The sequence below is a fragment of the Amycolatopsis sp. NPDC006131 genome, assembly GCF_040614175.1.
Taxonomy (GTDB): Bacteria; Actinomycetota; Actinomycetes; order Mycobacteriales; family Pseudonocardiaceae; genus Amycolatopsis_E; species Amycolatopsis_E tucumanensis.
In genome coordinates, this window is the sequence record NZ_JBEXTX010000034.1 from 7,641 (window position 1) to 58,465 (window position 50,825).

Sequence of the window (50,825 nt, forward strand, 5' to 3'; positions counted from 1 at the left end):
GCGGCAGGCACCTGAGGCAGCGCGGGAAGCCAAAGCGCGGCAGACACCTGAGGCAGGGCAGGAAGCCAAAGCGCGGCAGACACCTGAGGCAGGGCAGGAAGCCAAAGCGCGGCAGACACCTGAGGCAGGGCGGGAAGCCGAGGGGTGTCAAGAAACTGTAGACGCGGCGGGAAAACTGGAGGCGCGCTCTGGAGATTAAAGGCGCGGCACGAGATTCACGACCCATCGACAGGTGAGGTCTGGCGGGCAACTGGGGCAAGGCGCAAATTCAAGGCGCGACGAGATCTTCAGGCGCGGCGGAAAATTTTCGCAGGGCGAAAAACAAAGCGCGGCGGAACCTTCAAGCGCGGGCATGAAGATCCGCGAGCGCGGCACAACACCCCACTCACCTCACGGATGCCACCGCAGGAGCGGCACCCCTCCGGTCGTGCGGATCTCCAGCGCCTTGATCTCCTCCGGCGGCAAATCCGTGCCGACCGAGATGCGGGCGTCCCGGTCGGGGGTGGCGTTCCACGTCGCCAGCTGGGCCTCCGATCCGTCCGCCCGGATGGCCACCAGCAGGTACCCCGCGCCCTGGTAGGCGCCCCGGTAGCTGCACGACATGTCGACGCGGCTGCCACCGGACACCTCGGCCACCGCGGCCGTCGCCTGGACCGGGTACGCGCCCAGCGGCGTCATGGCCGTCCCACCGCCGCCGTCGGGCTGGGGCACGAAGATCGCCGCCAGCACCGCCGCCGCCGCGGCCACCGCCACCCCGAACGTCGTCACCACCCGCCGCCGCCGGGCGCGGCGCACCCCGCGCAACAACGCAGGCAACAAGCGGTCCGGTGGCGGCTCCCCCTCGACCATGTCCGGCGTCACCTGCGACAACAGCCCGGGCAAGCCGGCCAGCTCCGCCACCGCCGCGGAACACCGCGCACAGCCGCGCAGGTGCTCCTCGTACGCCGCGCGGTCCTCCGGGGACAGGGCGCCCAGCACGTACGCCGCGTCGTAGGTCACGAACTCGTCGGGCTCGGTCACCGGGTCACCCCCTTCTCCTCCAGCGCGAGCTTCAACGCCCGCAGCGCGTAGTGCGTCCGGGACTTCACCGTCCCGGCGGAAATCCCGAGCCTCGCGGCCGCGTCGGCGACCGAGAAACCCTGGAAGTAACACAGCAGCAGCACCTCGCGGTGCGCCGTGGACAACTCCTTCAACGCCTCCGCCACCAGCCAGCCCTGCAACGCCCGGTCGGTGTCGTCCGGCGTGACCAGCTCGGGCGGCGAATCGGTGGTCACCTCGGAGCGGTGCGCGGCCGACCGCCAGTCGTCGATCGCGATCCGCCGCGCCACCGTGAACAGCCACGCCCGCGCCGAGCCCTGCGTCTGATCCAGCACCCGCGGGTGCTTCCAGGCCCGCAGCAACGTCTCCTGCACCACGTCCTCGGCCCGGGCCCGGTCACCGCCGGTCAGCCGCAGCGCGTAGGACCAGAGAGCGGCCGCGTGGTCGTCGTGCAGCGCCCGCATCAACTGGTCTTCCGCGCCGTCGCTCACGCCAGCACGCCCTGCTTCCGCCGGACCCGCTGCGCGAACAGCAACGCCACGCCGAACACCACGCACCCGGCTTCGGTGATCACGCCCCAGGTCTCCGCGGACGTGGCGAACTGCTCCCGCACCCCGAACAACCCGCCGGGCGTCAGCGAGATCAGGTACGCGGCCAGCGTGACCGCGCCGAACCCGATCGCGGCCAGCACCGGCAGCCAGTGGTGCCAGAACAGCACCGCCACCGCGATGACCACCCCGGCGACGACGTTGACCAGGAACAACGGCCCGATCGTCGCGATCTCGTCGAAGCCCTCGTTGGCCCACAGGTCCCAGTGCACCCAGGCCGACCCCAGCAGTCCGAGGACCACCAGGATCCGCAACAGCCACGCCACCATGACCCGACCTCCTCCACCGGCGATCCTTGCACCCGTTCACCACGGGGCGGAACGCGATCGGGTTCAATCCGCCGCCGGATTGAACCGAGCCGGGACCGCGACCGTGTCACGGGGCATGACTGCTCACTCACCCACCCGCCGTACCGTCCTGACGACCGGGGTCGCCGTGGCCGGCGCCGCCGCGGGCACCGTGGTCCTGGCCGCCTGCGGCGGCAGCGACAGCGGCACGTCCGGAAGCAGCCAGAACACCGGCTCGGCCCCGTCCGCCCCGTCCGGCACCACCGTCGCGGCGCTGAACGACGTCCCGGTCGGCCAGGCCAAGTCGGTCACGGTCGACGGCAAGCCCGCCATCCTGGCCCGGCCCACCGAGACCACCGCCGCCTGCTTCAGCGCCGTGTGCCCGCACCAGGGCGCGACGGTGGCCCCCGAGGGCGACGCCATCAAGTGCCCGCTGCACGGCTCGGAGTTCGACACCCTGACCGGTGCGCTGGAGAAGGGCCCGGCGGACACCGGCCTCTCCCCCATCCCGGTCAAGGTCGAGGGCCAGAACGTCGTGACGGCCTAGGGATCGCGGCCCGCTCCGCCCGAGCGGCGCCTAATCCCAGGTGAAGAGCTGCTCGCCGGCGTCGACGGAGCCGCCGGTGAGCACTCCCGACAGCGCCTCGGCGTCCGCGTCGAGCGCCACCACCGGCACCACCGGTGAGTACCCCGCCGCGGCGACCGCGTCCGGGTCCCAGCTGATCAGCGGCTGCCCGGCGCGCACCGATTCGCCCTTCACGACGTGCAGCGTGAAGCCCTCACCCTTCTGCTTCACCGTGTCGATGCCCAGGTGCACCAGCACGCCCTGACCACCCGCGGTCGCGACGACGAACGCGTGCGGGTGCAGCGTCACCACAGTCCCGTCGACCGGGCTGAGCGCGTCCTGCCGCCCGCCCGCGGGCAGCACCGCGACCCCGGGCCCGACCATCGACTGCGCGAACACCGGGTCCGGCACCTCGGACATGGGCGTGACCCGGCCGGGCACCGGGCTCTGCACGGTCACGCTCACATCAGGTCCTGGATGTCGCTGGCGATCGTGTCCGCCTCCGGGCCGACGACGACCTGCACGACCGACCCCATCTTCATCACGCCGTGCGCGCCTGCCGCCTTCAGCGCGGCCTCGTCCACCAGCGAGCCGTCCTCGAGTTCGCACCGCAGCCGCGTGATGCAGCCTTCGATCTCGACGACGTTGTCCGCGCCGCCCAGTGCCGCGAGGATCTTTTCCGGCCTGTCGTCCGCCACGGCGGCCTCCTTCTCTGCTTGCCGAACACGAACCCGTAACGGTGGTTGACACCCGCCCGGGTAGCGGAGCATTCTGCCCCATCAAGAAATGGTCTAGACCGGAACGTACCAATTACGGGCCGCCGGTGCGACCCCGGAAACCAACCCGAAACCTGGAGGTGGCATGGCGCAGACCGCGACCACCGCCGACCGCGTGGTGGACGGGCCGACGCCGAAACACGCGCAGCTGCGCGAGATCCTGCGGCGCTCGATCGAGCGCGAGCTGCCGCCGGGGTCGCCGATCCCGTCGGAGCGCGAGCTGGCCGAGCGCTACCGGGTGTCCCGGCTGACGGTCCGCTCCGCGATCGGCAAGCTCGTCGAGGAAGGCCTGCTCACCCGCGCCCGCGGGAAGGGCACCTTCACCGCGACGCGGCGCATGGAGCTGCAGCTGTACCTGATGTCGTTCACCGACGACATGCGCCGCCGCGGCCTGACGCCGGCCACCGAGCTGCTGCACTGCGGGCTGGAGACCCCGCCCGCGGAGACGGCGGGCGCGCTCGGCCTGGGCACGCGCGAGCAGGCGTACCGTCTGGTGCGCCGCCGCCGCGCGGACGGCACCCCGCTGGCCGTCGAGCGCGGCTGGTACCACCCCGGCCGGGTGCCCGGGCTGCCGGATCTGGACCTGACCTCCTCGCTGTACGAGCAACTCGCGCAGCGCTACGACCTCCGCTTGGACCACGCCCGCCAGACGGTGTGGTCGGAAGCGGCGGACCGGGAGACGGCGCGCCTGCTCGGCATCCGCGCCGGCGACCCGCTCCTGGTCTTCCGCCGGGTCTCCAGCGCGTCCAGAGTCCCCGTGGAGGACATGACCTCGTGGTACCGGGGCGACCGGTACGAGGTGTCCATGCAACTCGATCGCACAGTCCCCGCCGAACACGGAGGTAACCCGTGAGCGCCACCGTCGCAGATGGAACCAAGGGCAAAGGGAGGGGGATGGCGGGGCTGCAGCGCTTCGGCCGCAGCCTCATGCTCCCGATCGCCACCCTGCCCGCCGCAGGCCTGCTGAGCCGCCTCGGGCAGGACGACCTGCTCGGCAAGGACGGCCTTGGCTGGGACAAGGTCGCCGCCGTGCTCGCCGCGGCGGGCGGTGGCCTGTTCGACTGGCTGCCGCTGCTGTTCGCGGTCGGCATCGCCGTCGGCTTCGCGCGCAAGGGCGACGGCTCGACCGGTGTCGCCGCCGTCGTCGGGTTCGTGGTGTTCAACAAGGTCGTGCAGGTGTTCGCGCCGGTCAGCGACCTGGAGGGCTTCAAGGAGGGCTGGTACCTGCAGCCCATCAAATGGCCCTACAGCGTGCTGGGCGGCATCGTGGTCGGCCTGGTCACCGCGGTGCTGTGGCAGCGCTTCCACCGCGTGAAACTGCCGCCGTACCTGGCGTTCTTCGGCGGCCGCCGGTTCGTGCCGATCATCAACTCGGTTGCGCTGCTGCTGATCGGTGTCGTGTTCGGCCTGATCTTCCCGGCCGTGGACAACGCGATGCAGTGGCTCGGTGACGCGGTGACCGGCAACGCCGTCGTGGGCGGCGGGATCTACGGCCTGCTCAACCGCCTGCTGCTGCCGATCGGCCTGCACCAGCTGATCAACGTGCCGGTGTGGTTCATCTTCGACGGCGGTGACATCACCAACTTCTTCGCGGGCGACCCCAACGCCGGCGCGTTCACCACCGGCTTCTTCCCGATCTTCATGTTCGCGCTGCCCGCCGCCGCGCTGGCGATCTGGCAGACGGCGCGGCCGGGTCAGCGCAAGGTCGTCGGCGGCATCATGATCGCCGGTGCGGTCACCTCGTTCCTGACCGGTGTGACCGAGCCGATCGAGTTCGCGTTCATGTTCGTGGCGTGGCCGCTGTACCTGATCCACGCGGTCCTGACCGGCCTGTCGCTGGCCATCTGCAACGCGCTGGACATCCACCTCGGGTTCTCGTTCTCGGCCGGGTTCATCGACTTCGCGCTCAACTCGTCGGCGCCCGCGGCGAACCGGGCGTGGCTGCTGATCCCGATCGGCCTGGTGTACGCGGTGATCTACTACTTCCTGTTCCGGTGGGTGATCACGAAGTGGAACCTGCGCACGCCGGGCCGGGAGGACGACGCCGAACAGCCGTCCGCCGACGCCGGCACGCCCAGCAAGTGAGGAGAGGTCGAACATGGCGGAACGACGTGTGACCGTCGCCAGCAAGGTGGGCCTGCACGCCCGGCCGGCCGCCCTGGTCGCGAAGACCGCGGCCGCGCAGGCGGTGCCGGTGACGATCGCCAAGGACGGCGGCGCGCCGGTGCCCGCCGGGAGCCTGCTCAGTCTGATGACGCTGGCGGCGGGCCACGGTGACGAAGTGGTCATCGCCGCCGAGGGCGATGGCGCGGAGGCCGCGGTCGACGCGGTCGCCGAGCTGGTCGCCAGCGACCTCGACGCCTGATCCGACGGCGGCTGTCCCCGGCGCGGGACAGCCGCCGTTTAGGCTTTGGGTATGCGGAGCCTGGAGCGGATCGATCAGTGGCCAGCCCCGCACGCGGCGGCGGCCGTGGTGCGGGCGGACGGAACGGTGGCCGGCAGCCACGGCGACACCGCGCGCACGTTCCGGCTGGCCTCGGTGACCAAGCTGCTCACCGCGTACGCGGCGCTGATCGCGGTCGAGGAGGGCGTGGTCGAGCTGGACACGCCTGCCGGGCCGGAGGGGTCGACGATCCGGCACCTGCTCGCGCACACCGCCGGTCTTGGCTTCGACTCCGACCGCGTGATGGCCCAGCCGGGCACGCGGCGCATGTACTCCAACGCCGGTTTCCAGGTCCTCGGCGACGCGCTGGCCGAGCACTCGGGCATCCCGTTCGCCGGGTACCTGTCCGAGGCGGTGCTGGCCCCGCTGGGCATGACGTCGACCCGGCTGGAGGGCTCCCCCGGCGCCGGCGGGGTGTCGTCGGTGGACGACCTGGTGCGGTTCGCGGCCGAGTTGCAGGCGCCGAAGCTGCTCGACCCGGCGACCCTGCGCGCGGCCACGTCGGTCGCGTTCCCGGGGCTGAACGGGGTGCTGCCCGGACTCGGGCACCAGAAGCCCAACGACTGGGGGCTGGGCTTCGAAATCCGCGACTCGAAGAGTCCACACTGGACGGGAGCGGACAGCTCGCCGCGGACCTTCGGGCACTTCGGGCAGTCCGGCACGTTCCTGTGGGTCGACCCGGACGCGAGCGCCGCGTGCGTCGTGCTGACGGACCTGGACTTCGGCCCGTGGGCGATCGAGGCGTGGCCCCCGTTCACCGACGCGGTGCTGGCGGAATTGCGCGCCGCCTGACAGCGGGAAGGGCGAATCAGGCCGCCCGACGGGAAAACACGGCGTGTTCGCGCCCGAGAGCGTCGTGTCGGCCGTTCGGGGCGGCGCCGAAAACCGGCCACTGGTCGTAGGCCATCCGGGGTGTTTTCCCGCCGGTGACACCGGATTGACGACTTTCGTCGGGTTCTCCGCGCGCTAACTTCTGCCTGTCGCGCACATCGTCGGGCGCGAATACCTCACCCCTGCGGAGGTTTATTCGTCATGCGCATTTTCCGGTGGATATCCGCAATCACCGCCGCGGCCGGGATAGCCGTCGGCGGCGCCGCTCCCGCGGTCTCCGCGGGACCGGCCGTCGAACCGTTCATCATCGGCGGCAGCACCGTTTCGAGCGCGCCGTGGGCGGCGGCCGTGTTCGTGAACGGTCAGTTCAACTGCTCGGGCACCATCATCGCGTCCCGGTGGGTGCTCACCGCCAAGCACTGCCTCGGCTCCGGCATGACCGTGCGCGTCGGCAGCGTGTACCGCTCCTCCGGCGGCGTCACCGCGACCGTCACCAGGCAGGTCGCCAACCCCAGCACCGACTTCGCCCTGCTCCAACTCGGCACCTCGATCAGCACCACCTACGCCAGGCTGGCCAGTGCGGACCCGGCGGTCAGCAGCACCAACTCCATCTACGGCTGGGGCCGCACCAGCTACAACGGCTCGGCGGCCGAACAGCTGAAGACCGCGACCGTGCGCAACACCCGGATCGGCGGCAGCTGCACCGACGCCTACGGCGGCCGCGCGATCTGCTCCACCGGCGTGAGCGGCGTGGCCTGGAAGGGCGATTCCGGCGGCCCCCAAATGGCCAATGGAGTTCAGGTGGGTGTCGCGTCCATGGCGGACGGCAGTTCTTCCCAGATCTATGGCAGCGTCGCCGCGAACCGGTCCTGGATCAGTCAGACGGCGGGGGTCTGAAATTGCGGAAATCAATCGGGAAAACGCTCCGGCGCGCCATTCTCGCGACCGCCGCGTTCGCCACCGCGCTCACCGCCGCGCTGACCCCGGCGCAGGCCGCGCAGCCGTCCGGTGACACCGTCACCCCGTTCGTCGTCGGCGGCACCAACGCCACCCAGGGCCAGTTCCCGTGGATGGTTCGGCTGTCGATGGGCTGCGGCGGCGCGCTCGTCGCACCGCGCGTCGTCCTGACCGCGGCGCACTGCGTCAGCCGGACCGGCACCAACTCCAGCATCACCGCCACCCTCGGCAAGGTGGACCTGCAGGCGAGCGGGGGCCAGTCGATCAAGTCGACCTACGTCTACCGCAGCCCGCAGTACGCCAGCACCGGCGCGCAGGACTGGGCGCTGATCGAACTGGCGTCCGCGGCATCGGCCCCGACGCTGAAGTTCGCCGCGCCGGGCGACACCTCGCTCAACAGCGGCACCTTCACGATCATGGGCTGGGGCGCCACCGTCGAGGGCGGCGGCCAGTCGCGCTACCTCAAGTACGCGACCGTGCCCTACGTCAGCGACTCCACCTGCCAGCGGTCCTACGGCAGCGACCTGCAGCCGGCCTACGAACTGTGCGCCGGCTACCCGGAGGGCGGCACCGACACCTGCCAGGGCGACTCGGGCGGCCCGATGGTCAAGCAGAACGCGGCCGGCGAGTGGGTCGAGGTCGGCATCGTGAGCTGGGGCGAAGGCTGCGCCCGGCCGGACTACCCGGGCGTCTACGCCGAGGTGCAGTCCTTCTCCGCCAACATCAGCAACCGGATCAGCTCCAGCGGCACGATCGTCCGCTGAGCCGCCGGGGGCGCCTCCCGCCCGGGGAGGCGCCCCCGGTCACAGCGTCATGACCCGGACCGGGTTCCCGTCCCGCCACGCGGCGATGTCCTCGACCGCGTCGCGGTAGAAGATCTCGTACACCTCACGCGTGACGTAGCCGAGGTGCGGGGTCAGCGTCGCGTTGCGCATCGCCCGCAGCGGGTGGTCGGCAGGCAGCGGCTCGATGTCGTAGACGTCCAGCGCGGCACGGATGCGGCGCTCCCGCAACACGTCCAGCAGCGCCTGCTCGTCGATGATCGGCCCGCGCGAGGTGTTCACCAGCAACGCGCCCGGCTTCATCGCGGCCAGCTCGGCCGCCCCGACCAGACCGCGGGTGCGCTTGGACAGCACCAGGTGCACGGACAGGACGTCCGCCCGCGCGAACAGGTCCTCTTTGGACACCGCGGTGACGCCGTGCTCGGCGGCGCGCTCCGCGGTCAGGTTCTGGCTCCAGGCAATGGTTTCCATGCCGAACGCCTGACCGATGCGCGCCACCCGCTGGCCGAGGTTGCCGAGCCCGAGCAGGCCGAGCGTCTTGCCGTGCAGTCCGATGCCGACAGTCGACTGCCACGCGCCGTCCCGCATCGCGGCCAGCTCGGTCTCCAGGTGCCGCTGCGCGGCGAGGACGAGCGCCCAGGTGTGCTCGGCCGTGGGGTGCGGCAGGTAGCCGGTGCCGCAGACCGTGATGCCCAGCCGTTCGGTGGCCTTGAGGTCGATGGCCGCGTTCCGGCGCCCGGTGCTCACCAGGAGCTTCAGGTCGGGCAGCCGCTCCAGGACCTCGGCGGTGAACCGGGTGCGCTCCCGCATCGCGACGACGACCTCAGCGCCGGCCAGCCGCCGGATCAGCTCGTCGTGGTCGCCCACGTACGAGGTGATCACCTCGACCTCGGCTCCCAGCGAGTCCCAGTCCGCGAGGCTCCGCGCGACGTCCTGATAGTCGTCCAGCACCACGATCTTCATGGTGCTCACGCTAGTCCAGGGGCAGCGGCAGGATGCCGCCCGTCGCCTCCCGCAGCGCGTCACGCATCGCTTCGCGCGGCGCCGGCCTGCCGGTGAAGTGCTCGACCTGGCCGAACGCCTGGTGCAGCAGCATGTCCAGCCCGGTGGCGACCCGTCCGGCGGCCGCCTCGGCCAGCGGCGTCGGCCACGGGTGGTAGATCACGTCCAGCACGCACGGCGCCGCGGCCAGCTCGGCCGCGTGCTCCGCGACCGCCGCGGGCGGCACCGTGCTCACCAGCACCGCGCAGTCGGCGGCGAGCTTGCCGAAGTCCGCCGAGGCCCACACGCGCACGTCCGCCTCGACGCCGGCCCGGCCGGCCGCCTCGACGGTCTCCCGCGCCCTGGCCGGGTCGCGGACCACCAGCACCGCGCGCCGGATGCCCAGCTCCGCGAACGCCACGACGGTCGCGGCCGCCGTGCCGCCCGCCCCGAGGACCAGGCCGGTCTCCCCGCCGGTGAACCCGCCGGCGCAGCGCAGCGCCCCGGCGACGCCGTCGACGTCCGTGCAGTCGGCCAGCCAGCCGTCCGCGGTCGGCACCAGCGTGTTGGCCGCGCCCGCCGCCACCGCCCGCGGCGTGGCCTCGTTCGCGAAATCCAGCGCGGCCCGCTTGCCCGGCATGGTCACCGACAGGCCGGCCCACTCCGGGCCGAGCCCGCGCACGAACCCGGGCAGTCCCCCGGCGTCCATCTCGACGCGCTCGTAGGTCCAGCCGTCCAGCCCGAGCGCGGCGTACGCGGCGGTGTGCAGCACCGGCGACAGCGAGTGCGCCACCGGTTTGCCCAGCACCGCCGCCTTGCGCTCAGTACGCACCGCGCTGCCTCGCCAGTGTCTTGTTCTGCTCGTGCTCCGGGAGGTCCGACGCGAAGCAGGACAGCCCGTTCTTCTCGCACTTCACGAAGTACACGTACGTGCCCTGCGTCGGCTCCTCGGCCGCCTGGATCGCCTCCGGGCTCGGCGAGGAGATCGGCGTCGGCGGCAGCCCCGGGATCTTGTACGTGTTGTACGGGCCCGGCCGGTTCCGGTCGTCGTCGGTGGTGGTCACGACCGGCTTGTCCAGCAGGTAGTTCACCGTCGAGTCCAGCTGCAGCCGCATGTTCTGCGTGAGCCGGTTGTAGATGACCTGCCCGATGTTCTCGAAGTCCTGCTTGACGCCCTCGCGCTCGATGAGCGAGGCGACGATCAGCGTCTCGTACGGCGTGCGGCCCTGGAACTTCGACGTCGCGGTCAGCCCGGCCGTCTGGATCCGGGTGGCCGACGTCTTCAGCACGTAGCCGAGCAGCTCCTCGGCGGACCAGCCGGGCTTGACGTCGTAGACGCCGGGCGCGACCAGGCCCTCGATGCGGCGGGCGTCGGTCGACCCGGAGACCACGGGCACCGCCCAGTCCGGCGCGCCGAGCGCCGCCAGGTCGGCCTTGGCCGCGGTGTCGCGCAGCTGCTCCACCGGGATGCAGGTGCTCTGCCCGTTCAGCTGGGCGCACGAGGCCTTCGACAGCAGCGTGAACACGCCGGGCGTGACCGTGCCGTCGGGCTGCGTGATGTCGTCCAGCTGGGTGCCCGCGCGCACCTGCAGGACGCCGACGCGTGAACCGTCCTGGGTCAGCTTGGCCACCGCCGCGGCGCCGGACATCTTCGTCTTCACGACGTAGTAGCCGGGCTGCAGGCTCAGCACCTTCGAGTTGTCCTCGCTGGCCTTCACGAACGCCTTCGCGCTGGCCACCACCCCGGCTCCGGCCAGTTCCTGGCCGATCGCGCCGGTCGAGTCGCCCGCGCTGATCTCGATCAGCACGTCGGACTCGCCGCTGCCCTCGAAGTCGTCGTAGCCGAACACGGCGTCGATGCCGTACCAGGCGCCGCCGCCGATCAGGGCGAGCACGACGAGCGCGACCAGCCAGCGCAGCGGCTTGCGCTTGCGCCGCGTCTCGGCCGGTTCGTCGTCGTCGGCCGGCTCGATGTACTCGGGCTCGGCGCGCTCCTCGTCGGCGTTCTCCGGGTAGTCGTCGTAGTCGTCGTACTCGTAGTCGTCCTCGAGGTGGATGATCTCGGTGGGCGACTCGTCCGGCGGCGGCTGGCGCGGCCTGCGGGGACGCGGCGGCGGAGGCCGCTCGTCGAACAGGTCGAGGCCGTGGTCGGGCGGCGCCGGGCGGCGCGCGGGCGGACGGCGCGGCGGCATCGGCGGCTGCGCGGGCGGCGCCGCAGGCGTCGGCGGAGTGGCAGGCGCCTGCGGTTCGGGCCGGGCGTGACGCGGCACGCCGGGACGGCGGGCCGGCATCGGCCGGTCCGCGCCACGCGGCGGCACCTGCGGCGGCGGGGGCACGGCCGGACGGCGGCGCGGCGCGCCGGGGTGCGGCGGGCCGGGACGCGGCGGCTGCTCGCTGGTCATGCCTCACCCGCCCGCGCGCGGTGAGCGGCCCTGGCGTCGAGCCAGGCCTGCAGGATCTCCACGGCGGCGGCCTGGTCGACCACCGCCCGCTGCTTGCGGCCCTTCACGCCGCGCTGGGACAGCATGCGGGACGCGGTGACCGTGGTGAGGCGCTCGTCGGCGAGCCGCACCGGCACCGGCGCGATGCGGCCGGCGAGGGCGTCGGCGTAGCCGGCGGCGATCTCCGCGGCCGGTCCGTGCCGGTCGGCGAGCGTGCGCGGCAGACCCACGATCACCTCCACCACCTCGTGTTCGGCCACCAGTGCGGCAAGCTGTTCGAGATCGCTGTCGCTGTTCGCATCACGCGACAGGGTAACCAGAGGGCTGGCGAGGATGGGGGCCGGATCGCTCAGCGCCACACCGACCCGGACCGATCCGACATCGACCGCCAGGCGCCGGCCTGCCCCGGGATCGTGCTCCCCGGGGCGGTCCGGTTTCCGCGCCGTCACCCTGCCGCGACCGCGCCACGCAGCGCCGTGATGGCCTGCTCGATGCCCGCCGGGTTGCTGCCGCCGCCCTGCGCGAGGTCCGGCTTGCCGCCGCCGCGGCCGCCGACGGCCTCGGCGAACGAGGGCACCAGCTTGCCCGCCGCGAAGCCCTTGTCGCGGGCCGCGGCCGTGGTCGCGACCACGAAGCTGAGCTTCTCGCCCTGCGGCGCGAACAACGCGACCACGCCGGGCCGCGAGCCGAGCCGGTTGCGGACCTCCTGGGCCAGCGAGCGCAGCGCGCCCGCGTCGATGTCGCCGTCGACCTTCTCCGCGACCACGGACACGCCCTGGACGTCGGTGGCCTTGTCCGCGAGCGAGCCTGCCGAGCCGAGCACCTGCTGGGTGCGCAGCTGGGCGATCTCCTTCTCCGCGTTGCGCAGGCGGGTCAGCACGTCCTCGATGCGGGAGGGCAGCTGGTCGCTGGGCACCTTGAAGGTGTTCGCCAGCTGCGAGACCAGCAGCTGCTCCTTGCGCACGTGCTTGAGCGCGTCGGTGCCGACCAGCGCCTCCACGCGGTGCACGCCGGACCCGATCGAGGAGTCCGAGACCAGCTTGACCAAGCCCAGCTCGCCGATGCGGCCCACGTGCGTGCCACCGCACAGCTCACGCGAGTACTCGCCCATGTCCACGACGCGGACGTTGTCGCCGTACTTCTCGCCGAACAACGCGACCGCGCCCAGCTCCAGCGCCTTGTCCTTGGTCGTGGTGTAGGCCTGCACCTCGACGTCGTTCTGGAGGTAGTCGTTGACCTCCTCCTCGACCTCCGTCAGCACGTCGGTGGAGACCGGGCCGGGGGTGGTGAAGTCGAAGCGCATGCGGCCGGGCGAGTTCAGCGAACCGGCCTGCGCGGCGCGGCGGCCGTAGGCGCCGCGGACCGCCGCGTGCACCAGGTGGGTGGCCGAGTGCGAGCGCGCGATCGAACCGCGGCGGGTCTGGTCGACCGAGCCGGTCACCTCGGTGTCCAGGCCGATCTCGCCCGCGATCACCTCGACGCGGTGCACCCACAGGCCGGGCACGATCTTCTGCACGTCGACGACCTTGGCCTCGCCGCCGGAGCCCAGCAGGACGCCGGTGTCGGCGACCTGGCCACCGCTTTCGGCGTAGAACGGGGTGCGGTCGAGGATCAGCTCGGCCTTGTCGCCCTCGCGCACGACCGGCACGCCCTGGCCGTCCTTGAGCAGGCCGATGACCTTGGCCGTGGCCTGCAGGTCGGTGTAACCGAGGAAGTCGGTCTCGCCGTGCCGCTCCAGCAGCTCGCGGTAGACCGACAGGTCGCCGTGGCCCTTCTTGCGGGCCGCGGCGTCGGCCTTCGCGCGCTGGCGCTGCTCCTCCATCAGCGTCCGGAAGCCGTCCTCGTCCACCGACAGCCCCTGCTCGGAGGCCATTTCGAGGGTGAGGTCGATCGGGAAGCCGTAGGTGTCGTGCAGCTGGAAGGCGCGGTCGCCGGCCAGCACGTTGCCGCCGGCCTTCTTCGTCTCCTCAGCGGCGAGGTCGAAGATCCGCGACCCGCTGGTCAGGGTCTGCAGGAACGCCTCCTCCTCGACCCGCATGACCTCGCTGATGCGGTCGAAGTCGCGCGCGATCTCCGGGTAGGACGGCGCCATCGCGTCGCGCACCACCGCGGCGAACTCGGGCAGCACCGGCTCGTGCACGCCGAGCAGGCGCACCGAGCGCACGATGCGGCGCAGCAGGCGGCGCAGCACGTAGCCGCGCGCCTCGTTGCCCGGGGTCACGCCGTCGCCGATCAGCATCACGCCGGAGCGGGCGTGGTCGGCGATGACGCGGAAGCGGACGTCGTCGGCGTGGTCCGCGCCGTAGCGGCGGCCGGAGAACTCCTCGGCGCGCGCGATCACCGGGCGCACGAGGTCGGTCTCGTAGACGTTCTCCACGCCCTGCAGCAGGTAGGCGACGCGCTCGACGCCCATGCCGGTGTCGATGTTCTTCTTCGGCAGCTCGCCGATCGGCGGGTGGCCGTACTTCGGGCTCTGCTCACCCCGGATGTCCTGCATGAACACGAGGTTCCAGATCTCCAGGTACCGGTCCTCGTCGACGACAGGGCCGCCGTCGCGGCCGAACTCCGGGCCGCGGTCGTAGTAGATCTCCGAGCACGGGCCGCCGGGACCGGGCACGCCCATGTCCCAGTAGTTGTCGCGGCCGTCGCGCGCCTGGATGCGGTCGGACGGGATGCCGGCGACCTTCTGCCACAGGCCGGCCGCCTCCGAGTCGTTCTCGTAGACGGTCACCCAGATGCGGTCCGGGTCGAAGCCGAAGCCGCCGTCGTCCTGGGACTTGGTGATCAGCTCCCAGGCGTTGGCGATGGCGCCTTCCTTGAAGTAGTCGCCGAAGGAGAAGTTCCCGGCCATCTGGAAGAACGTGTTGTGCCGCGTGGTCTTGCCGACCTCGTCGATGTCGCCGGTGCGCACGCACTTCTGGATGCTGGTCGCGCGCGGGTACGGCGGCGGCACCTCGCCCAGGAAGTACGGCTTGAACTGGACCATGCCGGCGTTGACGAACAGCAGCGTCGGGTCGTCCAGGATCAGCGACGCGCTGGGCACCGGGGTGTGGTCCTTGGCCTGGAAGTGCGCCAGGAACCGCTTGTTGATCTCGTGTGTTTCCACTGGTCAGTCCTCGTGGGAAAGCGGCGGGCGCCGCGTGGTGTCGGGGGCGGCGTCGGCGGAGAGCGCGGCGGCAGGGCCGCGTCAGCCCTCCGCCCGGCGAGCTCGCGCCGGGCGCCGGGCCGCGTGACGGCCCGCGGGGGGACGCGGGGCGCTCACCCCGGACCGGTCCTCCACCATGTCGCGCAGCTCCTGTTCCCGCTCGCTCATCCCGGCGCGCACGTCCGCGCCGAACGATCCGATGGCGCCGGCCAGCTCGGACACGGCGTCACCCAGGTTCGAGGCTAACCCCGCCGGCGACGCTTGACGAGCGGTTTGACCTGCCTTGCGGGTCAGTGCGACGCCGGTCACCACACCGACGCCGAGCCAGAACAGGCGCTTCACTTGCGGCCCCGCTTCCGGCTGTGCTTGCCCTCGGGGAGCTCCTTGGCCTTGCGCCGCGACCGGATCGCCTTGCTCAGGCCGTAGGACAGCGCGGCGGTCTTCACCAGCGGGCCGCCGAGGGTCGCGGTGAACACCGACGACAGCGCGGACACGTTGCCGCTCACGGCCTGGGCGTTCGCGGTGATCCCGTCGACGCGCTCGAGCTGGGTGTTGACGTGCGTGATCGTCTCGTTGGCGCCGAGCAGGATCGGGTCCGAGTTCTCGTGCGCCTTGCGGATGGCGATCGTCGCCTCGTCGAGCGTGCGACCGAGCTTGATCAACGGGATCGCCAGCAGCAGCACCAGCAGGACGAACGCTCCTGCGGCGATCAACGCGGCGATCTGCCCTGCCGACACGGGCCCTCCTCGGGTTCTAGCGGCGTGAATGCCGGTCAGGTTACCGTGCGTCGCCGTCAGTGGCCGGACGGCCCCTCCGGGCCCTTCGCCACGCCGAAGTAGAGCGTCGCCATGTCCTCGTCGCCGTGCCCGGCCTCGATCGCGGCGTCCAGATGCGCCAGCGCGGCGCGGGTTCCGGCGAGATCGACTTCCCCGCCCGCGGCCTCCAGGACCAGGCGCGCGTCCTTGGCCGCGTGCCGGGCGGCGAACGCCAGCGGGTACTCGCCGTCGATCATCGCGCCGCCCTTGAGGTGGGCGTAGGGGACGTCCAGCGCGCCGCCGGTGATGGCCTCCAGGAACAGCCGCGGGTCGACCCCGAGGGCTTGGGCGAGCCGGATGCTCTCGGCGGTGCCGTTGGTCAGCGCCAGCACCCACGCGTTCGCGGCGAGCTTGAGCCTGCTGGCCGCGCCGGTCTCGCCGACCCACAGCGTGCGGGTGCCGACGGCGTCGAACACCGGCGCGCACCGGTCGCGGAGTTCGCCGGGGCCGGAGGCGAGCACGACGAGCTTGCCGTCCTCGGCCGGTTTGCGGGTGCCGAGGACGGGCGCGTCGACGAACGGGACGGCCTTCTCGTGGGCGAGCGCGGCGAGCCGCTCGGTCCAGTCGAGGCCTACGGTGCTCATCTGCAGCCACACCGCCCCGGCCGGTTCGGTGGACTCGACGACCTCGTGCACGGTGGCGCCGTCGCTGAGCATGGTGAGGACGAAGTCCGCGCCGTCGACGGCCTCCTGCGGCGTGTCCGTGACGGTGCAGCCGCGGTCGGCCAGCGGCGCGGCCTTGGCGGGGGTGCGGTTCCAGGCGCGGACGCCGAAGCCCGCGACGGCGAGGTTGGCGGCCATCGGCAGGCCCATGATCCCGGTGCCGAGCACGGCGACAGTGGTTTCGGGCATGGCACCGATCATGGCACCGCGGGCGGTCAGCCGCCGCGCACCGACCGCCGCAGCCGGGGGACGCGCTCGGACAGCGTGCGCTCGGCGCCGCGCTGGGTCGGGTGGTAGTAGTCGACGCCCACCACCTCGTCCGGCGGGTACTGCTGTGCGACCACGCCTTCGGGCACGTCGTGCGGGTAGCGGTAGCCCTGGGCGTTGCCGAGCTTGGCCGCGCCCGCGTAGTGCCCGTCGCGCAGGTGCGGCGGCACGGTGCCCAGGCGGCCGGCGCGCACGTCGGCCAGCGCGGCGTCGATGCCCGTGACGACCGCGTTGGACTTGGGCGCGGTGGCGAGGTGGATGGTGGCCTGGGCCAGGGCCAGCCTGCCCTCGGGCATGCCGATGAACTGGACGGCGTGCGCGGCGGCGACGGCGGTCTGCAACGCCGTCGGGTCGGCCATGCCGATGTCCTCGCTGGCGTGCACGACCAGGCGGCGGGCGAGGAACCGCGGGTCCTCCCCCGCCTCGATCATGCGGGCCAGGTAGTGCAGCGCGGCGTCCACGTCGGAGCCCCGGATGGACTTGATGAACGCGCTGATGACGTCGTAGTGCTGGTCGCCGTCGCGGTCGTAGCGCACGGCCGCCTTGTCCACGGTGGACTCGACGATCGGCAGGTCGATGGTCTTGTGCTCGGTGGCCGACGCGGCGTCCGCGGCGGCTTCGAGCGCGGTGAGTGCGCGGCGGGCGTCGCCGGAGGCCAGGCGGACGAGGTGGTCCTCGGCTTCGGGCGTGAGTTCCAGTTCGCCGTCCAGGCCGCGCTCGTCGGTCATCGCACGGCGGATCAGCAGCCGCACGTCGTCGTCGGTGAGGGGCTTGAGCTGCAGCACGAGCGAGCGGGACAGCAGCGGCGAGACGACGGAGAAGGACGGGTTCTCGGTGGTGGCGGCGACGAGGAGGACGGTGCGGTCCTCCACCGCGCCGAGCAGCGCGTCCTGCTGTGTCTTGGAGAAGCGGTGGACCTCGTCGATGAACAGGACCGTGTTCTCCGCGTTGTACTGGCGGCGGCGACGGGCTTCCTCGATGACGCCGCGGACTTCCTTGACGCCGGCGGAGAGCGCGGACAGGGCGACGAAGCGGCGGCCGGTGGCGGTGGAGACGAGGTTGGCGAGGGTGGTCTTGCCGGTGCCGGGCGGGCCGTAGAGGAGCACCGAGGCCGGGGCGGCGCCCTCGACGAGGCGGCGCAGCGGGGCGCCCTCGCCGAGCAGGTGCTGCTGGCCGACCACCTCGTCGAGCGAGCGCGGCCGCATCCGGACCGCGAGGGGCGAACCCGGCGGCACCGGGGCCGTCTGGGGCTGCGTCACGCGCTCCGGCGGCGGCTCCAGGTCCGGGTTCACCGTGAAGAGTTCGTCCTGCACGCCTCCACCGTAATGCGGGGCTCCGACAGAACCGTCAGCGCTCCACGGGCCGCGGCGCCAGCTCCGGTTCAAGTGGCTCGGCGCGGCGGGCGCGCCACGATTCCAGCGCCGACCGGGCGACGATGGCGGCGGCGTAGGGCAGCAGGTCCCGGCCGCGGCGCCACAGCCAGGGGATGCCCTTCACGACGAGCCAGCCGACGTGGTCGACGGTGCGTGGTGTGACGCCGCCGGAGCAGACGAGGCTCACGGGTGAGGGGACAGCGATCCCGGCGTCGGCGACCAGTTCGGTCACGCCGCGGGCGAGGAGGCGGTGCCCCAGCTCGGAGGGGTGCAGGCGGTCGACGCTCCAGGCGGCCAGGTCGTAGGCGCCGGGCAGCGAGCCGAGGTCGAGGCAGGCGACCCCGTGCCGGCGGGCGACGGTTTCGATGACGTCGTTGAGCTCGGCGATGCGGGCGGTGAGGGCGCGGCGGAGCGGGCCGGGCAGCCGGAAGACGCGGCTGTGGTCGTGGAAGAGCATGGTGACGACCGTGGCGCCGACGGCTTGGAGGGCGGTGACGACGTGTTCGAGGTCGCGGGCCATGCCGAGGGAGTCGAAGTCCGAGCGGAGGGTGTCGTTCATGCCGACGATCACGACCGCGACGTCCGGCTGGTGACCTAGCGCGGCCGGCAACTGGTCGGTGCGCACGCAGCGCATCCGGGCGCCGGTGAACGCGGTGTTCAGGTACCCGGTGGGCGGGATGCCCAGCGCCTCAGCGACGAACGGGCCGACGCCGCGCCAGGAGCCGCCGGGCACGGGGTCGCCGAGCCCCACGGCGGTCGAGTCGCCGAGCACGGCCAGGCGAACGGCACGGCGGGGAAGCGGATCGGGGGTCTGGGTGAATTCTTCACGCACCGCAGTCACGTCTGAAGACCATCAGGCACGGACCCGCCCACCACGTGAGCGCCGGGTAACACGGTCCGGACGGATCAGCGAACGTCTGGGTTTCGCGGGGTTGGGGTGCGTGCGGGTTGGGTTTGTGCGGGCGCGGGTGGGCGGGTCGCTTCGATGCGAGTGGGCCGGTGGGCCGGTCGCTTGGATGCCCGTGGGCCGGTGGGCCGGTCACTCGGGCGCGAGTGGGCCGGTCACTCGGGCGCGAGTGGGCCGGTCACTCCGGTGCTACGGGGCCAGTCGTGCCGGCACGAGAGGACCAGTCGCGCCGGCATGAGAGGACCAGTCGCGCCGACACGAGAGGGCCACTGGCCCGCACACGAAACGGCCAGTTGCGCCCGCACGAGTGGCCCAGTCGCACCCCCAAACCATGAGAGGACCAGTCGCCACCGCACCAGAAGTCCACTCGCGCTGGCACGACACGGCCAGTCGTAGTCGTCCTACCAGAGGCCCATCCGCACCCACACGAAACGGCCAGTCGCGGCCGCACGAGAGGACCAATCGCGACCGCACGAGAGGACCAGTCGCGAGCGCACGAAACCGCTACTCGCGGGCGAGGTGCACAGCGGTGAGCCACAAGCCGCTCCGCCGCCGCCCGGGACCACGAACGCTCATCAGCCACCCGGACCCCCGAACACCCAGCAGCCACTCCGGACACCCAGCAGCCATTCCGAACGCCCGGCAACCGCCCAGGCCGCCGAACGCCCCGCAACCGCCCAGGCCCCCGAGCGCCCGCAACCGACCAGAACCCCGAACGCCCAGCAGCGGCCCCGAAACCCGAAAACTCAGCGGAACGCCGGATAAAGCGGCAGCTCCAGCCCAGGCCCGAACCGCGCGTCGAGGGCCTTCGCGACCTCCCGCGCATGCGCGGCGACCTCGTCCCTGCCGCCGCGCTCGGCATACGTTCCCAGGTCCTTCCACCAGCTCACCAGCGCCGCGACGCGGTTGGGGCGCACTTCGGCGCCCGCGCCGCCCAGGTCGGCCCACGTCGTGACCCACACCAGCAGCATCTGGTGGTCCAGCAGGTGCGCCGACAGCACCTCGTTGTCGCCGAGGGCCGGCCACACCCCCGAGACCTCGGCCTTCCACGCGGCGATCATCGCCTCGCTCATGCCGCTCGGCAGGGCCCGCGCGTCCTCGCACGTGGCGAACGGGACACGCAAGTGCGCGGCGTCCACCAGCGCGTTGCGGACCAGGCCGCGCTCGAAGTCCAGGAAGTGCACGCCGCCGCTGGTCACCAGGTTGTTGTCCGGGCTCAGGTCCACCGGGCTGAACGCGCGGTACGGCGACGACGTCGACGCCTCGCACACGTTCTCGGCGTAGGCCCGCACGTCGTCCGGCGTCGTGACGCCGACCGCTTCCGCCAGCAGCGTCGGCAGGCGCGCGCAGGCCACCGCGGGCGTGGTGTCCTCGTCCGGCACGAACCCGCCCAGCCGGCGCAGCAGCGCCTCGAAGTCGGCCTCCCGGCCGGCGGTCGTCGCGTGCAGGCGGCCCAGCGAACGCGCCCAGGACAGCAGCGCGCGCTCGGCCAGCCGCGCGTCCTGCCCGCGCAGCTTGTCCCACAGGGTGGGTGCGCGGCCCAGGTCGTCGATCACGATGACGCGCAGCGGGCCGTCGTGGGCGAGCAGCTCCGGGCACATCCGGTCCTCCGCCGGCAGCGCGGTGAACAGCTGGTAGCTGACCGCCTCCTGCGCGAACGGGTCGGCGGCGCCGCGTGGCGGCGCGTCCGGGTAGTGCTTGATCACGAGCGTGCGGGGCAGCCCGAACGGGGACGCGGCGATGCGGGCGCGGACCACCGTCGCCGGTCCGCTGCCGGGCAGGGCTTCCGGCTCCACGAGCCCGATGGCGCTGCCGAAGCGCCGCGTCAGCACGGTTTCGGCCGCCTGGACGGCGGCGTCCACGGCCTGCGTTCCGCTTGCCGGAACGGCCGCGACTGCCGGGTCCTGGTCGTCCTCCGTGCCTGGGGAAGTGTCCACCGTCATCGCCTTCGACCCTACTAGCGGGCGAACGTCGCTCACCACAACGATTTTTCCACTTCCGGCAACGGCCGCACGGTGACGGAAGCGCCTCTGCGCCGCCGCAGCAACAAAACCACGGCCGCGGCCGCCACGATCCCGACGAGGTTCACGGCCAGCTGGCCGAACGACAACGCCGCCTTCGACCACTCCCCGACGACCGCCGCGACCACCGCGTATCCGGCCGCGGGAACGGTCGTGACCGAGATGAACACGCCGACCAGCGCGGCCGATTTCGCCGACGTCATCGACAGCATCCCGGCCGCGCCGGCGAGCAGCGCGACGATCAGCGAGTACCACCCGACCTCGTACACGAAGTCCACCTCGTGGGACTCGCGGAACGCGCTGACGTCGAGCAGCCCCACGAACCAGGTCAGCACCGTGACCCCGGCGGTCACCAGCATCGCGAGCGGGAACCCGAGCGCCAGCGCCATCGTCGCGCGGCGGACGAGGTCCCAGCGCCGCAGCACCAGCCCGACCGCGATCGCGGCGAGCGGGCCGAACTCCGGACCCACCACCATCGCGCCGACGATGGTGACGGGTGAATCGGTCACGATGCCGACCGACGCCAGCAGGCACGCGATCGTCAGGAACGTCAGGAACGTGGCGTTGAGCCGCGACTCCTCACCGGTGCGGTTCAGCAGCTCCTGCCAGACGACCGCGTCCGCGCCCTCGCCCGGCGCGCTTTCCTCGGCCCGGTCGGCCGAATCGGACAGCGCCGTGTCGAGGGCTTCCAGCGTGATCGCGCCGCTGTGGTCCAGCCCCAGCTCGCACAGTGCTTCGAGCACCTCGTCGGCGGCCTCGCGGGCCACGTCGGCCTCGATGAGGTCGCCGGCCGGGGACACGGCGGCCCCCGTGTGCACGATCAGGTGCGCCGTGCCCGGCCGGTCCCGCAGCACCGCCAGCGCGCGTTCGGTGTCCTCCGGCGGGCTGACGACCCGCAGGTGCAGCACCGCGGTCAGCCCTTGGGCGCCGGGGGCTTCGCGTCCACGCCCGCCTCGCGACGCTGCTGGGCCGTGATCGGGGCCGGGGCGCCGGTCAGCGGGTCGTAGCCGCCGCCGGTCTTCGGGAACGCGATGACGTCCCGCAGCGACTCGGCCTTGGCCAGCAGCATCACGATGCGGTCCCAGCCGAACGCGATGCCGCCGTGCGGCGGCGCACCGAAGGAGAACGCGTCGAGCAGGAAGCCGAACTTCTCCTGCGCCTCGGCCTCGGACAGGCCCATCACCTCGAAGACGCGCTTCTGCACGTCGGCGCGGTGGATACGGATCGAGCCGCCGCCGATCTCGTTGCCGTTGCAGACCAGGTCGTAGGCGTAGGCCAGCGCGTTGCCCGGGTCGGACTCGAACTTGTCGATCCACTCCGGGGTCGGCGAGGTGAAGGCGTGGTGCACCGCGGTCCACTTGCCCGAGCCGACGGCGACGTCGTCGGTCTCGTCGGCCGCCTCGAACAGCGGGGCGTCGACCACCCACACGAAGGACCACTCGTCCTCGTCGATCAGGCCGAGCCGGTGCCCGATCTCCACGCGGGCCGCGCCGAGCAGGGCACGGGCCTCGCGCGGCTTGTTGGCGGCGAAGAAGACGCAGTCGCCGGGCTTGGCGCCGACCGCCTCGGCCAGGCCTTCGCGCTCCTTTTCGGAGATGTTCTTGGCGACCGGGCCGGACAGCGTGCCGTCCTCGCCGATGAGCACGTAGGCCAGGCCCTTCGCGCCGCGCTGCTTGGCCCACTCCTGCCACGCGTCGAGCTGGCGGCGCGGCTGGTCGCCGCCGCCGGGCATGACGACCGCGCCGACGTAGGGCGCCTGGAAGACGCGGAACGGGGTGTCGGCGAAGTACTCGGTCAGGTCGGTCAGCTCGAGCCCGAAGCGCAGGTCCGGCTTGTCGGTGCCGTACTTGGCCATCGCGTCGGCGTAGGTCATCCGCGCGATCGGGCGCGGGATCTCGTGGCCGATCAGCTTCCACAGCGCCGACACGACGGCCTCGCCGACGGCGATCACGTCGTCCTGGTCGACGAAGCTCATCTCGATGTCGAGCTGGGTGAATTCCGGCTGCCGGTCGGCGCGGAAGTCCTCGTCCCGGTAGCAGCGGGCGATCTGGTAGTACCGCTCCAGGCCGCCGACCATGAGCAGCTGCTTGAACAGCTGCGGCGACTGCGGCAGCGCGTACCAGGAGCCCGGGCGCAGGCGGGCCGGCACCAGGAAGTCGCGGGCGCCCTCCGGGGTGGAGCGCGTCATCGTCGGGGTCTCGACCTCGACGAAGCCCTGGCCGTGCAGCACCTCGCGCGCGGCGCGGCTGACCTCGCTGCGCAGGCGGATGGCGCGGGCCGGGCCGTTGCGGCGCAGGTCGAGGTAGCGGTACTTGAGCCGCACCTCCTCGCCGACGTCGACGCGGTCGTCGATCGGGAACGGCAGCACGGCGGCCTCGGACAGCACTTCCAGCTCCGTGGCCAGCACCTCGATGGCGCCGGTCGGGATCTCCGCGTTCTCGTTGCCCGCCGGCCGCTGCGAGACCTCGCCGGTGACCTTGACGCAGAACTCGGAGCGCAGCTGGTGGGCGCGCTCGGCCATCTCGCCCTCGCGGAACACCACCTGGGCGACCCCGCTGGCGTCCCGCAGATCGATGAAGATCACCCCGCCGTGATCGCGCCGCCGGGCGACCCACCCGGTGAGCGTGACGATCTGGCCGGCGTGCTCGGCACGCAGGGTGCCGGCGTCGTGGGTGCGAAGCACTGCGGTTGTTCTCCTTGCGAGGCGTTCGGCTCGTGCGTCAGCAGGGGTTTTGCTGCCCGTATGAGGCTAACGAACGCCCCGGCGGAGGAGTCCACCAGGCTTTCCTTACAGCAGGCTCAGCTGCTCGCCCCGCTCCGGGCGCTCCGGCTCGCGCTGCGCGGGCAGGCGGTGGGACTCGTCGCGGCGGTTCAGGCCGTGGCGGCGCAGCAACGGCGCGACCCGCGCGGACAGCGCCCGGCGGTACGCGGGCATCGCGTAGCTGCCGCGGCCGTAGATCTCGCGGTAGCGCTCGACCAGGTCCGGCCGGTGGGCGCCGAGCCAGCGGGCGAACCACTCCCGGGCGCCGGGCCGCAGGTGCAGCGCGAGGACCGTGGCGCGGGTGGCGCCGGCGGCGGCGATTTCGGCGAACAGCGGGTCCAGCGCCTCCTCGCTGTCGGTGAGGCCGGGCAGCACCGGGGCGACCAGCACCTGGCAGGGCAGGCCGGCGTCGGTGATGCGGCGGACCAGGTCCAGCCGGGCGCGCGGGCTGGGGGTGCCGGGTTCGAGGCTGCGTTGCAGGTCGCGGTCGAGCAGTGCGATCGACACCGCCATGCCCACGTCCACCTCCCGCGAGGCGGCGGTGAGCAGGGGCAGGTCCCGGGTGAGGACGGTGCCCTTGGTGAGGATCGAGAACGGCGTGCCGGAGCCGGTGAGCGCGCGGATGATGCCGGGCATCAGCCGGTAGCGGCCCTCGGCCCGCTGGTAGGGGTCGGTGTTGGTGCCCATGGCGACGTGCTCGCGCTGCCAGCTGGGGCGGCGCAGCTGGGCGGCGAGGACCTCGGGGGCGTTCACCTTCACCACGACCTGGGTGTCGAAGTCGCGGCCGGCGTCGAAGTCGAGGTAGGTGTGCGTGTTGCGGGCGAAGCAGTTGTGGCTGACGACCCCGGCCGCGATGAAGTCGCCGGTGCCCGTGGTGATGTCGAACAGGGTCTCGTCGCGGCCGAGCGGTTCGATCGCGACGACGTCCAGCGCCGCGTCCGGTTCGACGAGGTCACCGGCGGGGCCCAGCAGGGTGTCGCCCGGCGACAGGTGCGGCCGGTCGTCGCCGGTGACGTGCTGCCAGCCCTTCTCGGTGAGGAAGCGGTGGTCGCCGCTGGCGACGAGGGTCGTCCCGTTCCGCAGCGTCAGCCGGTGAGCCGGCTTCACGGTGGTCCAGTGCGCGAGCACGGTCGTGGGCACGAGGCGCCGGGCCGTGCCGTGGAGCGCCGTGCCCAGGATCCGGTCGCCGACGCGGAGATCGGCCATGGGCTTCGCGCTCCCGTCGGCCATCCGGATCGGCGTGTCCCCGGCGAGGCAGTAGGTGCAGGCGTGGCTGCAGCCGCGGTAGGGGTTGACGGTCCAGCCGAACGGGACCATCGACTCGCCCGGCACCTTGTTGAGCACCGAGCGGGCGCGGACCTCGTGGAACGTGACGCCCTGGAACTCGGGCGGCGCGACCGTCCGGACCAGGCCGTCCAGGCCGAGCAGAGCCGGCTGCGGGTCACGGCCGGCGCGTTGGTTCTCCCACCTCACCCCGCAAGTCGAACACGCGTTCGAAGCGCTGTCAACACCACAGGACGAGGAGGTCGGCCAGCTCACGTGGGCGGCTGAGCGCGTTCAGGTGCCCGCCGGGGACCTCGTCCAGCTCCAGGCCCAGTCGCTCGCGCACCACGCGGCGCTGGAACTCCAGCGGGAAGAACCGGTCGTCGCGCCCCTGGACGAACCGGGTCGGCACGTCCGGCCACTTCTCCAGCGGCCACGGCGTGGTGAACGGCTTGTCCGACTGCTGCGGCTCGCCCCGCCGGAGGGCTTCGGCCTTCACGTCGGGCGGGAGGTCGTGCAGGAAGTCCCGCTCGGTGTCCATGCCCGCCGGGTGGGCTTCGTGGTAGCCGGTGTTGGACCACCACTCGCCGCCGGTCTCGCCCGGCGCCGGGACCATCGCGTTGACCAGCACCAGGAGCGACACCGGCACGCGCGCGCAGACGAGCGGGGCGGTGAAGCCGCCCATCGACTGGGCGACCAGCACGACGTCCTCGCGGTCGCCGATGGCCTGGACGACCAGGTCGGTGTACTCGGCCAGTCCGGCGTAGTCGTCCTCGGCCGGGAGGTCGACGGCGATCGCCTCGTGGCCGCGCCGGGTCAGCTCCGGCACGAGCCGGTGCCAGTACCACGCTTCCCCGCCCGCGCCGGGGACGAGCACGAAGGTCGCCATGTCACCGCCCCCGCCGCGCGAAGTCCTCGGCGGTCCGGCCGCCGGGGAACCGCTCCTGGAAGTCGAAGGTGCCCGCCCACGACGGCCGGACGGCGATGCGCGCCATCCGCAGGCCGGGCCGGTCGACCTCGGCGACGGAGGCGGCGGCTTGCTCTGGCCCGTAGTACCGGCGCTGGGCGGCGGCGTATTCCGGGAGCACGCCGTCAACCTCGGTGACTACGGCGTTGCCGCGCAGGAGCAGCACCTCCGGCGGCGGGCCTGCCCGGTCGATCGTGACCGCGACCGCGGGATGTGCTCGCAGCGCGGGGAGCTTGGCGGTGCCGGCGAACGTCGCCATCACCAGCTCGTCGCCGGTCCAGTGGAACAGCATCGGCAGCACGCGGGGCGTGCCGTCCGGCGCGACGTAGGCGAGGCGGGCGAGCTCGGTCGAAGCGAGCATCCGCTGGGCGAGGTCGGTGTCGAGAAGTCTGAGGTCTCCCTGCGGGAGAGTGGTCGTCGTCATGCTCCTAATCTAGGAGTGACTGGTGTCACTGCACAAGTAGGAGCTACGCTTTTTCTCGTGCGGAGTTACGACGACCCCTGCGGGGTGGCCAGGGCGCTGGACGCGGTGGGCGAGCGGTGGGCGCTGCTCGTGGTGCGCGAGCTGCTGCTGGGGCCGAAGCGGTTCCGCGACCTGAGCCGGTCGTTGCCGGGGATGAGCCAGAACGTGCTGTCGCAGCGGCTGCGGGAACTGGAGGCGGCCGGGGTGGTGCGGCGGCGTCGGCTCGGGCCGCCCGCCAGCACCAGCGTGTACGAGCTCACCGAGCACGGCGCCGAGCTGGAGGCGGTCGTGCTGGCGCTGGCGCGGTGGGGCAGCCGCCGCCCGGTGCCGCCGGCCGGGGAGCTGAGCGTGGACGCGCTGGTCCTGGCGCTGCGGACGACCTTCTCGGCGGACCGGGCGGGCGACCTGTCCGCCCGGGTGGCGCTGCGCCTGGGCGACGACGCGTTCCTGGCCAGGGTCGATTCCGGCGAGTTCTCGATCGAGCGAGGCTCAGGCGAGGTGGATGCGACGCTGGAGACCGACGCGAGCACGTTGCGGTCGCTGGTGTTCCTCGGCGCTTGTCTGGATGAGGCCGCGGTGACCGGCGACCGGGCGGTGGTCAGGCGGTTCCTCCGGTGCTTCCCGCGCCCGAGCACCTGACGACCGCCGGCGGCGCGACTCAGCGCGCGGTCGATGCGAGGTTGGAGACGTTGCGGTCGTTGGCGTTCCCCGGCGCCCGCCTGGACGACACCGCGGTGACCGGCGACGGCGCTTGACCACCGCCGGTGGCGCGGCTCAGCGCGCGCGGCCGAGCAGCCGCCGGCCGACGCGGGCACGTTGCGGTCGCTGGTGTTCCTCGGCGCCCGCCTGAATGGCGCGGCTCAGCGCGCGCGGTCGAGCAGCTCGTGCAGCAGGGCGACCACCTCCGGCGGCGTGAAGTCCATTGTGGTCTCCCCGACGCTGACCTCGAAGGAGCACCGCCGGGGGTCCGGCGCCGAGCGCACCCGCAGGAACAACTGCACGCCCTTCTCGGCGATCAGCTCCTCCGCCGCGCGCTCCACCGCGGCCTTCGGCGCCGGGAGGTGGACGTGGAACATCCCGGCCTGCGGCGGGTCCGGGTGCGCGTACGCCACGCCGTCGTGGTTGATCGCCGCCGCCAGGGACCGGGCGTGGGCGTGGAACTCCGGCATCCGCGGCAGCACCGAGTCCAGCCCGTCCAGCGCCGCGAGCGCCAGCGGCCACGCGTCGGCGATCGCGCCACCGAGCCGGCGGCGCCAGACCGCCACCTCCGACACCAGTGCCTCGTCGCCGGCGAGCACCGCTCCCCGCACGCCTTGCAGTCCTTTGTAGAGCGACACGTACACGCTGTCGAACAGGCCGGCGATCTCGGCGAAATCCTTGCCATAGAACGGTTGCGACTCCCACAGCCGAGCGCCGTCCAGGTGCGCCGCCGCGCCGCGGGAGCGCGCGCGCCCGGTCTGCGCGACCAGCTCGTCCCACGACGGCAGCAACCCGCCGAGGTCCCGCTGCGGCAGCTCCCACACCACGGCCGCGAGCGGCTCCCCCACCGCCTCCAGGTCCGCCAGCGTCATCAGCTCGTTGCGGTCCCCCACCGGCCGGAACCGCAGCCCGTGCACCGCCGCGTAACCCTTGTCCTCCCAGTTGTCCAGGTGCGTGTGCGGGTGCGCGGCGAACGTCCGCCGCCCGGACCGGTCCGCGTGCACCCGCAGCGCCGCCTGCTGCGCCATCGTCCCGCTCGGGAAGAACAACGCCGCCGGCTTGCCCAGCAGCGACGCGATCCGCGCCTCCAGGGCCGCAACCGGCTCCGCGGGCGACAGGTCCTCCCCCGCCAGCGCCAGCATCCGTTCGAGCACCGCCCGTGGCCGCCGCCGCACCGGGCCGTGCGAGGCGAGCGTCCGCCGGATCTTCGAGTCGTCCATGAGCGCGATCATCGCAGCCACCACCGACAGTTTTCCGGCCTTCCACTCAGTGAAAGACCCACTGGCGCGGCCCGAACAGCCCAGGAGGATGGCGGAAAACCTCGCGCATCAGGAGTGACAGTGAGCTTTCTCGACGACGAGAAGTGGACCGGACGCGTCTTCACCGGCAGCTGGGAGCGCGCGGCGGGCGGCGACGCGGCCGTCATCGAGCCCGCGACCGGCGACGAACTGGGGCGCGTCGGCATCGCCTCACCCCAGGACCTGGCGGCCTCCGCGGCCAAGGCGGCCGAGGCGCAGCGCACCTGGGCGGCGACCTCCTTCCAAGAACGCGCCGCGGTCCTGCGCCGCGCCGGCGACCTGTGGCAGCAGCACGCCGCCGAGCTGAAGGACTGGCTGATCCGCGAGTCCGGCAGCATCCCCGGCAAGGCCGACTTCGAACTGCACGTCGCCGCGCAGGAGTGCTACGAGGCCGCCGCGCTGCCCTCCCACCCGACGGGTGAGGTCCTGCCGAGCGAGGCGCCGCGGCTGAGCATGGCCCGCCGCGTGCCCGCCGGCGTGGTCGGCGTGATCGCGCCGTTCAACGCGCCGCTGATCCTGTCGATCCGCTCGGTCGCGCCGGCGCTGGCGCTGGGCAACAGCGTCGTGCTCAAGCCGGACCCCCGCACCGCGGTCTGCGGTGGCGTGGCGCTGGCCAGGGTCTTCGAGGAGGCCGGGCTGCCCGCCGGAGTGCTGCACGTGCTGCCGGGTGGCCCGGACGTCGGCGCCGCGCTGGTCGAGGACAAGCACGTCCGCGTCATCTCATTCACCGGATCGACCGCCGCGGGCCGCGCGGTCGGCGAGTCCGCGGGCCGCCACCTCAAGCGCGCCCACCTGGAACTGGGCGGCAACTCGGCGCTGATCGTGCTCGACGACGCCGACCTGGAGCAGGCGATGAGCGCCGCCGCGTGGGGCTCGTTCTTCCACCAGGGCCAGATCTGCATGACCACCGGGCGGCACCTGGTGCACGCCTCGCTCTACGACGAATACGTGGACCGCCTGGCGGACAAGGCCAGCCACCTGCCGGTGGGCAACCCGTTCACCGAGCAGGTCGCGCTCGGCCCGATCATCGACGCCAAGCAGCGCGACAAGATCCACGGCCTGGTGACGTCCAGTGTGGACGCCGGCGCGAAGGTCGCCGCGGGCGGCACCTACGAGGACCTCTTCTACCGCGCCACCGTGCTCGCCGGCGCGGGCCCCTCGGTGCCCGCCTACGACCAGGAGGTGTTCGGCCCGGTCGCCCCGGTCGCGAAGTTCACCAGCCTGGACGAGGCCGCGAAGCTCGCGTCGGAGAGCGAGTACGGGCTGTCGCTGGGCATCATCACCGCGGACGTGGCGAAGGGACTGGCGCTGGCCGACCGCATCCCGACCGGCATCGCGCACATCAACGACCAGACGGTCAACGACGAGGCGCTGGCCCCGTTCGGCGGCGTGTTCGACTCCGGCACCGGCTCCCGCTTCGGCGGGCCGGCCGCGAACATCGAGGCGTTCACCGAGACCCGCTGGGTCACGATGCGCGGCGACGTCGCCGGCTACCCGTTCTGACGCGCGGCGGGGGCGCCGACGGCGCCCCCGCTCAGCCGACGATCCCGTCCACGAAGCACCAGCGCCAGTTCTCGCCGGGCTCGTAGCTGCGGATCACCGGGTGACGCGTGTCGTGGAAGTGCTGCGTGGCGTGCTTGCGCGGCGACGAGTCGCAGCAGCCGACGTGCCCGCACTCCAGGCACAGCCGCAGGTGCACCCACGACGAGCCCTCGCGCAGGCAGTCGACGCAGCCCTCGGCGTCGGTCTCCGGCACGCGTGCCTTCTCCAGGTGCTCGCACGTGCCCGCCGTGGCCTCGGGGGTCTCCAGCTCACGTTCCATGCCCGGCTCCTCCTCGGGTCGCTCCAGCAGCGACTCCTCGATGTCCAGTCCGTCCATCACCCGCCGGAGCACCTCGTCGTCGGCGGTGCCCCGGTCCCGCGCGGTGAGCAGGACGTCCCGCTCGGCCGCGAGCATCTCGGCGCGCAGCCGACGGTACGCGTCGCTGGGGGTCTCCTCCAGCGCGCTGAGCCTGCCGAGGTTCTCCCACGCCGAGTCCGACCGGTAGGACTGCTTGTCCCGCAACCGGTCGATGACCTCGGGCGGGTCGGCCGGGCGGCGGATCTCCTCGAGCCGGGCCAGGCCCGCGGACGTCATGTCGTGCAGCAGCGCGGCCTCCTGCAGCGCGTCCTCCGCCGGGTTGGGCGGCGGCAGGCGCAGGCGGCGTACCAGGCCGGGCAGGGTCATGCCGTGCAGCAGCAGCGTTCCGGCCACGACGACGAACGCCGCCAGCACCAGCACCGCGCGCTGCGGCGTGTCGTCCGGGAGCACGAACGCGGCGGCGAGCGTGACCACGCCGCGCATCCCGGCCCACGAGATCACCGCGAAGTACGACCACGGCGTGCGTTCGCCCGGCCGCATCCGCGCCACGAACCCGTACGCGAACACCCACACGATCCGGGCCAGGATGGTCGCGGCCAGCACCCCGGCGCAGATCAGCGTGAGCTCCCACGCGGAGAGCCGGGAGTCGCCGACCTCCTCGACGATGCGCCGCACCTGCAGCCCGATCAGCAGGAAGACCACGTTCTCCAGCAGGAACTGGACGGTGCGCCAGTTCAGCCTGCTGGCCAGCCGGGACGGCCCGGACAGCAGCTTCGGCGTCTGGTGCCCCATGATCAGCCCGGCCACGACGACCGCCACCACCCCGGAGCCGTGGATGGCCTCGGCGGGCAGGTAGGCCAGGAACGGGATGACCAGCGACCACGCGGTGTCCATCACCGGGTCGGTCAGGCGGCGGCGCAGCAGGCTCGCCGCCCACCCGATCAGCGCCCCGACCGCGACGCCCCCGCCCGCGGCGAGCAGGAAGTCGCCGCCGACCTCCCAGATGCTGACCGCGCCGGCGATCGCGGCGATGGCCGTGCGCAGCGACACGAGCGCGGCCGCGTCGTTGAGCAGGCTTTCGCCCTCCAGGATCCGCACGATGCGGCGCGGCATGCCGACCCGGCGGGCGACCGCGGTGGCGGCGACCGCGTCCGGCGGCGCGACGACCGCGCCGAGCGCGAACCCGGCGGCCAGCGGAATGCCGGGCACGATGAGCCACACGACCCAGCCGACGACGAGCGTGGTGAACACGACCAGGCCGACGGACAGGGCCGCGATCGGCACGCGGTTGGCCCGGAAGTCGTACAGCGGCGTGCGGATCGCGGTGGCGTACAGCAGTGGCGGCAGCAGGCCGATCAGGACGACCTCGGGATCGAGGTGGTAGTCGGGCACGCCGGGGACGAACGACGCCGCGACGCCGATCAGCACCAGGCACAGCGGCGGCGACCAGTTGAGGCGCTGCGCGATGCCGGTGACGACGAGGACGACGGCCACCAGCACGGCCAGCTCGACGGCGACGATCATCGGGATCGCGCCGCCGTCGCCTCACCTGCCAGCGGCGCGGCGACCTCGTAGAGACGGGGGGTGGCGCGCCAGAAGTGGCTGCGGCCGACGATCCGGCGGCGGGCGTAGCCGCGGCTTTCCAGCGTGTAGACGATCGAGGCGCACGTGGCCAGCGGGATGGCCGTCGCCCGCGCGAGCGCGGTGAGGGTGAGGCCCTCACCGGCCTCGACGAGGGTCTCCAGCACGGTCAGCGTGCGGTCGACCGAGGGGGATGCCGGTCTGTCCGACGCCATGCGGGGTGCCTCTCGGGGTGATCTTCTCGGATCTCGATGATAGTCACCGGGGTCCGGGAGCGTGAAGGCCACCGTCAGCACGCTGAACGTCCCGCCGGTGGCCTCCCGCGTCACTTGAGGTGCGCCCACGCCTCCGGTTCGGCGGCGAGGAACTCGGCGAACGTCCACGGGCGCCGTCCCGTGACGTGTTCGACGGTGTGGCTGGTGACCGCCACCTCGCCGGTCGCGATGGCCGCGTAGGAGCCGACCCAGCCGTCGATCTCCCAGTCCTGCGCGCCCGCCCGCGACGCGCGCGCCTCGTCCAGCGTTTCGGCGTGGTAGGTGATCTTCCGCCCGCTCACCTCGCTCAGCAGCGCCGCGGTCTCGTGCAGGTCGATGGCTTCCGGGCCGGTCACGTCGTAGACCTGGTCGGCGTGCCCGTCGTCGAGCAGGCACTCGACGGCCAGCCGCGCCACGTCCTGCCGCGCCACCCACGCCAGCCGCCCGTCGGCGGACGGGCCGCGCAGCACCCCGTCGGACCCGACGAAGTGCGGCGCGACGTCCGCGTAGAGGGTGTTGCGCAGCGCCGTCAGCCGCAGCCCGGACTCGCGGATCAGCCGCTCGGTTTCGGCGTGCTCACGGGCGAAGGTGAACGTCGCCAGCGGGGCCGCGCCCAGGAAGGAGGTGTAGACGACGCGGTCGACCCCGGCCTCGGCGGCGGCCCGCACCGCGCTGCGGTGCAGGTCCATCCGCTCCGGGCCTTCGTGGCCGGACACCAGGAACAGCGTCGAGATCCCGGCCAGCGCGTCGCGGAACCCGGCGGTGTCGGCGTAGTCCGCCGCCACGACCTCGGCGCCCTCGGTCCTGGGCGCCCGCGCCGGGTCGCGCACGCACAACCGCTGCGGCACACCCCGTTCCGCGAGGAGCGCGGCGACCCGCGAACCCAGTTGCCCGGTGGCCCCGGTGACGGCGATCCTGCCCATGGTCCTCCCTCTCACGTGCCGGCACCGGGCAGGATACGTTCGGCGGCACGCTGCCCGAGGGCCCGGTTCACCGCCGTGGGCACCTCCGCCGCGTCGGTGAGGACGGCCGCCACGTAGGCGTCCGGGCGGATCACCCACACCTCGCCGGGCCGCGCGTTCAGCGCTTCGGCGAGCACGCCGGTCACGTCGATATCGGCCAGGCGCAGGATCCGCACCGGCGCCCCGGTGTCCACAGTGTCCCCGGGCGGGTCCAGGTCCGCACCGTCGGTGGTGAGCAGCAGGACGCCGTCGCGGGCCAGCTCGCGGAACCGGCCGCACGAGGAGCCGGTCACCGACACCGGCACGTCCGGCGCGAGGATCCCCGGGCCGGCCGGCGGCACCTCGCCGCGCGGCGGGCGCCCGGCGAACGGCCGCGCCGAAGCCGGTGTGGTCAGTGGCGAGTCCACGTACCAGAACGGTTCGGCCAGCCGCCCGGAGTCCACGTCCGCCCGCGCCGCCGGATCGGTGGCCGCCGCCTCCAGCACGGAGCGGCGCCGGTGGTGCTGCTCGTCGGTCTGCGGCACCAGGAAGTCCATCGTGGCGGTGGTGACGGCGATGTTCTCCAGCGCCGCCGCGTGCCGCTCGTCGTGGTAGGACTCCAGCAGCTCCTCGCCCGCCCAGCCGTGCAGGACGAACGCGAGCTTCCAGGCCGCGTTCTCGGCGTCGCCGACCCCCGAGTTGAGGCCGCGCGCGCCGAACGGCGACACCAGGTGCGCGCAGTCCCCGGCGAGCAGGACCCGGCCGACGCGCATCCGGTCGGCCACCCGCGAGTGGAAGCGGTACACCGACTTCCACACGATCTCGTAGGGCTGGTCGCCGATGATCGCGCGGATGCGGGCGTCCAGCGCGCCACTGGCCTCCTCGGCGGCGAGGTCGTAGTCGCCGGGGACCTGCCAGTCGATGCGGAACGTCGAGCCGGGGCACGGGTGGATCAGCACCTGGCGGCCGGGGTTCCACTCCGGGTCGAAGTAGAACCGCCGCTCCTGCGCCCAGCCGGGCATGTCCGCGCGGATGTCGCAGATGAGGAACCGGTCGTCGAAGGAGTGCCCGCTGAAGCCGACGCCGAGCATGCGGCGGATGTCGTCGCCGCGCGCCCCGGCGCAGGCCACGGCGTAGTCGGCCCGCACGTCGTCCCGGCCCTCGACGGTGAGCGTGACGCCGTCGTCGTCCTGGGCGATGCCGGTGACCCGGTGGCCCCACCGCACGTCGATCAGCGGCTCCGCGGCGATCCGCTCGTCCAGGATCTCCTCGGTGCGCGCCTGGGAGATGTTGACGAACGGCGGGAACGCGGAGCGGCCGGGGTCGGCCATGGAGTAGGCGAACAACTCGCGGTCTCGGTGGAAGGTGCGCGCGGTCGTCCAGGTGACGCCCTCGGCGGCGATCCGCCGCCCGGCGCCCACGGCCTCCCACACGTCGAGCACGTCACGCTGCTGGCAGATCGCCTTGGAACCGACCAGATCGCGTTCCGGCCGCCCGTCCAGCAGCAGCACCGGAACACCCCACCTGGCCAGCAGCAGCGCGGTCGTCTGGCCGACCGGGCCGTTGCCGATCACCGCCACTTTGCGGTCTGTCGTCGTCATCGCTCAGCCCTGCAGCTGGTCCCAGACCTCGCGGTCCCGCTGCGCGGTCCAGATGACCGGGCGTTCGATCCCGGACAGCTCGTCCCACAGGCGGGAGACGTCGAAGGGCAGGCAGTGCTCGAAGATCGGCCAGTGGCCGTACTGGGGCGCGAGCGCGGCGTGGGTGCGCTCGAAGGCCTCCTTGAGCGTGCCGCCGGCGCGCTGGACGGCGCCGACCTCGCGGATCATCACGTCGAGGAACCCGCGGGTCTGCTCGATCGCGGCGTCCACGGCGTCCCGGCCGCGGCTGACCGCGCCGCGGCCGCCGACCAGCGCCTCCGCGCCGAACGCCTTGACCCGGTCCAGCGTGCCCGAGGCCCAGTCGCGGTGGAAGGCGTCGCCGGTGTAGAGCGCCGCCTCGGCCTCCACCAGGTCGCCCGCGAACAGGATCTTCTGGCGCGGCAGCCACGCCACGATGTCGCCCTCGGTGTGCCCGCGGCCGCAGTACTGCAGCACGAGGTCGCCGCGGTCGCCGCCGAGGTCGATGGTGAGCCGGTCGGAGAAGGTGAGGGTGGGCCAGGTCAGGCCGGGCACCGACTCGGCGCCCTTGGCCAGCCGCGGCATGCGGCCGAACTCGCTCTCCCAGTCCTCCTTGCCGCGCTCGGCGACCAGGGCGCGGGTGTTCTCGTGCGCGACGATCACCTCGGCGTCGAACGCGGACGCGCCGAGCACGCGCACCGCGTGGTAGTGCGACAGCACGAGGTACCGGACGGGCTTGTCGGTGTGCTCGCGCAGCTTCGCGAGCCAGTCCCGGGCGGCGACGGGGGTGGCCAGCGCCTCGAAGCAGACGAGGAAGTCCTCCCCCTCGATGGCGCCGACGTTCGGGTCGCCCTCCGCGGTGAGCGCGTAGACCCCGTCCTCGAGCACCTCCAGGGTCTGCTCCTTCTCCGTCAGGTCGCCGGACGAGGCGAACGACTTCTGAGCCACCCCGCACCTCCTTTGATCAAAGCTTTGACTATTCGACGGACGTCAGGGTAACGCGGACCACTCCGCAAGGGAAGACTACTTCCGAATCAGGACGCTGTTCGGATGAGTGGGCGGGCAGCGCCTAGCCTGGGGCGCATGACCGCAGAACCGGCTGCCCCCGACGAGCTGGACTACCTGACGTTCGTGGACTACGCGATCGCGCGGACGACCGCCGAACTGCCGGCGGTCGACGCCACCGCGATGCGCCTCGGTCTGACGCTGCACCGCCTGACCAGCGCACTCGTGTACGACTGGGAGTCGACCGTGCACCGGCCGCGCGGGTGGAGCTGGGGCGGGTTCCGGGTCCTGTTCGCGCTGTGGCTGGCCGGCCCGATGGAGGCGAAGCGCGTCGCGCAGCTGTCCGGGATGAGCCGCGCTGCGGTGTCCGCCCTGGTCAACACGCTGGAGCGGGACGGGCTCGTGTCGCGCAAGCAGGCCGAGCACGACCGGCGCGCGGTGCTGCTGAACCTCACCGAGGCCGGCCACGAGGCGATCACCAGCGCCTACGAGGCCCACAACGCCCGCGAGCAGGCGTGGGCCAACGCGCTGACCAAGCCGGAGCAGACCATCCTGATCGGCCTGCTGGAGAAGCTCACGACGAGCCCCGCGGCGATGGACGCCAAGCGCCGGTTCTAGGAACTGGCCCCTTGGCGCCCGTGGCGCAGGTCACTAAGATGTCCCGCCGCGTTTGTCAAAGCTTTGACCGATTCAGGCGGCCGGGAGCACCGCTTCGATGGCCTCGACGACCTCCGGGGCCTCCGGGTCGGTCCGCGGCCGGAAGCGCGCCACGACCTTGCCGTCCGGGTCGACGAGGAACTTCTCGAAGTTCCACTGCACGTCCCCGCTCACGCCGTCGGCGTCCGGCGTCTCCACCAGCTCGGCGTACACCGGGTGCCTGCCGGGGCCGTTGACCTCGATCTTTTCGAACATGGGGAACGTGACGCCGTAGGTCGCCGAGCAGAACGTGGCGATCTCCTCGGCGCTGCCCGGCTCCTGGCCGGCGAACTGGTTGCACGGGAACCCGACGACGGAGAAACCCTTGTCCCCGTAGCGTTCCTGCAGCCGCTCCAGCGCGGCGTACTGCGGCGTCAGGCCGCACTTCGAGGCGACGTTCACGACGAGCAGGGCCTTGCGGCCCAGCCCGCCCAGCGTCGCGGTCTCACCGGCGAGCGTGCGCAGCTCGATGTCAGCCAGGGCCATGACAGATCCTCCGCGGTGGTCGGCAGCTACCACCTGTGGCAACGCCGGCCCGGCCGCGCCGTTCCCCTCCCGGCGGCGACCGTGACCAGCGTTACACCCGATCAGCCGAGCCGTTGCGCCGGAACCGGCGCGATCCCCTCCGCCGGCTTCAACCCGAGCGCGTCCAGCAGCAACGCGCAGTCCTCGGCGTTCGCCGCCGCGGACGCGACCGCGCGCACCGCGCGCCGTCGCTGCGCCGCGATCATCTCGGTGTCCTCGGCCGACGTGACCGGGACGTTGAAGTCGGCGACCTCCTGCAGGTGCTCTCGCATGTCCATCCCCTGTCCGCACGTGATCCGTGTAGGGCGGCGGCGCCCCGGGTAGCCAAGAGACCGGAGAAAGGAGCGGTTGATGAACTACTCCCCGGACCCGGTGCGTGCCGAGGGCCCGGCCGCCGTTACCGAAGGTACCCCGGACGGGCCGACCGTGCTGGTGCTCGATCCGACCGGCCTGGCCAAGCACGAGGGACTCCCCGCGACCTGGCGGGACAAGACGAGCCAGTGGCAGGTCGTGTGGTGCCGCCTGCCCTCCGACGGCGGGCTGACCCAGGCCGACGACCTCCTGTCCGACCCGCCCGCCGAGGCGGTGCACGTGGTAGCGAGCGGGCCGTTCGCCGACGGGGCGCTGCGGCTGGCGGAAAAGCACAGCGGCGCGCTGCGCTCGCTCCTGCTGGTCGACCCCGCCGCGGACCAGTTCGTGCCGCCGGGCGACGGCGAGATCGCCGACCGGCACTGGGAGGACGACCACCGGGAGCGGATCGACGCGCTCGCGAAGTCCGGTGTGCCGGTGCGGGTCGTCGCGCACAGCACCGGCGGCGCCGAGGACCGGATCCCCGCGCCGCTGCCGCTGGGCCACCCGGACGTGGTCGCGGGTGTCGAACGCGCGATCGCCGAACTCGAGAACACCCACTGACACGAGGAGGGAATCCGCGTGACCGAGCCCGACGAGGAGTCCGTGCGCGAGGCGCTGGAGCGGGAATCGCCGCTGCCGCCCGACCCCGAGGCGCCGGAGGCCGACGCGCTGGCGCAACGGCAGAACGTGCACGCTCCGCGGCAGACCGGCCTGGAGCCCGGGCTCCCGCCCGAGGCGGACCCCGGCGACGTCGCCGAGCAGCAGCGGGAAGTGGAGTTCGAGACGGACGAGGAGGCGCTGCGTGGCTGACCCCGCCCGGATCGTGATCATCGGCGGGGGTTACGTCGGCGCCACCACGGCCCGGCAGCTGCGCAAGCGGCTCACCGCCGAGGAAGCCCAGCTGACCGTGATCGACCCGCGGTCCTACATGACGTACCAGCCGTTCCTCGCCGAGGCCGCGGCCGGTTCCGTCGAGCCGCGGCACGTGGTCGTGCCGCTGCGCGAGGTGCTGCCCGGCTGCAAGGTGATGGCCGCGGAGGCGACCGGCGTGGACACCACGTCCAAGTCGGTCACGCTGCGCGTCGCCGACGGGCACGTCGAGCAGCTCGGCTACGACGTCCTCGTGGTGGCGCCCGGCTCGGTGTCCAAGACGCTGCCGATTCCCGGCCTGGCCGAGCACGGCATCGGCTTCAAGACCCTGGAGGAGGCCGTCTACCTGCGCAACCACGTGCTGTCCCGGCTCGACCTGGCAGCCAGCACGATGGACCGGGAGTTGCGGCGCAAGCTGCTGACGTTCGTGTTCGTCGGTGGCGGCTACGCGGGCATCGAGGCGATGGCGGAGCTGGAGGACATGACCCGCCACGCGCTGAAGGACTACGGCATCGACCGCTCCGAGCTGCGGTGGGTGCTGGTCGAGGCGGCCGACCGGATCATGCCGGAGGTCAGCTCGTCGCTGGCGAGCTACACCCTCGACGTGCTGACCAAGCGCGGTTTCGAGGTGCACCTGGGCACGACGCTCAAGTCGTGCGAGGACTGCCACGTCGTGCTGGGTGACGACACCGAGTTCGACGCCGACACGATCGTCTGGACCGCGGGCGTCAAGCCGAGCCCGATGCTCGCCGACACCGACCTGCCGCTGAACCCGCGCGGCCGGGTGTGCTGCGCGACGACGCTGGAGGTGGACGGCGCGCCGGGCGTGTTCTCGGCCGGTGACGCCGCCGCGGTGCCGGACGTGACCAGCAAGGAGCCGGGCGCGGTGTGCGCGCCGTCGGCGCAGCACGCGTCGCGGCAGGCGGTCGTGCTGGCGAAGAACATCGTCGCGACCCTGCGCGGCGGGCCGTTGGAGGGGTACCGGCACTCCTACGCGGGGTCGGTCGCGAGCCTGGGCCTGTACCAGGGTGTCGCGCAGATCTACGGCGTGAAGCTGCGTGGCTGGCCGGCGTGGGCGCTGCACCGCGCGTACCACCTGATGACCATGCCGACCGCGCACCGCAAGACGCGGATCGCCGCGGACTGGCTGATCTCGCTGCCGTTCCGGCGCCAGGTCGTCGCGACCGGCGAGCAGCACCACCCGCGGGAGCAGTTCGTGCGAGCCAGCCAGAGGTAGCTGTGGGTTTCCCGGTCGCCCGCAAGCTGATCGACAGCCACCTGGTGTCGGGTGAGCCCGTGCCGGGGCGCGAGATCGGCCTGCGGGTCGACCAGACCCTGACCCAGGACGCCACCGGCACGCTGGTGATGCAGGAGCTGGAGGCGCTGGGGCTGGACCGGGCGCGCACCGAGGTGAGCGTCCAGTACGTGGACCACAACCTGCTGCAGGCGGACGAGAAGAACGCCGAGGACCACGCGTTCCTGCGGTCGGCGTGCCGGCGGTTCGGGTTGTGGTTTTCGAAGCCGGGCAACGGGGTTTCGCACCCCACGCACATGGCGCGGTTCGGGTTGCCGGGCCGGACGATGGTCGGGTCCGACTCGCACACGTGCGCCGCGGGGTCGCTCGGCATGCTCGCGATCGGGGTCGGCGGGCTGGAGGTCGCGATGGCGATCGCCGGGGAGCCGCTGTACCTGCGGATGCCGGAGATCTGGGGCGTGCGGCTGACCGGCGAGCTGCCGGAGTGGGTGTCGGCCAAGGACGTGATCCTGGAGATGCTGCGCCGACACGGCGTCAAGGGCGGGCTGAACCGGATCGTGGAGTACCACGGTCCGGGGCTGGCGTCGTTGTCGGCGATGGACCGGCACGTCATCGCGAACATGGGCGCGGAACTCGGCGCCACGACGACGGTCCTCCCGGCGGACGAGGCGGTGTTCGAGTTCCTGCGGGCGCAGGACCGGGCTGCGGATTTCGAGGAGCTCGTCGCCGATCCGGACGCGGTGTACGACGTCGCGGAGGAAATCGACCTGTCGGCGCTGGAGCCGCTGATCGCGTGCCCGTCGTCGCCGGACAACGTGGTGCCGGTGCGGGAGGTGGCGGGCACCGAGGTGCGGCAGGTGGTGATCGGCTCGTCGGCCAACCCGGGGCTGCGGGACTTCGCGGTGGCGGCGGCGATGGTGCGCGGGCGGCAGACGCACGACGCGGTGAGCTTCGACGTGAACCCCACGTCGCGGGAGATCCTCACCGACCTGACCAAGATGGGCGCGACGCTCGACCTGGTGTCCGCGGGCGCGCGGCTGCACCAGGCGGGGTGCCTGGGGTGCATCGGGATGGGGCAGGCGCCGGCGGCCGGCCACAATTCGTTGCGCACGTTCCCGCGGAACTTCCCAGGCCGGTCCGGGACGCGGGAGGACCGGGTGTGGCTGTGCTCGCCGGAGACCGCGACGGCGGCAGCGCTGACCGGGGTGATCACCGATCCGCGTGAGCTGAGCATGGGTTACCCGTCGGTGGTGCTGCCCGAGCGGGCGACGGTCAACACGGCGATGCTGGTGCCGCCGCTCCCGCCGGAGCGGGCCGCGCGCGAGGAACTGGTCAAGGGGCCGAACATCTCGTCGCTGCCGGACTTCCCGCCCCTGCCGGACGACATCGAGGCCATCGTGCTGCTGAAGGTGGGCGACAACATCTCGACGGACGAGATCTCCCCGGCCGGCGCGGCGGCCCTGCCGTTCCGCTCGAACATCCCGAAGCTGGCCAACTTCACGTTCACCCGCGTCGACGAGACGTACCCGTCGCGGGCGCGCGAGACCGAGGGCGGGCACTTCGTCGTCGGCGGGGACAACTACGGGCAGGGCTCGTCGCGGGAGCACGCCGCCATCACGCCACGGCACCTCGGCCTGCACGCGGTGATCGCCAAGTCGTTCGCGCGGATCCACTGGCAGAACGTCGCCAACTTCGGGATCCTCGCGCTGGAGTTCACCGATCCGGCGGACTACGACCGCATCGAGCAGGGACACGTGCTGGCGCTGCGCGGGTTGCGCGCGCAGTTGCCCGAAGGCGAGGAGATCACGGCGACCGACACGACCACGGGGGTGGACATCCCGCTGCGGCACCGGCTCTCCCCGAGGCAGGTGGAGGCCGTCCTGGAGGGCGGCCGAATCCCCCTCCTCGCCCGAGGCTGAACCTGGCCTGCGCGGGCCGCCCAACCACGGCAGCCGCGTGAGCCCCTCTCGCGACGAGGCCTCCTGGGTTGGAGCTTGGTTTCAGTTGTCAAAATCCAGGTTCTGCACCTCCCTTGTGGACAGTCAGTTCATCGCAGCCAGGAACGTGGCGTCGGCGCCAGGCGGAGCCGCTGGGGTGGCCGCCGCGCGGCCGGGAGCAGCTCCGCTGGGGCCGGGGATCTGCTCAGCCAGACGAACACCTGCTCGCCCTCGCGGACCGGCAGGCGCGGATAGTCGTTGCGCTGCACGGAAGTCCGGAAGGACGCCAGCGGTGGCGCGCCCGCTTCGGTGAGCGCGGGCAGCAGTTCGCGCTGGAAGAACGCCGGAAACGCGCCAGGATCGTCCGGGTGGCAGATCACGATCTCGAACCCCGCGGCACCGCCCCCACCCGCACCAGCGGCCGACGATCCACGAGCCACGCCGAGTTCACCGCTCACCGGACCCGGCGGCGAACCACCAGCCACGCCGGATCCACCACTCACCGGCCCCGGCGGCGAACCACCAGCCACCGCAGGGCCACCAGTCACCGGGACCGGCGGCGAATTACCGGCCGCACCGAGGTCACCGCCCACCGGGACCGGCCGCGAAACACCAACCACGCCAAGGCCACCACTCACCGAGACCGGCGGCGAACCCCCAGCCGCGCCAAGATCCCCGCTCACCGGGGCCAGCAGCAGCACGTCGTCGGAATCGACCATCGTCGCGTTGGCGGCTTCGCGGTGTGCCAGCCACGCGGGATGTCGGTCGTAGAACGCGGCCAGCGACTCGGCTCTCCGCGAGGCGTCCGGGAAGCCGCGGATCCACACGAAGCGGTCCGGGTCGTCCAGGTCGTGGAACTGGCCGTACACCCGCATGCCCACCTCGGCCTGCGACTCCACGAACTCGCGGTCGAACAACGCCACCAACTCGTCGCGCCGTCCCGGATGCAGCGTGTACTGCCGGAGCTCGAACAGCTCGGTCATCGGGTCCCCCTCGTCGTGATCCAACCGGCACGCCGAGGCTAGCGACCACCACCGACAATTCCGGGTCGCGACGGGTTGCCATCGTCCGGTTCACTTCACCTGTCCGAAAAACTCCGACATCCCGCCGACACCGTCGGCTGCCATCCTGAGCCCGGAAACGATCGAGGAGGCAGCGGTTGAGCACCACCCCAGCGCAGGCACGGCGATCCCCCGCCGAACGGGTTCTCGCCTTCGTCGAACGGGTCGGCAACCGGCTGCCGGACCCGTTCTTCCTGTTCGTCTACCTGTTCGCCGCACTCGCGGTGATCACCACCGTCGTCGCGGCCTGCCACGTCACCGTCACCGTTCCGGGCACGGCGCAACCGGTGGCGGTCAAGGGCCTGTTCACCGGCGAGGGCGTGCGGTTCCTGCTGAGCAAGTTCGTCGACAACTTCGTCACCTTCCCGCCGCTGGGCAACGTGCTGGTGATGCTGCTGGCCGTGGGGCTGGCCGAACGTGCCGGCCTGCTCGAAGCCGCCGTGCGCGCCGTCTTCTCGCGCGCCCCGCGCTGGCTGCTGCCGTTCGCGGTGTCGCTGGTGTCGTTCCAGGCGCACGTCATGGCGGACGCGGGCATCATCGTCATCCCGCCGCTGGCCGCGCTCGTGTTCCGCGCGGCCGGGCGGCATCCGGTGGCCGGCGCGATCGGCGGTTTCGCCTGCGTCACCGGCGGTTACGGCGCCGGGACGCTGCTCGGCAGCTACGACGCGCTGCTGTCCGGGCTCACCCAGAAGGCGGTGACCGTCGTCCCGGTCGCGGTGCAGCCGCAGGTCACGATGGCGATGAACTGGTTCTTCACCGCCGCGGCCGGGCTGATCCTGCCGTTCCTCGGCGCATGGCTCATCGCCCGCGTGCTGGAGCCCCGGCTCAGCCCCTACACGCCGCCCGATGGCGCGGAGGAGGAGACGAGCGCGGCGCTGACGACGGTGCAGCGCAAGGGTTTGCGGCGCGCCGCGATCGTGCTCGCGGTCTACGTGGCGGTGGTCGCCGTGGCGTGGTTGCTGCCGGGCAGCCCGCTGCGCGGCGAGAACGGCTCGCTGATCAACTCGCCGCTGCTCACCGGGCTGGTCCTGGTGCTGTTCCTGGCGTTCGCGATCACCGGCATCACCTACGGGATCACGACCGGCACCATCACCAAGCCCGGCGACGTTCCGTCGATGATGGCCGAGGCCGTCAAGGACATGGCGGGCTACATCGTGCTGATCCTCGCGATCTCGCAGTTCATCGCCGTGTTCACGTGGAGCAACCTGGGCACCCTGCTGGCCGTGCGCAGCGCGGAGTTCCTGCAGTCGGTGCACCTGACCGGGTTCGCCGGGATCCTCGCGTTCGTGGTGCTGGTGTCGGTGCTGAACCTGTTCATCACGTCCGGCTCGGCGCTGTGGTCGCTCGTCGCGCCGGTGTTCGTGCCCGCGTTCATGCTGCTCGGTTACGACCCGGGGTTCGTGCAGGCCGCCTACCGCATCGGCGACTCCGCCACGCAGATCATCACCCCGCTCAGCCCGTACCTGTTCGTGTTGCTGACCGTGCTGCGCCGCTACGAGCCGGACCTCCGCCTCGGCACGCTGATCGCCAGGACGTCGATCTTCGTGATCCCGTTCTGGGTGGTGTGGGTGGCGTTGCTGGCCGTGTTCTACTTCGGGGACATCCCGTTCGGGCCGGGGGTGCACGTGCACCTGCCGCGTTGAGAGGAGCCTGATGGATCTGGTCGCCCTGCGCCGGGACGTGCACGCGCACCCCGAACCCGCCTTCTGCGAGGTGCGGACGGCGGCGACGGTCCTCGCGCACCTGCGGGAACTCCCGGTGGAGGTGCGGACCGGTGTCGCGGCGATGCGGCGCGAGGGCGTGCCCGCGTACCCGGACGAGGCCACGCTCCACGACTTCGCCGACCGGGCGGTCGCGTCGGGCGCGGACGCCGCGGACGTGCGGCGGTTCGCCACCGAGGGCACGGCGATCGTCGCCGACCTCGCCGGCCGCCGCCCCGGCCCGGTCTGGGCGCTGCGGTTCGACATGGACGCGCTGCCGGTCACCGAGGCCGACGACCCCGCGCACGCGCCCGCTGCGAACGGATTCCGCTCGCGGTACGAGGGGTTCATGCACGCCTGCGGGCACGACGGGCACGTGGCGATCGGGCTGGCGCTGGCGCGGCGGCTGGCCGACCGCGACTTCCCCGGCACGGTGCGGTTCCTGTTCCAGCCCGCCGAGGAGGGCGGCCGGGGCGCCCGCGCGATGCTCGCCGCGGACGCCGTCGCCGGGGTCGACCGCTTCCTGGCCGTGCACCTCGGCCTCGACCTGCCCGCGACGACCGTGGCGGCCGGGATCACCGGCATCTTCGCGACGACGAAGATGCGCGCCCGGTTCACCGGAGTCGCCTCGCACGCGGCGGCGGCGCCCGAGGACGGCCGCAACGCGCTGCTCGCCGCCGCGACCGCCGTGCTCGGCATCCACGGCCTGCCACGGTTTTCCGCCGCCGACACGCGGGTCAACGTCGGCACCCTGCATGCCGGGGGCAACGTCAACATCGTGCCCGCGGTGGCGGAGCTGACCTGCGAGGCGCGGTCGAAGGACGGCGCGGTGAACGCGGACCTCACCGAGCGGATCAAGCAGGTCCTGTGTGGAGCCGCGCAGGCGCAGGGCGTGGCGGTGGAGATCGAGGAGACCGGCGGCTCGACGTCGCTGAACTGCGACGACGAACTGCTGGACGCGGTGCTCGCGGCGGCCGCCGCGACCGGGCACGGCGAGCGGACGCTGCGGACGCACGAGATGGGCGGCAGCGACGACGCCAGCCTGTTCGCCGAGGCCGTGCAGCGCGCGGGCGGTCTCGCGACCTACACGGTGGTCGGTGGCGGCAACCCGGCGCCGCACCACAACCCGTACTTCGACGTGGACGAGGCGGCGTTGCCCGTCGCGGTCGACGTGCTGGAAGCTCTGGTGCGCCAGGTCACACGTACGGATGACAATACGTAGCCGACTCGGTGGTTCGGCTGATGTGTGCTCGTCTCGCCGAGGGGCACCCTTTGTGGTATGACCGCGCAAGACATGCAGGCCCTGGCCGACACGGCCGCCGGGCTCATCCTGTTCCACAACGGCTTGTGGGGAGCGCCCACGTGCTACATGTGGGCCGGCCCCGACGGCGCCGCGGCAGGGCGCGTCCCGCCGTGGGAGTGCGAAGCGCTCGACCGGCTCCGCTGGCGCAAGCTGATCTCCGCGCCGTCCGGCTCGGGAGTCGAGGACGTGCCCGTCGTGCCCACCGAGGCCGGGCTCGCCGCGCTGCGGGCGCAGCGGGCACACGCCGCCTGAAGATCGCGGTCAGCGCACCAGCGCGCTGAAGTCCTCCGTGAACCGGGCCAGCAGCTTCGCGAGCGTGGCCCGGTCGTCCGGATCCCACCCTTCCGTCACCTCGGCCACGACCCGGGCGCGGAACGCCTGGATCTCCTCGATCGCCCGCCGGCCGTCGGCCGTGGGTTCCAGCAGTGACCGGCGGCCGTCGGCCTGATCGGCGCATCGGCGCACCAGTCCCGCTTCCAGAGCTTGCGCGGTCAAGCGGCTCGCGCGGGGCTGATCGATCCCGAGCGCGGCGGCGGCCTCGGTGACCGTCGGCGGCCGATCGGCCGCCGCGACGACGTCCAGCAGCTCGTACACGGCGTCCGGAACCGGGCTGGTCCTCCCCCGCTCACGCGACAAGCGGCCCAGCGCGCGGCGCGACTGCGCCCGGCGCAGGGTGGCCAGCGCGCGGGCGATCGAATCGGCGTTGCGGTCCATCCCCGTCCTCATCCATACTCGAAGACAACTACATGTCATTTTACATAGGAGTTGTCGTGGACCCGCTCGACAAGCCGATCGGTTTCTGGCTCAAGCACCTGCACAACCTGCTGGAGGACGGCCTCACCCGGGCGCTCGCCGACCATGGCCTCACGCGGCGGCACTGGCAGGCGCTCAACACCTCACGCCACGGCGAGGAGGCGCTCGAGGTGTTCGACGGCGCCCCGGAGGCGCGGGCCGATCTGGTGGCCCGCGGCTGGATCACCGCGGACGGCACGCTCACCGACGAGGGCCGCGCGGCGCGGACCGAGATCGCCGAGCGGGTGCGGCGCTTCCGCGAGCTGTCCGTCGCCGGGCTGACGGAGGACCAGTACGCGGATGCTGTGCGGGTTCTGGCGACTATGGCGGCCAATCTCGAGGGTGCGCGTTAGGTCTCCAGCTCCGCGTGCACCTCCCGCAACAAGGCCGCCGCCGCGGGGGACAGTGGTCGCGCCGTCGCGTGGATCAGCGATACCGACCACCGCAGCGGCTCGACCAGCGGCGCCCGGCACGGCCGAACCACGCGACGATGGCGGGGAACCTGGACGCTGCGCGCTAGATCTCCAACTCCGCGTGCACCTCCCGCAGCAAAGCCGCCGCCGCGGGGGACAGCGGTCGCGCCGTCGCGTGGATCAGCGATACCGACCAGCGCAGCGGCTCGGCCAGCGGCACCTGCACCACGCCCGCCATGTCCCCCGCGGCACCTGAGGGCAGGAAACCGATCCCGAGTCCCTGGCAGATCAGGGCCCGCGCGGTGCCGTAGTCCGACACCTCCAGCGGCACCTGCCTGCTCAGCCCAGCCCCGGCGAAGGCGCGGTCCACCAGCGTCCGGTTCCCCCACCCCACCGGGAAGTCCACGAAGGACTCCTCCGCCAGCTCGGCGAGCGTCACCCCGCTCCGGCTCGCCAGCGGGTGGTCCGGCCCGGCCAGCAGGCTCAGGTCCTCCTCCGTCACGATCTCGTGCGCCAGCCCCGCCGGCACCTTGCCCGCCAGGGACGCCAGCGCCAGGTCCATCCGCCCGTCGAGCACCGCCCGCACGTGTCCCGCCGAGCCCGACGGCGAGTACTGCAACCGCACGGCCGCGTGCGGGTGCCGTCGCGAGAACCGGCCCAGCAGCCGCGGCACGTTGACCCGCCCGGTCGACAGGAGGGTGCCCATCGTGACCGCACCCCGGACCTCGCCGCTGGCTCCCGCCGCGGCCTGCGCCGCCGCGCGCGCCGCTGCCAGGGCGGTCCGCGCCTCGGGCAGCATCGCCGCGCCGGCGGCGGTCAGCGCGACCCGGCGGCTGTCCCGGTCGAACAGCTCGGCCCCGACCTCCCTCTCCAGCGCCCGGATCGCCGTCGAGACCGCCGACTGCACGACCCGCAACCGCTGCGACGCGCGCGTGAAGCTCAGCTCCTCGGCGACCGCCACGAAGTACGACAGCTGACGCAGTTCCACGACATCCATCTAACACCGAGATAGCTGCCAGCGAAAACATTCGTTGGACGAGATGAGCAAACGGGCGCACTCTGGGGTCGTGATCATCGAGACCCTTCCCCCGCGCACCACGTCCCGCCGTCACGGCGCGGGCTTCTGGCTCGTCGCCTACACCTTCGCGGTGACCATGGGGTTCTCCGCCGCCCCGGCCCCGCTCTACGTGCTCTACCAGGCCAAGGACGGGTTCGGCCCGTTCACCGTCACCCTCGTCTTCGCCGCGTACGCGCTGGGCGTGATCGCCAGCCTGTTCGTCGCCGGGCACGTGTCCGACTGGGTGGGCCGTCGGCGCGTGCTGGTGCCCGCGGTCCTGGTCAACGTGCTCGCCGGGGTCGTGTTCCTGGCCTGGTCGGCGGTGCCCGCGCTGCTCGCGGCGCGGTTCCTGTCCGGCATCAGCATCGGCCTGCTCACCGCGACCGCCACCGCGCACCTGACCGAACTGCACCTCGCGGCGCGGCCGGGCGCTTCGCGGACCCGGGCGGACGTCGTGGCGACCGCGGCGAACCTCGGCGGCATCGGCCTCGGCCCGCTCGTCGCCGGGCTGCTGGCCGAGTACGCCGGCGACCCGCTGCACGTGCCGTACCTGGTGTTCCAGGTGCTGATGCTGATCGGCGCGCTCGCGGTGACGCTGGCGCCGGAGACGGTGACCTCCACGCGCGTGCGCTACCACCCGCAGCGGGTGTCGGTGCCGCCGCACGCCCGCGCCCGCTACCTGGCGGCCGGGGCGGCCGCGCTCGCCGAGTTCGCCGTGTTCGGCATGTTCACCTCGCTCGCACCTGGGTTCCTGGCGAACACGCTGCACCAGCACTCGCACGCGCTGGCCGGGGCGAGCGTGTTCGCGGTGTTCGGGGCCGCGGCGGTCGCGCAGATCGTGCTGGCGCGGACGGCGCTGCGGCGGTTGCTCGCCACCGGGCTCGGCCTGCTCACGGCGGGCCTGGTGCTGGTGACGGTCGCGGTGTGGCTGCCCAGCCTCGCGCTGTTCCTGCTCGGCGCGGCGCTCGCGGGCGCCGGAGCGGGCGCCGGCTTCAAGGCCAGCGTCGGGATCGTGCTCGGCCTGGCCCCGGCGGAGAACCGCGGCGAGGCGCTGTCCGGGCTGTTCCTGGCCGCCTACGCCGGGCTCGCGGTGCCGGTGCTCGCGCTCGGGGTGGCCACGCAGGTGGTGGACGCGCGGATCGCGCTGGCCGGGTTCACCGTGGCGCTGCTGGCGATCCTGGCCACCGTGGTGCGGCGGCTGTTCCGGGCGAGCTGAGCGCCTGCACGTCCGCATAGGACGGAACCGGCGAGATGGCACCGTCCGCCGCGACCGTGTCGACCGTGCGGACGACGGCCTCCAGCGCGGCCCGGAACAGCAGCGAGCCGCAGCTGACCCGCCGGACACCGAGCTCGGCGAGCCGCCGCAGGGGCGGGCCCGCCAGGACGTTCACCGGGACGTCGACCGCCGCGACCACCGCGGCGATCGTCGTCTCGTCCGTCAGTCCGGGCACGAACACCCCGTCGGCTCCGGCGTCCCGGTAGGCGCGGACACGGGCGACCGGGTCCTCGCCGGTGCCGAGCCAGTGCGTGTCGGTGCGGGCGTTGACGAACAGGCCGGGCGCGGCGTCCTTGAGCGCGGCGATCAGTCGCTGCTGGTGCGCCGGCTCGGCGAGGCGCCCGCCGTCGCGGCCGTCCTCGATGTTCACCCCGGCCACGCCGAGCGAGGCGAGTTCCGCGCCGAGGGCGGCGACCTCGCCGGGGTCGTCCGAGAAGCCGCCTTCGATGTCGACGGTGACGTAGCAGGGCAGCCGGGTCAGCCTGCGGGCGAGGGCGACGGTCTCGTCCTTGGTCGCCCCGGTCCCGTCGGGCAGGCCCGCCGCGGCGGCGACGCCCAGGCTGGTGGTGCCGATGGCCGCGAAGCCTTCGGCGACGAGGACGGCCGCGGACGCGTAGTCCCAGGCGTTGGGCAGCAGCAGGGGTTTCCCGGTCCGGTGCAGCTCGGCGAAGGTCATGCCGGAACGCTAACGCCGGGAATTGTCGGTGGTGGCCGATACGATCCGTGCTGTGAGCAACCCGCACCTGGAACCGGACCCGGTCTTCGCGGGCGCGCCCCTGGACAGGGCCCGGCGCGCCGCGCTCGTCGTGCACGGGCGGGGTCAGACGCCGGACTACATGCTCGCGATCCTCGACCGGGTCGCGGTGCCGGACATCGCATACGTGCTGCCACGGGCGGCGGGGCAGACGTGGTACCCGGTGGGGTTCATGCAGCCGCTCGCGGTGAACCAGCCGTGGGCGGACCACGCGCTGGACGCGATGGCGGCGTTCCTGGCGCGCATCGCGGAAGCCGGGATCGGGGCGGAGGACGTGTTCCTGGTCGGGTTCTCGCAGGGGGCGTGCCTGTTGTCGGAACTGCTGGTGCGCTCGCCGCGGCGGTACGCCGGGGCGGCGCTGCTGACCGGCGGGTACCTGGGGCCGGAGGAGCGCGCGCCGGCGGGGTCGCTGGCGGGCACGCCGGTGTTCGCGGGCACGAGCCGCTACGACGAGTGGGTGCCGCTGGAGCGGGCGGTGTCCACGGCGAGACTGCTGGAGCGGATGGGAGCCGCGGTGACACTGCGCGTCTACGAGGACCGCGAGCACCTGGTGAACGACGACGAGATCGCGGAGGTGCGGAAGCTGCTGACGAGCTGAGGTCCGCCCGCCGCGGTGATCCACCGGGTCACTCGCGCCCAGGCGGCCGGGACAGGCCGCGACGCTTGGGGGACGACCGCAGCCAGGCGGGCGGGACACACCGCGGCACCCAAGGAACGACCGCAGCCAGACGGGCGGGACACACCGCGGCACCCAAGGAACGACCGCAGCCATACGGGCGGGACACACCGCGGCACCCAAGGAACGACCGCAGCCATACGGGCGGGACACACCGCGGCACCCAAGGGACGATCGCGGTTCCAGGCCAAGATCGGTCCGGTACGGCGGCTCGGTGGCGACACACGGGCGGCGATACCTCACCGCGCAATCGGTTCCCGCGGAAACACCCTCGCCCCACCCGGAGAACCACACGCCCGGCCGATCCCCCGCGCCGCCGCCTGGACCAGTGGCGCCAGCGCCGCCGGCTGGGCACCATCGGCGTGCACCACCAACGACACGGCCGCCATCACCGCACCCGAACCATCCCAAACCGCACAGCGATACCTCACCGCGCGACACGCGGGCGGCGAAACCTCACCGCGCAATCGGTTCCCGCGGAAACACCCTCGCCCCACCCGGAGAACCACACGCCCGGCCGATCCCCCGCGCCGCCGCCTGGACCAGTG

Annotated in this window: 54 protein-coding genes; 20 read left to right on the forward strand and 34 right to left on the reverse strand. The window is 72.7% G+C overall.

Features of this window, described 5'->3' with window-relative positions; translation table 11 throughout:
• Positions 1–390: 390 nt before the first annotated feature.
• The 3 genes from ABZ215_RS19140 to ABZ215_RS19150 are packed head-to-tail and all read right to left on the reverse strand — an operon-like array spanning position 391 to position 1,915.
• Complete coding sequence (locus ABZ215_RS19140) at positions 391–1,020, reverse strand: zf-HC2 domain-containing protein (RefSeq protein WP_020423428.1); 630 nt, start codon at positions 1,018–1,020, stop codon at positions 391–393.
• Entirely contained in the window at positions 1,017–1,529 is a 513-nt protein-coding gene (locus tag ABZ215_RS19145; protein ID WP_020423429.1) for a sigma-70 family RNA polymerase sigma factor, read from the reverse strand. The genes ABZ215_RS19140 and ABZ215_RS19145 overlap by 4 nt, the downstream gene beginning before the upstream one ends.
• Positions 1,526–1,915, reverse strand: a complete 390-nt coding sequence (locus ABZ215_RS19150; protein WP_020423430.1) for a hypothetical protein — start codon at positions 1,913–1,915, stop codon at positions 1,526–1,528. The genes ABZ215_RS19145 and ABZ215_RS19150 overlap by 4 nt, the downstream gene beginning before the upstream one ends.
• Positions 1,916–2,030: 115 nt before the next feature.
• Here ABZ215_RS19150 and ABZ215_RS19155 point away from each other — a divergent pair, with 115 nt between their 5' ends.
• The gene (locus ABZ215_RS19155; RefSeq protein ID WP_027936687.1) at positions 2,031–2,480 is read left to right on the forward strand and encodes a Rieske (2Fe-2S) protein; all 450 of its coding nucleotides are present in this window, start codon (positions 2,031–2,033) and stop codon (positions 2,478–2,480) included.
• A gap of 30 nt (positions 2,481–2,510) precedes the next feature.
• Here the strand turns inward: ABZ215_RS19155 and ABZ215_RS19160 are convergent, their stop codons facing one another.
• Complete coding sequence (locus ABZ215_RS19160) at positions 2,511–2,963, reverse strand: PTS glucose transporter subunit IIA (RefSeq protein ID WP_020423432.1); 453 nt, start codon at positions 2,961–2,963, stop codon at positions 2,511–2,513.
• Positions 2,960–3,268 carry a PTS glucose/sucrose transporter subunit IIB gene (locus ABZ215_RS19165; protein ID WP_268246446.1) on the reverse strand — a complete coding sequence of 103 codons (309 nt, stop codon included), beginning with the start codon at positions 3,266–3,268 and terminating at the stop codon, positions 2,960–2,962. Before ABZ215_RS19165 ends, ABZ215_RS19160 begins: the two co-directional genes overlap by 4 nt.
• 91 nt (positions 3,269–3,359) lie before the next feature.
• Between ABZ215_RS19165 and ABZ215_RS19170 the strand changes: the two genes are divergently transcribed.
• The 6 genes from ABZ215_RS19170 to ABZ215_RS19195 all read left to right on the forward strand — a co-directional run bounded on the left by ABZ215_RS19170 (position 3,360) and on the right by ABZ215_RS19195 (position 8,269).
• On the forward strand, positions 3,360–4,127 hold the full coding sequence (locus ABZ215_RS19170) for a GntR family transcriptional regulator (protein WP_354950538.1): 768 nt from the start codon (positions 3,360–3,362) through the stop codon (positions 4,125–4,127).
• 41 nt (positions 4,128–4,168) lie between these two features.
• Positions 4,169–5,359, forward strand: coding sequence for a PTS transporter subunit EIIC (locus tag ABZ215_RS19175; RefSeq protein WP_020423434.1), 1,191 nt, complete (start codon positions 4,169–4,171; stop codon positions 5,357–5,359).
• Between the two features lie 13 nt (positions 5,360–5,372).
• Positions 5,373–5,639: an HPr family phosphocarrier protein gene (locus ABZ215_RS19180; RefSeq protein WP_027936689.1), complete on the forward strand. Its 267-nt coding sequence runs from the start codon at positions 5,373–5,375 to the stop codon at positions 5,637–5,639.
• A 51-nt stretch (positions 5,640–5,690) separates the two neighbouring features.
• On the forward strand, positions 5,691–6,509 hold the full coding sequence (locus tag ABZ215_RS19185; RefSeq protein ID WP_354950540.1) for a serine hydrolase domain-containing protein: 819 nt from the start codon (positions 5,691–5,693) through the stop codon (positions 6,507–6,509).
• Between the two features lie 240 nt (positions 6,510–6,749).
• Complete coding sequence (locus ABZ215_RS19190) at positions 6,750–7,445, forward strand: DUF1986 domain-containing protein (RefSeq protein WP_354950542.1); 696 nt, start codon at positions 6,750–6,752, stop codon at positions 7,443–7,445.
• A 2-nt stretch (positions 7,446–7,447) separates the two neighbouring features.
• Positions 7,448–8,269, forward strand: coding sequence for a serine protease (locus ABZ215_RS19195; protein ID WP_354950544.1), 822 nt, complete (start codon positions 7,448–7,450; stop codon positions 8,267–8,269).
• 39 nt (positions 8,270–8,308) lie between these two features.
• Here ABZ215_RS19195 and ABZ215_RS19200 read toward each other — a convergent pair whose 3' ends face one another.
• The 16 genes from ABZ215_RS19200 to ABZ215_RS19275 form a co-directional block, all read right to left on the reverse strand.
• The gene (locus ABZ215_RS19200; RefSeq protein ID WP_354950546.1) at positions 8,309–9,250 is read right to left on the reverse strand and encodes a D-2-hydroxyacid dehydrogenase family protein; all 942 of its coding nucleotides are present in this window, start codon (positions 9,248–9,250) and stop codon (positions 8,309–8,311) included.
• A 10-nt stretch (positions 9,251–9,260) separates the two neighbouring features.
• Positions 9,261–10,076, reverse strand: coding sequence for a shikimate dehydrogenase (locus tag ABZ215_RS19205; protein ID WP_354950609.1), 816 nt, complete (start codon positions 10,074–10,076; stop codon positions 9,261–9,263).
• A 13-nt stretch (positions 10,077–10,089) separates the two neighbouring features.
• Positions 10,090–11,670 carry an endolytic transglycosylase MltG gene (gene mltG / locus ABZ215_RS19210; RefSeq protein ID WP_354950548.1) on the reverse strand — a complete coding sequence of 527 codons (1,581 nt, stop codon included), beginning with the start codon at positions 11,668–11,670 and terminating at the stop codon, positions 10,090–10,092.
• A complete protein-coding gene (gene ruvX / locus ABZ215_RS19215; protein ID WP_017983106.1) occupies positions 11,667–12,158 on the reverse strand; it encodes a Holliday junction resolvase RuvX in 492 nt (163 codons plus the stop codon). The genes mltG and ruvX overlap by 4 nt, the downstream gene beginning before the upstream one ends.
• The gene (gene alaS, locus ABZ215_RS19220) at positions 12,155–14,815 is read right to left on the reverse strand and encodes an alanine--tRNA ligase (RefSeq protein ID WP_020422111.1); all 2,661 of its coding nucleotides are present in this window, start codon (positions 14,813–14,815) and stop codon (positions 12,155–12,157) included. Before alaS ends, ruvX begins: the two co-directional genes overlap by 4 nt.
• Positions 14,816–14,896: 81 nt before the next feature.
• On the reverse strand, positions 14,897–15,196 hold the full coding sequence (locus tag ABZ215_RS19225; RefSeq protein ID WP_020422112.1) for a hypothetical protein: 300 nt from the start codon (positions 15,194–15,196) through the stop codon (positions 14,897–14,899).
• The gene (locus ABZ215_RS19230; RefSeq protein ID WP_020422113.1) at positions 15,193–15,591 is read right to left on the reverse strand and encodes a DUF948 domain-containing protein; all 399 of its coding nucleotides are present in this window, start codon (positions 15,589–15,591) and stop codon (positions 15,193–15,195) included. The genes ABZ215_RS19225 and ABZ215_RS19230 overlap by 4 nt, the downstream gene beginning before the upstream one ends.
• 56 nt (positions 15,592–15,647) lie before the next feature.
• Complete coding sequence (locus ABZ215_RS19235; protein WP_354950550.1) at positions 15,648–16,520, reverse strand: NAD(P)-dependent oxidoreductase; 873 nt, start codon at positions 16,518–16,520, stop codon at positions 15,648–15,650.
• Between the two features lie 26 nt (positions 16,521–16,546).
• Positions 16,547–17,911, reverse strand: coding sequence for a replication-associated recombination protein A (locus tag ABZ215_RS19240; RefSeq protein ID WP_020422115.1), 1,365 nt, complete (start codon positions 17,909–17,911; stop codon positions 16,547–16,549).
• Positions 17,912–17,945: 34 nt separating this feature from the next.
• Entirely contained in the window at positions 17,946–18,743 is a 798-nt protein-coding gene (locus tag ABZ215_RS19245; RefSeq protein ID WP_354950611.1) for an SGNH/GDSL hydrolase family protein, read from the reverse strand.
• Positions 18,744–19,624: 881 nt separating this feature from the next.
• Positions 19,625–20,821, reverse strand: coding sequence for a phosphotransferase (locus tag ABZ215_RS19250; RefSeq protein ID WP_354950552.1), 1,197 nt, complete (start codon positions 20,819–20,821; stop codon positions 19,625–19,627).
• A gap of 32 nt (positions 20,822–20,853) precedes the next feature.
• Positions 20,854–21,807: a DUF389 domain-containing protein gene (locus ABZ215_RS19255; RefSeq protein ID WP_020422118.1), complete on the reverse strand. Its 954-nt coding sequence runs from the start codon at positions 21,805–21,807 to the stop codon at positions 20,854–20,856.
• Between the two features lie 5 nt (positions 21,808–21,812).
• A complete protein-coding gene (aspS, locus tag ABZ215_RS19260) occupies positions 21,813–23,582 on the reverse strand; it encodes an aspartate--tRNA ligase (RefSeq protein ID WP_237337102.1) in 1,770 nt (589 codons plus the stop codon).
• Between the two features lie 105 nt (positions 23,583–23,687).
• The gene (locus ABZ215_RS19265; protein WP_237337103.1) at positions 23,688–25,133 is read right to left on the reverse strand and encodes an Rv2578c family radical SAM protein; all 1,446 of its coding nucleotides are present in this window, start codon (positions 25,131–25,133) and stop codon (positions 23,688–23,690) included.
• Positions 25,134–25,164: 31 nt separating this feature from the next.
• Positions 25,165–25,812, reverse strand: coding sequence for an alpha/beta hydrolase (locus tag ABZ215_RS19270; RefSeq protein WP_354950555.1), 648 nt, complete (start codon positions 25,810–25,812; stop codon positions 25,165–25,167).
• Between the two features lies 1 nt (position 25,813).
• Positions 25,814–26,314, reverse strand: coding sequence for a pyridoxamine 5'-phosphate oxidase family protein (locus ABZ215_RS19275; RefSeq protein WP_354712182.1), 501 nt, complete (start codon positions 26,312–26,314; stop codon positions 25,814–25,816).
• A 57-nt stretch (positions 26,315–26,371) separates the two neighbouring features.
• Here ABZ215_RS19275 and ABZ215_RS19280 point away from each other — a divergent pair, with 57 nt between their 5' ends.
• Positions 26,372–26,992, forward strand: coding sequence for a helix-turn-helix domain-containing protein (locus ABZ215_RS19280; protein ID WP_354950557.1), 621 nt, complete (start codon positions 26,372–26,374; stop codon positions 26,990–26,992).
• A gap of 221 nt (positions 26,993–27,213) precedes the next feature.
• Here the strand turns inward: ABZ215_RS19280 and ABZ215_RS19285 are convergent, their stop codons facing one another.
• Positions 27,214–28,272 carry a beta-eliminating lyase-related protein gene (locus ABZ215_RS19285; protein WP_354950559.1) on the reverse strand — a complete coding sequence of 353 codons (1,059 nt, stop codon included), beginning with the start codon at positions 28,270–28,272 and terminating at the stop codon, positions 27,214–27,216.
• A gap of 120 nt (positions 28,273–28,392) precedes the next feature.
• On the opposite strand from ABZ215_RS19285, the gene ABZ215_RS19290 reads away from it, so the two are divergent.
• Complete coding sequence (locus tag ABZ215_RS19290; protein WP_237337108.1) at positions 28,393–29,853, forward strand: benzaldehyde dehydrogenase; 1,461 nt, start codon at positions 28,393–28,395, stop codon at positions 29,851–29,853.
• Positions 29,854–29,884: 31 nt separating this feature from the next.
• Here ABZ215_RS19290 and ABZ215_RS19295 read toward each other — a convergent pair whose 3' ends face one another.
• The 5 genes from ABZ215_RS19295 to ABZ215_RS19315 all read right to left on the reverse strand — a co-directional run bounded on the left by ABZ215_RS19295 (position 29,885) and on the right by ABZ215_RS19315 (position 35,554).
• The gene (locus tag ABZ215_RS19295) at positions 29,885–31,735 is read right to left on the reverse strand and encodes a Na+/H+ antiporter (protein WP_354712178.1); all 1,851 of its coding nucleotides are present in this window, start codon (positions 31,733–31,735) and stop codon (positions 29,885–29,887) included.
• Positions 31,732–32,007, reverse strand: coding sequence for a helix-turn-helix domain-containing protein (locus tag ABZ215_RS19300; RefSeq protein WP_027928655.1), 276 nt, complete (start codon positions 32,005–32,007; stop codon positions 31,732–31,734). Before ABZ215_RS19300 ends, ABZ215_RS19295 begins: the two co-directional genes overlap by 4 nt.
• A 110-nt stretch (positions 32,008–32,117) precedes the next feature.
• On the reverse strand, positions 32,118–32,969 hold the full coding sequence (locus tag ABZ215_RS19305) for an SDR family oxidoreductase (protein ID WP_354950562.1): 852 nt from the start codon (positions 32,967–32,969) through the stop codon (positions 32,118–32,120).
• Positions 32,970–32,980: 11 nt separating this feature from the next.
• Entirely contained in the window at positions 32,981–34,588 is a 1,608-nt protein-coding gene (locus tag ABZ215_RS19310; RefSeq protein WP_354950564.1) for an FAD-dependent monooxygenase, read from the reverse strand.
• 3 nt (positions 34,589–34,591) lie between these two features.
• Positions 34,592–35,554 (reverse strand): MBL fold metallo-hydrolase, encoded by a 963-nt coding sequence (locus ABZ215_RS19315; protein ID WP_237337111.1) that lies wholly within the window; start codon positions 35,552–35,554, stop codon positions 34,592–34,594.
• A 135-nt stretch (positions 35,555–35,689) separates the two neighbouring features.
• On the opposite strand from ABZ215_RS19315, the gene ABZ215_RS19320 reads away from it, so the two are divergent.
• Positions 35,690–36,229, forward strand: coding sequence for a MarR family transcriptional regulator (locus ABZ215_RS19320; RefSeq protein ID WP_020422132.1), 540 nt, complete (start codon positions 35,690–35,692; stop codon positions 36,227–36,229).
• 72 nt (positions 36,230–36,301) lie between these two features.
• Here the strand turns inward: ABZ215_RS19320 and ABZ215_RS19325 are convergent, their stop codons facing one another.
• Together ABZ215_RS19325 and ABZ215_RS19330 are read right to left on the reverse strand one after the other, a co-directional pair.
• On the reverse strand, positions 36,302–36,793 hold the full coding sequence (locus ABZ215_RS19325; RefSeq protein WP_237337112.1) for a glutathione peroxidase: 492 nt from the start codon (positions 36,791–36,793) through the stop codon (positions 36,302–36,304).
• A 101-nt stretch (positions 36,794–36,894) separates the two neighbouring features.
• Positions 36,895–37,110, reverse strand: coding sequence for a hypothetical protein (locus ABZ215_RS19330; protein ID WP_020422134.1), 216 nt, complete (start codon positions 37,108–37,110; stop codon positions 36,895–36,897).
• A 73-nt stretch (positions 37,111–37,183) separates the two neighbouring features.
• On the opposite strand from ABZ215_RS19330, the gene ABZ215_RS19335 reads away from it, so the two are divergent.
• From ABZ215_RS19335 to ABZ215_RS19350, 4 genes are read left to right on the forward strand one after another with little or no spacing between them, the layout of a single operon-like run.
• Complete coding sequence (locus ABZ215_RS19335) at positions 37,184–37,744, forward strand: hypothetical protein (RefSeq protein ID WP_020422135.1); 561 nt, start codon at positions 37,184–37,186, stop codon at positions 37,742–37,744.
• Between the two features lie 18 nt (positions 37,745–37,762).
• Positions 37,763–37,993, forward strand: a complete 231-nt coding sequence (locus ABZ215_RS19340; RefSeq protein WP_020422136.1) for a hypothetical protein — start codon at positions 37,763–37,765, stop codon at positions 37,991–37,993.
• Positions 37,986–39,290: an NAD(P)/FAD-dependent oxidoreductase gene (locus tag ABZ215_RS19345; RefSeq protein WP_354950567.1), complete on the forward strand. Its 1,305-nt coding sequence runs from the start codon at positions 37,986–37,988 to the stop codon at positions 39,288–39,290. Before ABZ215_RS19340 ends, ABZ215_RS19345 begins: the two co-directional genes overlap by 8 nt.
• Before the next feature lie 2 nt (positions 39,291–39,292).
• Positions 39,293–41,227, forward strand: a complete 1,935-nt coding sequence (locus ABZ215_RS19350; RefSeq protein ID WP_354950569.1) for an aconitate hydratase — start codon at positions 39,293–39,295, stop codon at positions 41,225–41,227.
• Positions 41,228–41,355: 128 nt separating this feature from the next.
• Here ABZ215_RS19350 and ABZ215_RS19355 read toward each other — a convergent pair whose 3' ends face one another.
• The gene (locus tag ABZ215_RS19355; protein ID WP_354950571.1) at positions 41,356–42,228 is read right to left on the reverse strand and encodes an NIPSNAP family protein; all 873 of its coding nucleotides are present in this window, start codon (positions 42,226–42,228) and stop codon (positions 41,356–41,358) included.
• 176 nt (positions 42,229–42,404) lie between these two features.
• Here ABZ215_RS19355 and ABZ215_RS19360 point away from each other — a divergent pair, with 176 nt between their 5' ends.
• The 3 genes from ABZ215_RS19360 to ABZ215_RS19370 are packed head-to-tail and all read left to right on the forward strand — an operon-like array spanning position 42,405 to position 45,561.
• A complete protein-coding gene (locus ABZ215_RS19360; RefSeq protein WP_354950573.1) occupies positions 42,405–43,949 on the forward strand; it encodes an AbgT family transporter in 1,545 nt (514 codons plus the stop codon).
• A 10-nt stretch (positions 43,950–43,959) separates the two neighbouring features.
• On the forward strand, positions 43,960–45,228 hold the full coding sequence (locus tag ABZ215_RS19365; protein ID WP_354950575.1) for an amidohydrolase: 1,269 nt from the start codon (positions 43,960–43,962) through the stop codon (positions 45,226–45,228).
• Between the two features lie 57 nt (positions 45,229–45,285).
• Complete coding sequence (locus ABZ215_RS19370; RefSeq protein ID WP_020422142.1) at positions 45,286–45,561, forward strand: hypothetical protein; 276 nt, start codon at positions 45,286–45,288, stop codon at positions 45,559–45,561.
• Positions 45,562–45,570: 9 nt separating this feature from the next.
• Here ABZ215_RS19370 and ABZ215_RS19375 read toward each other — a convergent pair whose 3' ends face one another.
• Complete coding sequence (locus ABZ215_RS19375; RefSeq protein WP_020422143.1) at positions 45,571–46,023, reverse strand: MarR family winged helix-turn-helix transcriptional regulator; 453 nt, start codon at positions 46,021–46,023, stop codon at positions 45,571–45,573.
• A 56-nt stretch (positions 46,024–46,079) separates the two neighbouring features.
• Here ABZ215_RS19375 and ABZ215_RS19380 point away from each other — a divergent pair, with 56 nt between their 5' ends.
• Positions 46,080–46,454, forward strand: coding sequence for a hypothetical protein (locus ABZ215_RS19380; RefSeq protein ID WP_354950578.1), 375 nt, complete (start codon positions 46,080–46,082; stop codon positions 46,452–46,454).
• On the opposite strand, the gene ABZ215_RS19385 is transcribed toward ABZ215_RS19380, so the two are convergent.
• Both ABZ215_RS19385 and ABZ215_RS19390 read right to left on the reverse strand, forming a co-directional pair.
• Positions 46,451–46,585, reverse strand: coding sequence for a hypothetical protein (locus tag ABZ215_RS19385; RefSeq protein WP_020422145.1), 135 nt, complete (start codon positions 46,583–46,585; stop codon positions 46,451–46,453). The genes ABZ215_RS19380 and ABZ215_RS19385 overlap by 4 nt on opposite strands.
• Positions 46,586–46,617: 32 nt before the next feature.
• A complete protein-coding gene (locus ABZ215_RS19390; RefSeq protein ID WP_354950580.1) occupies positions 46,618–47,511 on the reverse strand; it encodes a LysR family transcriptional regulator in 894 nt (297 codons plus the stop codon).
• Positions 47,512–47,581: 70 nt separating this feature from the next.
• Between ABZ215_RS19390 and ABZ215_RS19395 the strand changes: the two genes are divergently transcribed.
• Positions 47,582–48,787, forward strand: a complete 1,206-nt coding sequence (locus ABZ215_RS19395; RefSeq protein ID WP_020422147.1) for an MFS transporter — start codon at positions 47,582–47,584, stop codon at positions 48,785–48,787.
• Here the strand turns inward: ABZ215_RS19395 and ABZ215_RS19400 are convergent.
• Positions 48,726–49,523 (reverse strand): isocitrate lyase/phosphoenolpyruvate mutase family protein, encoded by a 798-nt coding sequence (locus ABZ215_RS19400; RefSeq protein ID WP_354950582.1) that lies wholly within the window; start codon positions 49,521–49,523, stop codon positions 48,726–48,728. The genes ABZ215_RS19395 and ABZ215_RS19400 overlap by 62 nt on opposite strands.
• A 52-nt stretch (positions 49,524–49,575) precedes the next feature.
• On the opposite strand from ABZ215_RS19400, the gene ABZ215_RS19405 reads away from it, so the two are divergent.
• Positions 49,576–50,199 carry a phospholipase gene (locus ABZ215_RS19405; RefSeq protein WP_354950584.1) on the forward strand — a complete coding sequence of 208 codons (624 nt, stop codon included), beginning with the start codon at positions 49,576–49,578 and terminating at the stop codon, positions 50,197–50,199.
• The last annotated feature ends 626 nt before the right edge of the window (positions 50,200–50,825 follow it).

Bases quoted from the DNA above. Each gene is read 5' to 3' on its own strand.
- ABZ215_RS19150 (WP_020423430.1), bottom strand. From the start codon at position 1,915: ATGGTGGCGTGGCTGTTGCGGATCCTGGTGGTCCTCGGACTGCTGGGG.
- ABZ215_RS19155 (WP_027936687.1), top strand. From the start codon at position 2,031: ATGACTGCTCACTCACCCACCCGCCGTACCGTCCTGACGACCGGGGTC.
- ABZ215_RS19165 (WP_268246446.1), bottom strand. From the start codon at position 3,268: ATGCTCCGCTACCCGGGCGGGTGTCAACCACCGTTACGGGTTCGTGTT.
- ABZ215_RS19170 (WP_354950538.1), top strand. From the start codon at position 3,360: ATGGCGCAGACCGCGACCACCGCCGACCGCGTGGTGGACGGGCCGACG.
- ABZ215_RS19175 (WP_020423434.1), top strand. From the start codon at position 4,169: ATGGCGGGGCTGCAGCGCTTCGGCCGCAGCCTCATGCTCCCGATCGCC.
- ABZ215_RS19180 (WP_027936689.1), top strand. From the start codon at position 5,373: ATGGCGGAACGACGTGTGACCGTCGCCAGCAAGGTGGGCCTGCACGCC.
- ABZ215_RS19185 (WP_354950540.1), top strand. From the start codon at position 5,691: ATGCGGAGCCTGGAGCGGATCGATCAGTGGCCAGCCCCGCACGCGGCG.
- ABZ215_RS19190 (WP_354950542.1), top strand. From the start codon at position 6,750: ATGCGCATTTTCCGGTGGATATCCGCAATCACCGCCGCGGCCGGGATA.
- ABZ215_RS19200 (WP_354950546.1), bottom strand. From the start codon at position 9,250: ATGAAGATCGTGGTGCTGGACGACTATCAGGACGTCGCGCGGAGCCTC.
- mltG (WP_354950548.1), bottom strand. From the start codon at position 11,670: ATGACCAGCGAGCAGCCGCCGCGTCCCGGCCCGCCGCACCCCGGCGCG.
- ABZ215_RS19235 (WP_354950550.1), bottom strand. From the start codon at position 16,520: ATGCCCGAAACCACTGTCGCCGTGCTCGGCACCGGGATCATGGGCCTG.
- ABZ215_RS19250 (WP_354950552.1), bottom strand. From the start codon at position 20,821: ATGACGGTGGACACTTCCCCAGGCACGGAGGACGACCAGGACCCGGCA.
- ABZ215_RS19270 (WP_354950555.1), bottom strand. From the start codon at position 25,812: ATGGCGACCTTCGTGCTCGTCCCCGGCGCGGGCGGGGAAGCGTGGTAC.
- ABZ215_RS19275 (WP_354712182.1), bottom strand. From the start codon at position 26,314: ATGACGACGACCACTCTCCCGCAGGGAGACCTCAGACTTCTCGACACC.
- ABZ215_RS19285 (WP_354950559.1), bottom strand. From the start codon at position 28,272: ATGGACGACTCGAAGATCCGGCGGACGCTCGCCTCGCACGGCCCGGTG.
- ABZ215_RS19295 (WP_354712178.1), bottom strand. From the start codon at position 31,735: ATGATCGTCGCCGTCGAGCTGGCCGTGCTGGTGGCCGTCGTCCTCGTC.
- ABZ215_RS19300 (WP_027928655.1), bottom strand. From the start codon at position 32,007: ATGGCGTCGGACAGACCGGCATCCCCCTCGGTCGACCGCACGCTGACC.
- ABZ215_RS19305 (WP_354950562.1), bottom strand. From the start codon at position 32,969: ATGGGCAGGATCGCCGTCACCGGGGCCACCGGGCAACTGGGTTCGCGG.
- ABZ215_RS19310 (WP_354950564.1), bottom strand. From the start codon at position 34,588: ATGACGACGACAGACCGCAAAGTGGCGGTGATCGGCAACGGCCCGGTC.
- ABZ215_RS19320 (WP_020422132.1), top strand. From the start codon at position 35,690: ATGACCGCAGAACCGGCTGCCCCCGACGAGCTGGACTACCTGACGTTC.
- ABZ215_RS19325 (WP_237337112.1), bottom strand. From the start codon at position 36,793: ATGGCCCTGGCTGACATCGAGCTGCGCACGCTCGCCGGTGAGACCGCG.
- ABZ215_RS19330 (WP_020422134.1), bottom strand. From the start codon at position 37,110: ATGGACATGCGAGAGCACCTGCAGGAGGTCGCCGACTTCAACGTCCCG.
- ABZ215_RS19335 (WP_020422135.1), top strand. From the start codon at position 37,184: ATGAACTACTCCCCGGACCCGGTGCGTGCCGAGGGCCCGGCCGCCGTT.
- ABZ215_RS19355 (WP_354950571.1), bottom strand. From the start codon at position 42,228: ATGACCGAGCTGTTCGAGCTCCGGCAGTACACGCTGCATCCGGGACGG.
- ABZ215_RS19365 (WP_354950575.1), top strand. From the start codon at position 43,960: ATGGATCTGGTCGCCCTGCGCCGGGACGTGCACGCGCACCCCGAACCC.
- ABZ215_RS19370 (WP_020422142.1), top strand. From the start codon at position 45,286: ATGACCGCGCAAGACATGCAGGCCCTGGCCGACACGGCCGCCGGGCTC.
- ABZ215_RS19375 (WP_020422143.1), bottom strand. From the start codon at position 46,023: ATGGACCGCAACGCCGATTCGATCGCCCGCGCGCTGGCCACCCTGCGC.
- ABZ215_RS19390 (WP_354950580.1), bottom strand. From the start codon at position 47,511: ATGGATGTCGTGGAACTGCGTCAGCTGTCGTACTTCGTGGCGGTCGCC.
- ABZ215_RS19400 (WP_354950582.1), bottom strand. From the start codon at position 49,523: ATGACCTTCGCCGAGCTGCACCGGACCGGGAAACCCCTGCTGCTGCCC.